The organism is Winogradskyella sp. (assembly GCF_016744625.1).
GTDB lineage: Bacteria > Bacteroidota > Bacteroidia > Flavobacteriales > Flavobacteriaceae > Winogradskyella.
Genome location: NZ_JADGDZ010000024.1, coordinates 1 through 41,733 on the forward strand (window position 1 = coordinate 1; position 41,733 = coordinate 41,733).

The 41,733-nt window shown below is 32.0% G+C and carries 36 protein-coding genes; 19 read left to right on the forward strand and 17 right to left on the reverse strand.

From position 1 onward, the window contains the following. Positions 1-1,119: AMP-binding protein (locus QZZ53_RS07230; protein ID WP_296383061.1), on the forward strand; the 1,119-nt coding region annotated here is incomplete at its 5' end. Positions 1,120-1,123: 4 nt separating this feature from the next. Here the strand turns inward: QZZ53_RS07230 and QZZ53_RS07235 are convergent. Next, a complete protein-coding gene (locus QZZ53_RS07235; protein WP_296383063.1) occupies positions 1,124-1,285 on the reverse strand; it encodes a hypothetical protein in 162 nt (53 codons plus the stop codon). Between the two features lie 123 nt (positions 1,286-1,408). Between QZZ53_RS07235 and QZZ53_RS07240 the strand changes: the two genes are divergently transcribed. Next, positions 1,409-2,062 (forward strand): HAD family phosphatase, encoded by a 654-nt coding sequence (locus tag QZZ53_RS07240; RefSeq protein WP_296383065.1) that lies wholly within the window; start codon positions 1,409-1,411, stop codon positions 2,060-2,062. Between the two features lie 3 nt (positions 2,063-2,065). Here QZZ53_RS07240 and QZZ53_RS07245 read toward each other — a convergent pair whose 3' ends face one another. Then, positions 2,066-3,544: an XRE family transcriptional regulator gene (locus tag QZZ53_RS07245; protein WP_296383067.1), complete on the reverse strand. Its 1,479-nt coding sequence runs from the start codon at positions 3,542-3,544 to the stop codon at positions 2,066-2,068. A gap of 120 nt (positions 3,545-3,664) precedes the next feature. Here QZZ53_RS07245 and aceB point away from each other — a divergent pair, with 120 nt between their 5' ends. Both aceB and QZZ53_RS07255 read left to right on the forward strand, forming a co-directional pair. Then, positions 3,665-5,263: a malate synthase A gene (gene aceB, locus QZZ53_RS07250; protein WP_296383069.1), complete on the forward strand. Its 1,599-nt coding sequence runs from the start codon at positions 3,665-3,667 to the stop codon at positions 5,261-5,263. Positions 5,264-5,347: 84 nt separating this feature from the next. Continuing rightward, positions 5,348-6,976, forward strand: a complete 1,629-nt coding sequence (locus tag QZZ53_RS07255; RefSeq protein ID WP_296383070.1) for an isocitrate lyase — start codon at positions 5,348-5,350, stop codon at positions 6,974-6,976. Between the two features lie 69 nt (positions 6,977-7,045). Here QZZ53_RS07255 and QZZ53_RS07260 read toward each other — a convergent pair whose 3' ends face one another. The 6 genes from QZZ53_RS07260 to prfB form a co-directional block, all read right to left on the reverse strand. Beyond that, complete coding sequence (locus tag QZZ53_RS07260) at positions 7,046-7,708, reverse strand: 3'-5' exonuclease (protein WP_296383072.1); 663 nt, start codon at positions 7,706-7,708, stop codon at positions 7,046-7,048. Position 7,709: 1 nt separating this feature from the next. Continuing rightward, the gene (locus QZZ53_RS07265) at positions 7,710-9,575 is read right to left on the reverse strand and encodes a DUF294 nucleotidyltransferase-like domain-containing protein (protein WP_296383073.1); all 1,866 of its coding nucleotides are present in this window, start codon (positions 9,573-9,575) and stop codon (positions 7,710-7,712) included. A 185-nt stretch (positions 9,576-9,760) separates the two neighbouring features. Continuing rightward, complete coding sequence (locus tag QZZ53_RS07270) at positions 9,761-10,231, reverse strand: hypothetical protein (protein ID WP_296383075.1); 471 nt, start codon at positions 10,229-10,231, stop codon at positions 9,761-9,763. Between the two features lie 12 nt (positions 10,232-10,243). After that, entirely contained in the window at positions 10,244-10,585 is a 342-nt protein-coding gene (gene arsC, locus QZZ53_RS07275) for an arsenate reductase (glutaredoxin) (RefSeq protein WP_296383077.1), read from the reverse strand. 2 nt (positions 10,586-10,587) lie between these two features. After that, positions 10,588-11,205, reverse strand: a complete 618-nt coding sequence (locus tag QZZ53_RS07280; RefSeq protein WP_296383079.1) for an HAD family phosphatase — start codon at positions 11,203-11,205, stop codon at positions 10,588-10,590. After that, positions 11,206-12,316 (reverse strand): peptide chain release factor 2 gene (gene prfB / locus QZZ53_RS07285; protein ID WP_296383081.1). Its coding sequence is split into 2 segments (ribosomal slippage): positions 11,206-12,252 and positions 12,254-12,316, totalling 1,110 coding nucleotides; the frame shifts between segments, so codons are not numbered across the junction. It lies immediately after the preceding gene. A gap of 171 nt (positions 12,317-12,487) precedes the next feature. On the opposite strand from prfB, the gene QZZ53_RS07290 reads away from it, so the two are divergent. From QZZ53_RS07290 to QZZ53_RS07310, 5 genes are all read left to right on the forward strand, one after another. Beyond that, positions 12,488-12,955: a DUF4352 domain-containing protein gene (locus QZZ53_RS07290; protein ID WP_296383084.1), complete on the forward strand. Its 468-nt coding sequence runs from the start codon at positions 12,488-12,490 to the stop codon at positions 12,953-12,955. 68 nt (positions 12,956-13,023) lie between these two features. Then, positions 13,024-15,438, forward strand: coding sequence for a zinc-dependent metalloprotease (locus QZZ53_RS07295; RefSeq protein WP_296383087.1), 2,415 nt, complete (start codon positions 13,024-13,026; stop codon positions 15,436-15,438). 3 nt (positions 15,439-15,441) lie between these two features. Next, positions 15,442-16,461: a GntG family PLP-dependent aldolase gene (locus QZZ53_RS07300; protein ID WP_296383089.1), complete on the forward strand. Its 1,020-nt coding sequence runs from the start codon at positions 15,442-15,444 to the stop codon at positions 16,459-16,461. An 89-nt stretch (positions 16,462-16,550) separates the two neighbouring features. Continuing rightward, on the forward strand, positions 16,551-17,567 hold the full coding sequence (locus tag QZZ53_RS07305; RefSeq protein ID WP_296383092.1) for a glycosyltransferase: 1,017 nt from the start codon (positions 16,551-16,553) through the stop codon (positions 17,565-17,567). 18 nt (positions 17,568-17,585) lie between these two features. Next, positions 17,586-18,593, forward strand: coding sequence for a glycosyltransferase (locus QZZ53_RS07310; RefSeq protein ID WP_296383094.1), 1,008 nt, complete (start codon positions 17,586-17,588; stop codon positions 18,591-18,593). A gap of 335 nt (positions 18,594-18,928) precedes the next feature. Here QZZ53_RS07310 and QZZ53_RS07315 read toward each other — a convergent pair whose 3' ends face one another. Then, entirely contained in the window at positions 18,929-20,164 is a 1,236-nt protein-coding gene (locus tag QZZ53_RS07315; RefSeq protein WP_296383096.1) for a hypothetical protein, read from the reverse strand. Between the two features lie 302 nt (positions 20,165-20,466). Further along, positions 20,467-20,790 carry a YbaB/EbfC family nucleoid-associated protein gene (locus QZZ53_RS07320; protein ID WP_296383099.1) on the reverse strand — a complete coding sequence of 108 codons (324 nt, stop codon included), beginning with the start codon at positions 20,788-20,790 and terminating at the stop codon, positions 20,467-20,469. Between the two features lie 77 nt (positions 20,791-20,867). On the opposite strand from QZZ53_RS07320, the gene QZZ53_RS07325 reads away from it, so the two are divergent. From QZZ53_RS07325 to QZZ53_RS07335, 3 genes are all read left to right on the forward strand, one after another. Continuing rightward, positions 20,868-22,928, forward strand: a complete 2,061-nt coding sequence (locus tag QZZ53_RS07325; protein ID WP_296383101.1) for a S9 family peptidase — start codon at positions 20,868-20,870, stop codon at positions 22,926-22,928. Positions 22,929-23,000: 72 nt separating this feature from the next. Beyond that, on the forward strand, positions 23,001-24,038 hold the full coding sequence (locus tag QZZ53_RS07330) for a cysteine synthase family protein (protein WP_296383104.1): 1,038 nt from the start codon (positions 23,001-23,003) through the stop codon (positions 24,036-24,038). A 210-nt stretch (positions 24,039-24,248) separates the two neighbouring features. Further along, positions 24,249-25,508: an aminotransferase class I/II-fold pyridoxal phosphate-dependent enzyme gene (locus QZZ53_RS07335; RefSeq protein WP_296383106.1), complete on the forward strand. Its 1,260-nt coding sequence runs from the start codon at positions 24,249-24,251 to the stop codon at positions 25,506-25,508. A 47-nt stretch (positions 25,509-25,555) separates the two neighbouring features. On the opposite strand, the gene QZZ53_RS07340 is transcribed toward QZZ53_RS07335, so the two are convergent. Both QZZ53_RS07340 and QZZ53_RS07345 read right to left on the reverse strand, forming a co-directional pair. Next, complete coding sequence (locus tag QZZ53_RS07340; RefSeq protein WP_296383108.1) at positions 25,556-26,677, reverse strand: GTP cyclohydrolase; 1,122 nt, start codon at positions 26,675-26,677, stop codon at positions 25,556-25,558. A gap of 20 nt (positions 26,678-26,697) precedes the next feature. Then, the gene (locus QZZ53_RS07345; protein ID WP_296383110.1) at positions 26,698-27,663 is read right to left on the reverse strand and encodes a transporter; all 966 of its coding nucleotides are present in this window, start codon (positions 27,661-27,663) and stop codon (positions 26,698-26,700) included. Between the two features lie 103 nt (positions 27,664-27,766). On the opposite strand from QZZ53_RS07345, the gene QZZ53_RS07350 reads away from it, so the two are divergent. From QZZ53_RS07350 to QZZ53_RS07365, 4 genes are all read left to right on the forward strand, one after another. Further along, positions 27,767-28,060: a DUF4834 family protein gene (locus QZZ53_RS07350; RefSeq protein WP_296383112.1), complete on the forward strand. Its 294-nt coding sequence runs from the start codon at positions 27,767-27,769 to the stop codon at positions 28,058-28,060. Between the two features lie 98 nt (positions 28,061-28,158). Next, the gene (locus QZZ53_RS07355; protein ID WP_296383114.1) at positions 28,159-30,618 is read left to right on the forward strand and encodes a YfhO family protein; all 2,460 of its coding nucleotides are present in this window, start codon (positions 28,159-28,161) and stop codon (positions 30,616-30,618) included. Between the two features lie 76 nt (positions 30,619-30,694). Beyond that, positions 30,695-31,984: a glycosyltransferase gene (locus tag QZZ53_RS07360; protein ID WP_296383117.1), complete on the forward strand. Its 1,290-nt coding sequence runs from the start codon at positions 30,695-30,697 to the stop codon at positions 31,982-31,984. Positions 31,985-32,037: 53 nt separating this feature from the next. Further along, on the forward strand, positions 32,038-33,498 hold the full coding sequence (locus QZZ53_RS07365; protein WP_296383119.1) for a polysaccharide biosynthesis C-terminal domain-containing protein: 1,461 nt from the start codon (positions 32,038-32,040) through the stop codon (positions 33,496-33,498). 224 nt (positions 33,499-33,722) lie between these two features. Here QZZ53_RS07365 and QZZ53_RS07370 read toward each other — a convergent pair whose 3' ends face one another. Together QZZ53_RS07370 and QZZ53_RS07375 are read right to left on the reverse strand one after the other, a co-directional pair. After that, positions 33,723-34,895 carry a hypothetical protein gene (locus QZZ53_RS07370; protein WP_296383121.1) on the reverse strand — a complete coding sequence of 391 codons (1,173 nt, stop codon included), beginning with the start codon at positions 34,893-34,895 and terminating at the stop codon, positions 33,723-33,725. Positions 34,896-35,072: 177 nt separating this feature from the next. Continuing rightward, positions 35,073-35,756, reverse strand: a complete 684-nt coding sequence (locus tag QZZ53_RS07375) for a hypothetical protein (RefSeq protein WP_296383123.1) — start codon at positions 35,754-35,756, stop codon at positions 35,073-35,075. 232 nt (positions 35,757-35,988) lie between these two features. Between QZZ53_RS07375 and QZZ53_RS07380 the strand changes: the two genes are divergently transcribed. Next, a complete protein-coding gene (locus tag QZZ53_RS07380) occupies positions 35,989-37,056 on the forward strand; it encodes a DUF3667 domain-containing protein (RefSeq protein ID WP_296383125.1) in 1,068 nt (355 codons plus the stop codon). On the opposite strand, the gene QZZ53_RS07385 is transcribed toward QZZ53_RS07380, so the two are convergent. Then, complete coding sequence (locus QZZ53_RS07385; RefSeq protein ID WP_296383126.1) at positions 37,053-37,721, reverse strand: hypothetical protein; 669 nt, start codon at positions 37,719-37,721, stop codon at positions 37,053-37,055. The two genes, QZZ53_RS07380 and QZZ53_RS07385, sit on opposite strands and share 4 nt — an antisense overlap. 1 nt (position 37,722) lies before the next feature. Beyond that, complete coding sequence (gene uvrA / locus QZZ53_RS07390; protein ID WP_296383127.1) at positions 37,723-40,512, reverse strand: excinuclease ABC subunit UvrA; 2,790 nt, start codon at positions 40,510-40,512, stop codon at positions 37,723-37,725. A gap of 233 nt (positions 40,513-40,745) precedes the next feature. Here uvrA and QZZ53_RS07395 point away from each other — a divergent pair, with 233 nt between their 5' ends. Beyond that, a complete protein-coding gene (locus QZZ53_RS07395) occupies positions 40,746-41,330 on the forward strand; it encodes a sigma-70 family RNA polymerase sigma factor (RefSeq protein ID WP_296383130.1) in 585 nt (194 codons plus the stop codon). A 57-nt stretch (positions 41,331-41,387) separates the two neighbouring features. Continuing rightward, a complete protein-coding gene (locus tag QZZ53_RS07400; RefSeq protein ID WP_296383131.1) occupies positions 41,388-41,531 on the forward strand; it encodes a hypothetical protein in 144 nt (47 codons plus the stop codon). Here the strand turns inward: QZZ53_RS07400 and QZZ53_RS07405 are convergent. Further along, positions 41,528-41,733: hypothetical protein (locus QZZ53_RS07405; RefSeq protein WP_296383133.1), on the reverse strand; the 206-nt coding region annotated here is incomplete at its 5' end. The two genes, QZZ53_RS07400 and QZZ53_RS07405, sit on opposite strands and share 4 nt — an antisense overlap.

Sequence of the window (41,733 nt, forward strand, 5' to 3'; positions counted from 1 at the left end):
ACAGGAGGTTATATGGTATATACAGCTTATACGTTTAAAAATGTATTTCAATATAGAGAGCAAGATGTATATTGGTGTACAGCAGATATAGGTTGGATTACAGGACATAGTTATATTGTTTATGGACCATTATGTAATGGAGCTACAACAGTAATGTTTGAAGGTGTACCAAGTTATCCAGATTTTGGACGTTTTTGGGAGATTGTAGAGAAGCATAAAGTTAATCAATTTTATACAGCACCCACTGCGATTAGAGCTTTAGCTAAAGAAGGTGTGGCGCATTTAGAAAAATATGATTTATCATCTCTAAAAGTATTAGGAACTGTTGGTGAACCAATAAATGAAGAAGCTTGGCATTGGTACGATGATAACGTAGGTAAGAAAAAAGCACCAATTGTAGACACTTGGTGGCAAACCGAAACAGGAGGTATCATGATTACTCCAATTGCATTCGCAACACCAACAAAACCAACATATGCGACCTTACCTTTTATTGGCATTCAGCCAGCATTAATGGACGAACATGGTGAAGAAATAAAAGGGAATCAAGTCGATGGAAGACTGTGTGTTAAATTCCCTTGGCCAAGTATGGCTAGAACAATTTGGGGAAATCATCAACGATATAAGGATACTTATTTTTCAGCTTATGATAATAAATATTTCACTGGTGATGGAGCGTTAAGAGACGAAGTTGGTTATTATAGAATAACAGGTAGAGTAGATGATGTTATTATTGTTTCTGGTCATAACTTAGGAACTGCGCCAATAGAAGATGCTATTAATGAGCATCCAGCAGTTGCAGAAAGCGCCATAGTAGGTTTTCCTCATGATATAAAAGGAAATGCTTTATATGGTTACGTGACTCTTAAAGAGACAGGTGAAAGTCGAAATCATGATAATTTACGTAAAGAAATTAACCAAGTCATTACAGAACAAATTGGACCTATAGCAAAGTTGAATAAAATTCAATTTACGGAAGGTTTACCAAAAACTAGAAGTGGGAAAATTATGAGACGAATCTTAAGGAAGATTGCATGTAATGAAACGGATCAATTAGGTGATACAAGTACATTATTAAATCCAGAAGTAGTTAAGGATATTATGGATAATGTGTTATAATTAATTAAGATTTGCTGTCTTTTTTTGCTTTTGAAAGCTCAACTATTGCTTTTAAACGAGCCTTGCGTTCAGCATCTTTAGATTTTATCTTGTTCTTTTTTTGAGCAATTAGTTTACTATGCTTGGCTTTATTTGCGGTGTTTTTCTCACGTCCTTTTTTTGCCATTTTGTATTAAATAAGTATCAAGCTGTAAAACTAAACATAATTTTATAAAAATATAATGGTATTGCTATACCATCTAGTATACAATGCCATTTACTTTTTTATCTTCGTCGCAAATTAAAAAGTATGCTAAAAGCTGTTTTATTTGATATGGATGGTGTAATCGTTGATACTGAGCCGTTACATCGTAAGGCATATCATCAAATGTTTGAAGATGTTAAAATAGATGTCGATGAAGATTTATATGCTTCATTTACAGGGCAATCTACAATCAATATTTGTATGCGTTTAGTTGATCATTTTAATATAAGTGAAACTCCAGAATATTTAATGAGTCTAAAACGCAAGCATTACAAGTATTTCTTTGTTAATGATGAGCTAGATTTAATAGATGGTGTATTAGATAGAATCAAAGATTTTTATGCTAACGATGTAGTCTTAGTTGTTGCGTCTTCTGCATCTATGTTAGGCATTAATCAAATTTTCGATCGTTTTAATCTCAATCAATATTTCATCGCAAAATTTAGTGGAGCAGATTTGAAGCAGTCAAAACCACATCCAGAAATTTTTATTAAAGCAGCTGAATCAACTGGTTTTAAACGATCTGAATGTATTGTAATAGAAGATTCTACCAATGGTATTAAGGCCGCAAATTCCGCAGATATATTTTGTGTAGGTTTTAAAAGTCTGCACTCATCACATCAGGATTACGCTTTAGCAAATAAGGTTGTGACTAGTTTTGAAGCCCTTAGTTATTCTAAAATCGCAAATATCGTTTAAGGTTTACTTCCCGTATTTTTCCTGAAGCTGGTTTACGACATCTGCAATTTTTTCATCTTTAAGTTTAGATGTAATAAACACCGGCTTGGCTTGTCTTACGTAGCATTCTTTTATGGCGCAACGTTCACAAGTTACACCAACTTGAACCGTAGTTATGGATCGACTTTTTGCAAATGCTACTTTACGATTAAATTGATTATTGATTAAAATACCAATACTAACGCTTCTGTATCTGTCTGATACAAATGGGTCAGCTGTAGCAGAAGATAATACTAAATAACTTTTGTCTTCATTTGGGTAATTTGAAATCTGTACATCAAATTCATGTAAGTTATTAGTACGACTTATTCGATCTATAACTTTTAGAGATACCCATCGCCTGCAATAATGTTCATCTGTTTCATTGGCATGTGGCGATTGCTGCTTAGATAAGTGTAGCTCTTTATTTAATTCGAAATTATTGTTGCCTTTTTGATGAGAGAACCTTAAAAAGAATAAGCTATTTAGGTTGAAATCCTTAGGTAAAATATTGGTTAGTCTATGGTAAATAGATTCCGGTGAAGCATTATAATTACTAATTACACGTTCAAAATCTTTTGTTTTAAAGGATTTCTTAGAAAATAATGTTTTTAAATCAGAAACTAATCGTGCTCTAGGAATAATTAAAGCACCAGCGAAATATGACGCGTAGAAGTTATTAAGAACTTGGTCAAAATTTTCAAATTTAATCCAAGAGAAAGTGTAAAGTCGTTCACTGATTTCTAAGTAGTTATAAGCAATCTCTTTAGCATATATAAATGTTTTCTGAGCATCATCAATATGTTTAGCGAGTAAAAGTGTTTTTGTTTTAGGGATAAAAACAGAACGTAAATTATCTAATTCTGTATGTGATGCTAGTTCTGATGTATTAATAGTATATCCATACTCTTCAATTAAAATATCTTCAAGTTCTTTAGATTTTAATGACTGCTTTAAATCTACATGATAGGTTTTTGCAAATGCTAAAACGGATAGTTCTAAATCATCGAAATAATTATTGTTAGCTTCTTGAAAAGATCGTACAGAAGCTAAGTAAAAACTTTCTTTACTAAAGTTGTAATTCTTCGCGATTTCAATAATAGTGCTAATAAATGCAGTGACTTTTGATGGTGCATTAGAAATAATGTCAATCATAGTACTTTCCTGAATCCCAAATAACTCTAAAGGAATTTCTTTTAGCAACTTAGATTGCAAAATTTCGCCAATAGGAGCTAAGTTTTTATCAAGTTTTAATGAGACCATTTCATCATATGGAACATCTAAATGTTCAGATAATGAAGCGATTTTATCTGGCTTTGGGTATTTTTTTCCCTTTTCTATTTCATTAAGATATGATTTTGAGAGACCTGATAATTTTGATAACCCAAACAACGAAAGCTCTCTGTCTGTACGGATTTGCTTCAATTTTAGTCCAAATATTAGTTTAATATAATCTTGTTCCATATTAACAAATATAGTACATTTTGCGAACTTACGTAAAAAACGAAAAAAAAATATTTAGCGAACGTTCGCTTGTTTTTTTTAAAAATAGTTTGTAACATTGTTTCATCAAAATAATTAAGCATGGAAGTAATTGCAAAAACACAAAAGAAAATGAAATTTTCACCAGAGGTGACAAATTTCTACCCAGAACTTTTAACGGAAGAAGCATTAGTCTTTCTTACAGTATTACAAGAAAAATTTAATGCATCTCGTTTATCTTTGTTAGAACGCAGAGAAAAACAACAACTAGTTTTTGATAAAGGTGGATTTCCTTCTTTTCCTAAAGAAACTGAATCAATAAGAGTATCAGAATGGGTAGCAGCACCAATTCCTGAAGATTTATTAGACCGTCGTGTCGAGATTACTGGTCCAGTAGATCGTAAAATGGTGATTAATGCTTTAAACTCTGGTGCCAAAACATTTATGGCAGATTTTGAAGATAGTAACGCACCAAGTTGGAAAAACACTTTAGAAGGTCAACAAAATTTAATTGATGCTAACTTAAAAACCATTGAATTAGTAGATGAAACTAGAGGTAAGCATTATAAACTTAATGAAAATATAGCTGTACTAATAGTTAGACCCAGAGGTTTGCATTTAAACGAACGTCATCTAATTGTTAATGGAGAGGAAATGTCTGGTAGCTTGTTTGATTTTGGGCTTTATGTTTTTCATAATAGTATAGCATTAATTGAAAGAGGTACTGCACCATATTTTTATTTGCCAAAATTAGAGTATTATTTAGAAGCACGCTGGTGGAACGAAGTTTTTGAGTTCGCTCAAAACTATTTAGAAATTCCTAATGGAACATTCAAAGCAACTTTACTTGTAGAAACCATTACGGCGAGTTTTCAGTTAGATGAATATATCTACGAACTCAAAGACCATATTGTTGGTTTAAACTGCGGACGTTGGGATTATATTTTTTCATACATCAAAAAATTTAGAAACCATAAAGGTTTTGTAGTTCCAAATCGTGATCAGGTAACAATGACTACACCTTTTATGGCTGCCTATTCTAACTTAGTGATTCAACGTTGTCACAAACGTGGTATCCATGCAATGGGCGGAATGGCAGCACAAATTCCGATTAAAAATAATCCTGAAGCCAATAATGTTGCACTCGAAAAAGTGAGAGTTGATAAGGAACGCGAGGCCAGAAATGGACACGATGGAACTTGGGTTGCACATCCTGCATTGGTAGAAGTTGCAATGAAGGAATTTGACAAATATATGCCAACACCAAATCAGATTTTCAACAAACGAGAAGATGTTAAAGTTACAGAATACGATCTGGTAGAAATGCCACAAGGCACTATTACTGAAGCCGGAATTAGAAAAAATATCAACGTTGGTATATTATATCTAGAAGCTTGGTTAAGAGGATATGGTGCTGTAGCGCTTTACAATTTAATGGAAGATGCTGCAACTGCTGAAATATCTAGAACTCAAGTCTGGCAATGGTTAAAAAACAAAGCGTTTTTAGAAGATGGAAGCGTTTTTAATAAGGATGTATTTGACACGTTGTTTGATGATGAAGTCGAAAAAATCATAATCGAAGTAGGAGAGGGGAAAATTAAAAACACCAAATTCTCTGAAGCAATAGGCCTTTTTAAGCGTTTAGTAACACAAACTGAATTTGAAGAATTCTTAACGCTGTCAGCATATAAGTATATATAAAAAAAATGTCTCGCAACTACTGGAATAGCTTACGAGACCTAATTATCAAAATTTCGTATAACCTCAATAATCAAAAGCAAAATTATGAAAAATTTATCACAAAGTAACTATCGTTCAGCATTACAAACAGTGAGAGATCTTAAAGCAAAGTATGGACAAACTTGGAATGCCATAAATCCTGAAAGCGCAGCCAGAATGGTCGCTCAAAACCAATTTAGAACAGGATTAGATATCGCAAAATATACAGCGGCTATTATGAGAGAAGATATGGCAGCGTATGATGCAGATTCATCTAATTACACTCAATCTTTAGGTTGCTGGCATGGTTTTGTGGCTCAGCAAAAAATGATTGCTGTAAAAAAACACCACAAAACAACTAGTAAACGCTATTTATATCTTTCTGGTTGGATGGTAGCGGCATTACGCTCAGAATTTGGACCATTACCAGATCAGTCTATGCACGAAAAAACAGCTGTTTCTGGACTTATTGAAGAAATTTATGATTTCTTACGACAAGCTGATGCTATAGAGTTGAATGATTTGTTTAGAAGATTAGAGAATGGTGAAAATGTACAGAATCAAATTGATAATTTCGAAACGCATATCGTTCCGATTATTGCTGATATCGATGCTGGATTTGGGAATGAAGAAGCAACATTTTTATTGGCAAAAAAAATGATTCAGGCTGGAGCATGTGCTATTCAAATTGAAAATCAAGTGTCTGATGCTAAACAGTGCGGACATCAAGATGGAAAAGTAACAGTACCACATGAAGATTTTATTGCGAAATTGAATGCGATTAGATATGCATTCTTAGAGTTGGGTGTTGAAGATGGAATTATTGTAGCAAGAACAGATTCTGAAGGTGCAGGTCTTACTCAAAAACTACCAGTAAGCCAGGAACCAGGTGATTTAGCGTCTCAGTATTTAGCTTTTGTAGATGCTAGAGAAATTGCAATTGAAGATGCTAAAGAAGGTGACGTTTTATTAAAGAGAGAGGGCAAATTAGTGCGTCCAATTAGATTGGCAAATGGTTTATATAAATTCAAAGAAGGTTCAAATATAGATCGTGTTGTTTTAGATTGTATTACCAGCTTACAAAATGGAGCAGATTTGTTATGGATTGAAACACCAACACCAAATGTGAAACAAATAGCTCATATGGTAAACAGAATTAAAGACGTAGTACCTAATGCAAAATTGGTGTACAATAACTCACCATCTTTTAACTGGACATTGAACTTCCGTAATCAAGTATATGACGAAATGCTTGCAGAAGGGGAAAATATGACGGCTTATGATAGAAATAATTTAATGGAAGCACAATATGATAATTCTGAATTATGTCATCGTGCAGATCAAAAAATTAAAACATTTCAAATAGATGGAGCAAGAGATGCTGGTATTTTTCATCACTTGATTACGTTACCAACGTATCATACAACGGCATTGCATATGAATGATTTAACCGAAGGTTATTTTGGAGAAGAAGGCATGTTGGCTTATGTAAAAGGTGTACAGAGACAGGAAATAAGAAAAAGTGTTTCTTGTGTTAAGCATCAAAGAATGGCAGGTTCTGATCTTGGTGATGATCACAAAACATTTTTTGCGGGTGATAAAGCATTAAAAGCTGGTGGTGAAAATAATACCTCAAATCAATTTGAAGTTAAATCAAAAGCGCCTAAAGTTGATAATGAATTAAGTGTTGCTTAAAATTATTATTACCCTTTTATATTTTATTATTTAGATCGAGGCACACTCAATTTTGAGTGTGTCTTTTTTTTACAGCAAACCAATTCTTTTATGTGAACGCAGCAAATCTTTTAGATTTAAGTTATTGTTCTTGTTGAGGAAAGAGAGAATTTTTAAAAATAAAACAGCAGTAATATAAGCATCACCAGAAGCTGTATGCCTATCGTGTAAAGGAATACTAAATCGGTTTGAAAGTTCATCTAATCCAAAATGCTCTTTACTGGTATCTAGCTTTGTCTTTTGAAAAAGGTGCCCAGTATCTAATACTTTGTTTTTAAGTTTTGGTAGCTGCATTCGTTTTAATACATTGTTAACCATTGCTACGTCAAATGCAGCATGATGTGCTACTAAAATTGCATTTTCAATATAGCTTAAGAATTCAATAATAGCTTCTTCTTCATCAATTTTTGATAGTTTACCTTCTTTTAATAAACCATGAATTTTAACCGTTTCAACATTAAAATGTTCTTGACTTAAATAGCTTTCTAATTGATCGGCAACTTTAATTCTAGAATTTTCAACACCAATACAGCCTATAGATAGAATACGATCCTTTTTAGGATTAAGACCTGTAGTTTCTGTATCAAAGATGATAAAGCGAATACCTTCTATATCTACTTGCTGTTTCTCTTTAAAATGAGCGACATAGTTTTGCCAGAAATCAGGATAGTTTTTACGTTTAAACCAAGACATACTATAGGAATTGTGAAAGTTTAAAACGTGTTTGAATCAGTTCTTGTATTAATTTCACAGCTTTAAAACTACGTCTTAGTTTTAAACGATTTATTTTGCTTAATGATTGTACATCGATAAATCTGCCAGAGTCAACATTTTTTAATCCTTGTTCTGTTCTAAACCAAAGAAGATCTTTATAAGCTTCTATACAAAATAAGTAAGTGTCTTTATTTTGAGGTTCTAACTCAACTAATTTTTTAAAACGCTCAATAGTATTGTTTATGTGTTTTATTTTATGGGATAAAATAAGCAATCGAGCAGCATCAACTAGAGGCATCATTGAGCGTGCTTTAATATCAAATTGATTTTTGTGTTCACCACTTTCTTCTACCAAAAATTGTCTAAAAAAGCTAAGAGGAGGTGGATTTTGTAATGCATTTCTTCCTAAGTAAGTTAAAAATATATCGTGATTATCAATACTTTCAAAAATACTTTGAGAAAGTGTCTCAATTAAATCTTTACTACCAAATACATGCTCAAAATCGAAGAAAATAGTGCAAAGCATTAAGTTGTCTTGATCTGGCGATGTAATCCATCTATTAAACTGTTGCGACCATTCAGATGATGACAAGCACCATTTTGGATTACTTCCCATCATGTCAGCAGGACATAATTCAAATCCTACAGTAGTCAAATCTTTATTTATCTGCTTTGCTAAGTTTATAAAGTACAATTTGTTGGCCTCATTTATATCCTCAGAGATATCATCAAAGACTAAAGCATTGTCTTGATCCGTCATTAATAATTGCTCTTGTCTACCTTGGCTACCAATGGCCAACCATGCAAAATTTACTGGAGGTTCTTCATTTTGCTGTGAAATAGCCATGTCTATTATTCTTTGAGTAATTACATCATTTATGGTTGATATTAATTTTGCCGCAAATTCTATAGGTAAATCTTGTTCTAAATAGCGCTTAAGTAAATTCTCTGCTCTAGCTCTTATATCTTTTAATTGTAATACTGAGCTACAACGTTTAATTTCTTTGACTAGGGAGGATGCATTATTCTCTCTTAAAACAATGATGTCGTGCTCAGATAATATACCAGTCAACTGAGAATTAATTGTACCGTCTTTGGTAATACACAAATGTGTTATTTGGTGTTTCAGCATCGCAATTTGTGCCTCAGATACTGTAGTGTTCTCTGGATAAGTTACTACAGGAGAAGACATAATTTTTGAGACAGATTCTGAAATTGAAATACTACCAGTTGCAATTTTTGTACGTAAGTCTTTATCAGTAATAATTCCTATTGGTTTTAACTCATTTACAACCACAATTGAACCTACGTGCTTTTCAGTCATAATTTGAGCCGCAGATTGTATTGAGGTGTCTATAGAACAGGTAATTGGATTTTTAGAATAATCTGCAGACTGAAGATTAGTAAATTCTGAAGAGGTTATATTAGATTCTATATTTCTAGAATTAGTAACAAAACTTGTCATTAAAAATTGACTGGCTTCTGAGTTATTTGTAATATAATCTTCTAATAAATGTGAAGAAATTGAATAAACTATACTTTCTTCTATAGCAATAGCATCTAAAATATAGTTGTCTTTTCTCAATAATGCTCTAAGACCAAAGATGTCGCCTTCATCACATTCATCTACAATAGTTCCTTCAGTTGTATATAATCCTATAGCACCATTTTTAACGACATAAAAATGATCTTCAACAGATTCTTCGATTTTAAATATAGATTGCCCTTTTTCAAAATACCCAACCTCTACAGCTTTTGATATAGCTATAAGTTGTTTACTATTCAGCATATCAAAAGGAGGGAAGTTCTTTAAAAAATCAAAAATGCGTTCTGCAATGGTATTCATTCTAGCAAGTTAGCTAAAAAATGAATGGATGGTTATGAGTTATATCATATTGTTGCTAAAATGATATAGTTATTAATTTAGCCCTTTAATATTAAAATTGTCGACAATATTTTCTTCATCACGACTCTTGTACTGAATAAGGGTAAATATTAATCTAAAAAATCTTTAATTAAAGGTAACCGTATTTAGCCTTTATCTTTTTTACGCTTCTTTTTCCTTTTCTTCTTTTTTTTCTTTTCTTTTAAGACCTCTTTTTCTTTGAAATTACCTTTAATTAGTTCTTGTATTTTGGACATATCACTTTCTGAAATCAATTCTTTTAGTTCGATAAAGTGCGTCTCTTCTAATTTTTTTATGGCTGCTTCACGATCTATTCTGTGCTCAAACTTTGTTTTAATAATTTCAAACCTTGCATCATTATAACTATTAAGATATTGTTTAATTATTTGTTTCTGAAAGTCATCAGCTTCAAGTGTTGTTAAGAAAGTAGCAATGTATTCATTTTTTCGCTCTTCCATCTCACGCTTTTGTTTAGCGATATCTCTCTCAGAAGGTTCGCTATTGGCTTGAGGAATATTATTTGTGTTTCTACGTCTTTGTCCAAATACATTTAGAACTAGAAATAATGAGAAAAGAACTAATATTGTTTTTTTCATTTGTCTTAAATTTTAGATGATGTTTAATATAGTTTGTGGTGGTCTTCCAACCACTGCTTTATTTCCGTTGATGACAATTGGTCGTTCTATTAATTTAGGGTTTGCTACCATTGCTTCAATAATTTTTTTATCTGACAGTGTTTTACCTTTATAATCAGATTTCCAAATAGCTTCGTTTTTACGAACCAAATCAATCGGTTTGATATCTAATTTAGAGATGATAGCTTCTAATTCTTTGATAGTTATGTTTCCATCAAGATATTTGATGATTTCAAATTCTTTTCCAGATTCCTCTAGTAAAGCTAAGCCTTGTCTAGATTTTGAACATCTTGGGTTATAATATATAGTAGTCATTTTTAAATTGTAATTGAATATGTTTTTAATTGATTTAGTAACGCATTTGATGATTCAAAATGTATGCCATTAATGCCTAATGCATTTGCGGACTCAATATTTCTAAGATTATCATCTATAAAAATAGATTTTTCTGCAATAATATTGAACCTATCTAAGGTTAATTTATAAATCTCTGGAAATGGCTTTCTTGTTTTTTCATCACCTGATACGATAATACCTTCAAACCAATGTAAAAATTCAAAACGCTCTAATGCGACAGGAAAGGTTTCATGACTCCAATTAGTTAAGGCTACTACTTTGTAATTTGGATTCTCAATTAGACTTTTAAGTATTGCAACAGTACCATCAATGGCTTCTCCGAGCATTTCTTCCCAACGACCATAAAATATGCGAATTAACTCTTCATGCTCAGGAAATAGTGCAACACGCTCTTCTGTAGCTTTTTGTAATGGATAACCTGCATCTTGATTCTCGTTCCAATCATTAGTGCAAATGTTGTCAAAAAACCATTGCATTTTTTCTCGGTCTCCATTAAAAACGTCTAGATAAACATATTCTGGATTCCAGTCTATTAAAACACCTCCAAGGTCGAAAATTATTGTATCTATTTTTTTCATCTATAGTTTATTTGTATCAACTTCTTGTTGTCCCATCATCATTAAATAAGCCTTTAAAAAAGGTTCAATATCTCCATCCATAACCGCATCTACATTTCCTGTTTCGTGAGCAGAACGTACATCTTTAACCAATTTATAAGGATGCATAACGTAGTTTCTAATTTGGCTTCCCCATTCAATCTTCATTTTACCTGCTTCAATATCCTCGCGTTGTGCCATTTGCTTTTGTAATTCAATTTCATATAGTTGAGACTTCAACATTTGCATTGCTCGTGTTCTATTGTCTTGTTGAGAACGTGTCTCTGAACATTGAATTTGAATACCAGATGGTTTATGTCGTAATTGCACTTTAGTTTCAACCTTATTTACATTCTGCCCACCAGCTCCACTAGAACGTGCTGTTGTGATTTCAATATCAGCAGGATTAATGTCAATTTCAATAGAATCATCAACTAAAGGATACACATAAACCGAAGCAAAACTTGTGTGTCGTTTGGCATTACTATCAAAAGGTGAAATACGCACTAAACGATGAACACCATTTTCGCCTTTAAGCCAACCGAAGGCAAAATCTCCTTCAATTTCTATGGTTACGGTTTTAATGCCTGCAACATCGCCTTCTTGGTAGTTAAGCTCTTTAACTTTGTATCCACTTTTTTCGGCAAACATTAAATACATACGCATTAGCATGTTTGCCCAATCACAAGATTCTGTTCCACCAGCACCTGCAGTGATTTGTAGCACAGCACTTAAGCTGTCTCCTTCTTCAGAAAGCATATTTTTGAATTCGAGTTTTTCAATAGCATTCACAGCTTTTTCAAAACGTTTCTCCACATTTTCCATTGGCGCTTCGTCTTCTTTGTAGAATTCATATATAACTTCTAAGTCTTCAAAAAGTGATTTGGCAGAATTGTAATCTTTTACCCAGCTTTTTTTCTCTCGAATGGACTTCATAACCAATTCGGCTGCTTTAGAGTCATTCCAGAAATTAGGATCGAAAGTTTGTTCTTCTTCGTTGGCGATTTCTATGAGCTTAGCATCTAAGTCAAAGATATTGTCTAAGTGTGTCTAGACGGGAATTAAGATCTTTAATTTGATCTGATGTTATCATAAATAATAGTAATTTCTACAAATATAAGGTGCTCTAATTATGTACCATAATTTTGAATTAGTTTTTTATAAGTCTAGTTGGCTAATAAATATTAAAGAATTTATGACGTTAAATTTGTTATTGAAATAAAACACTAACTTTAAACCAACCAACGCTTTAATCAAAGTTTTTATGAAATATATCTTTATAGTTATCTTTTTGTTCCCTTTAACAATAAGCTCTCAAGAAAAGTACGAACGTAAGTTTTACGAATTATCAGAACGTATTGATTTTAAAATAATTAGTTATTCTAAAAGTAAAATGGTTGATGTTGGTACTACAGGTGGTGGAGGAACTGTTTATGAAAAGGCAAAAAAAGGTTATAAATCAATTTTTATTTGGTTTAAGATTAAGAACAAGACCGATGAAAAAATAGTTTTTGATTTAAGACAATTTCAAGTCGTTGACGAAGATTTAAACGTTTATGATGCATATTTATGCGCAGGTAATGGATTAAACATGAATGATTGCGAAAATTATGAATTTAAAATTAAGCCTAACAAAGGTCGACAAGCTAGGATTTATTTTCAACCACAAATCCCAAAAGAAACAAAGCTAAAATACTTACGTGTTAAAGGTAATGATCTTATTGAATTTTAATTTACTATTGAATAATATCTTACTAGTTTTTTAGAAATTCCGTAGTTTTATGATTCAATATTTTGAACATGAAAAAATCAGCTATCCTTTTTTGTCTTGTATGTTTTAGTTTTCAATTTCAGGCACAGATTCTAAATAAGAAAGACCTTAAAACCTATGAAGGTTATTTTGACTTTTATTACGAAGATAGCACTGATAAAATTTACCTTAAGGTTGAAAAGCTTAATGAAGAATTTCTTTATGTTAATTCTTTGGCTTCTGGTATAGGAAGTAATGATATAGGCTTAGATAGAGGGCAACTAGGCAATGAACGCTTAGTGTATTTTAAAAAAACGGGAAATAAATTACTACTCATTCAGCCAAATCTAAAATACAGAGCAAATACAGATAATGCATTAGAAAAGAGAAGTATTGAGCAAGCTTTTGCACAGTCCGTTTTATTTGGATTTAAGATTTTATCTAAAAAAGAAGGAAATTACATCGTGGATTTCACACCATTTTTAATGGAAGATACACATGGTGTTGTAAATCGTTTAAAAGGAAGTAAGGAAGGAAATTATAAAATCGACGCTTCTAAAAGTGCATTGGCATTAGAACGAACAAAAGCATTTCCAGAAAACGTAGAATTTGAGTCATTATTGACTTTTAAAGGTCAACCAACTGGACGAAATTTGAGGAGTGTAACTCCTACAGCATCTTTAGTAACTGTTGTTCAGCATCATTCGTTTATTAAATTACCAGATAATAATTATAAGCCTAGAGTGTTTGATACTAGAAGTGGAGCAATTTCTATGTCTTATTTGGATTATGCGACTCCAATTCAAGAAAATATCAAGAAGCGTTTTATCATTCGCCATCGTTTAGAAAAGGAAAATCCAAATGCTCAAGTTAGTGAAGCTAAAGAACCTATTATTTATTATTTAGATCCTGGTACTCCAGAACCTGTGCGCTCTGCTTTGTTAGAAGGCGCGCGTTGGTGGAATGAAGCTTATGAAGCGATTGGGTTTAAGGATGCATTTCAGGTAAAACTATTGCCTGAAGATGCAGATCCAATGGACTGTAGATATAATGTAATTCAATGGGTTCATAGAAGCACAAGGGGTTGGAGTTATGGAGCTAGTGTCGTTGATCCAAGAACTGGTGAAATTATAAAAGGCCACGTAAGTTTAGGGAGTTTACGTATTCGTCAAGATTTTATGATTGCACAGGCACTTATGAACAAACCTTTTGCAGAGCGCGATGATAATTATCAACCGATGTTAGATATGGCTTTGGCAAGAATAAGACAATTAAGTGCTCACGAAGTTGGACATACGATAGGATTTACTCATAATTTTGCGGCAAGTACTAATAATAGAGCTTCGGTTATGGATTATCCACATCCTCAGATTTCTTTAAGAAATGGAACTATAGATTTTAGTAAAGCTTATGCTACAGGAATTGGAGTATGGGATAAAGTGACAGTTGTATATAGTTATTCTGAATTTGATAAAGACACGAACGAGATACAGGCTTTAAATGCCATATTAAAAAAAGCACAAGATGATGATTTACGTTTTATTACAGATTCTGATGCTAGAGCTTCTGGCGGAGCACATGTTTTAGCACATTTGTGGGACAATGGAAAAACAGCAGCAGAAGAATTGAATGCTGTATTAGAATTACGAGAACAAGCTATTTCTAACTTTTCAAAAGATAACATAAAGACTTATGAGCCATATTCGGTTTTAGAAGATGTCTTTTTGCCTTTATATTTTTATCATCGCTTTCAGGTTGAAGCAGCAACCAAAATTATTGGTGGCTTAGATTACAATTATGCGGTTAAAGGTGATGGACAATTAACGACTAAACCTGTTGATGTTAATTCGCAAAAACAAACTTTAGATGTAATACTAAAAACACTAAAGGCCAAAACCTTGGCTATTCCAAAAGATAAACTTGCTTTGTTTCCTCCAAGAGCATTTGGATATAATCGCACACGCGAATCTTTTAAAGGAAAAACTGGAGTTGCTTTCGATCCGTTTAGTGCTGTGAATACTGCAAGTGATATGACTTTAAAATATTTATTACATCCTCAACGCGTTAATCGTTTGGTGTTGCAGAAGAGTTTAGATAAGAACCAGTTGGGTTTAGAAGAAGTTATGGATGAACTTTTAAAGAATTCATTTGGTATAAAACAAAATGATTCTTATTTGTCAGAAATACAGCAACAAATTAATGTGAATGTATTGAAATATTTAATGAATTTAGCGGTTAATGATGCGAGTTATTTTCAAGTTAAAGCTATAGTTAATCAAAAGATTTCTTCACTTGTTGGAGATTATTTATTTGATAAAAAAGAAGGAGTTCCTTATGCATCACAATATGGAATGATGATAAGAGAGTTTACACAAAGACCAGAAAAATTCAAATTAGAAAATTCACCAAAAATACCAGATGGTTCACCAATAGGAAGTGACATCTGCAATTACAATTCAAATTAGAATATGATAATAGACCTAAGAAGCGATACAGTTACAAAACCAACTAAAGGCATGTTAGATGCCATGTTAACAGCAGAAGTTGGTGATGATGTATATAAAGAAGATCCGTCAGTTAATGCCTTAGAAAAACGTTTGGCAGATATGTTTGGTATGGATGAAGCTTTGTTTTTTCCAACAGGAAGTATGGCGAATCAAGCAGCTTTGAAATTGCATACAAATCCTGGAGAGCAAGTAATTTGTGATCAATATGCGCATATATATAATTATGAAGGAGGAGGAGCATCTTTTAATAGTGGAATTTCATGTAAATTAATAAATGGTCATAGAGGTATGTTTACTGCAGAACAAGCAGAAGCATCTATAAATCCTCCAGATTTTTACCACAGTCCACTAACGAGTTTAATAGAAGTTGAAAATACAACTAACAAAGGTGGAGGTGCATGTTGGGATTTTGAAGAACTTAAAAAAATTAAGGAAGTTGCTGATAAGCATAATTTGGGTTATCATTTAGATGGAGCGCGACTTTGGAATGCACTTATTACTACAGGAGAAAGTCCTAAACAATATGGCAAATTGTTTGATACCATTTCTGTGTGTTTGAGTAAAGGGTTAGGCTGTCCAATGGGTTCTGTACTAATTGGAAAGAGTGACTTAATGAAAGGAGCTTTGAGAGTTCGTAAAATATTAGGTGGAGGAATGCGACAAGTTGGTTTTGCAGCTGGAGCAGGTTTATATGCTTTAAATCATCATTTTGAGCGTCTTTCTGAAGACCATACAAAAGCTAAGGAAATAGGTGAGGTCTTAGCTAAACTAGGATCAATTAAAAAAATAGAACCTATAGAAACAAATATTGTCATTTTTGAATTAAATAATGATGTGGATGAAACTCAATTTCTAAATAGTTTAAAAGAGAAACAGATTTACATTATTGGTATGGGAAGTAATAAGCTTAGAATGGTAACTCATTTGGATTACACCAATGCTATGCATGATAAACTTTTGACAACATTAAAAGCATTATGATTTTAATAGTCAATCTATGTCATATAAACGAATATATTTAAGAGAGAGTTCTATTACCTCTATTTTCGCTCAATCTTTAATAAAATAGTATGAAGCTTAGCATATTGATTCCTATGTATAATGCCAAAAATTATATTGGTAATTGTATAGAAAGTTTAATCAATCAAGATATTTCAGAAGACGATTATGAGATTATTATTATCGATGATGGCTCTATGGATAATTCTGTTGATATAGTGAATGGTTATGCGAAACGACATAAGAATATAAGTCTTCATAAAGAGCCTAATGCTGGAGCTTACACTACAAGAAATAAACTTTTAAAGTTAGCAAATGGCGATTATATCTATAATCTTGATGCAGATGATTATATCGTTAAAAATTGTTTAGGTGCATTGTTAGGTATAGCTGAAAGTAAACAACTTGATATTATAGGTTTTAATACTGTTGAAACTTCAAGTTTAGATAAGTTAGACATATCAAAACCTATTGAGCCGAAAGAAGTTGAACATAGTACAGGTAAAGAATTTATTGAAACTCATGTACATTTTAGACACGAAATCTGGTGGTATTTTATAAAGAGAGATTTTATGCTAGAGCATCATATGTCTTTTAATAAAAATGAATACAATGCTGATGTAATGTTTACTTTAGAAGTCTTACTCAAAGCTAATAAAGTTGGTTATCTTCCCGTTTCCCTTCATCGTTATGTACAGACTACAGATTCTTTAATGCGTAGTAAAAATTTTGATATTATATGTAAGAGAATTGAATATATACAAATGATGATTGGCAATTCAAGCCAATTGATTAATGAGCTAAAAAAGGAATCAAATTTTGATGTCTTATTAAAAAACATGAGTTATAGAAGAGATGTATTTACATTCTTTAATATTTTAAATATGTTTAGAAATCCATTTAGCGTTAAGTATGTTAAGGCTAAGGTGAAGATTTTTAAAGGTATTGGTGCTTACCCAATGAAGAACTTTAACAACTATAAATATACTAGTCTACGTTATCGTATATTGCTATCTATTGTAAACAATGAAAAACTAATATATACTTTGATTTCAATTAAGAATTTGTTTTCAAAATCAATAAAATAAGCGAATCTAAATTGTTCTATGAGGTTAAGTATAATTATTCCTGTTTATAATGCTGCAAAATTTATTTCTATTTGCTTAGACAGTCTTTTAGCTCAGGATATTGATTCTACTGATTATGAAATTTTAGTTATCAATGATGGTTCTACAGATAATAGTTTAGCAATTGCTAATACATATAGTAATAAGCACAAGCATATTAAAGTACATACTAAAGAGAATGGAGGAGTAGGTAGTGCTAGAAACAAAGGCTTATCTCTTTCTAAAGGGACTTATGTTTATTTTATAGACCCTGATGATTATTTAGCTCAAGACGTTCTAAAAACTATATTAGAGCAGGCTGAGAATAGAAACTTAGATATATTGACTTTTATATCTCAATCGACCACAGATTCGAATTTATATCATTCTACGCCAGATATAACAGGGCAAGAATTATCAACCATATTAACCGGTGAAGATTATATTGCAAAGCATAATTATAATAATGAGGTTTGGTGGTATGTCATCAAAAGAGAATTTATAGAAGAAATTAAGATTAAATTCATTGAAGATAGATGGATGGAAGATGCTATTTTAACTGCAAAGCTTTTTTTAAAAGCTAAAAAAATGGCATTTTTTCCTATTAATGCACACAGACATTTAATTGTTGAAGGTTCTGCAATGACAAATAAAGAACCTTCACATTATCTAAGAGTTATTGATGATAATAGAAATGCTGCAATAGTATTTGAATCATTAATAAAAGGTTTAGAGCAAAGTAATGTTAATTCTGAGTGTATAAAACGATTGAGAACAAGACAACAATCTTTTGTCTTTTTTTTAATGGTAAGAATGTTAAAATCTACGATAAGTTTAAATCAAGCAAAAAAGGCTATAGATGATATCTCTAACACTAATGCCTACCCAATGAACACATTTCCGGGAAGCGATTATAAGGGAATAACTTACTCCATATTAACTAAGTTATTTAATTCTAAACAAATATTTTATTTGTTATTTAGGCTATTTAATCCTTTTTTAAAATAAGCTTCAAGATCTTAAGAAGATATCCGTAGCCCTCTTAATCTTAAGTATTTTATTACTTTTTTTATATCAATTTTAGTTAATAATGTATTGTAAAATAAAAAGGAATTGAAGCCTTGTGACTACTTTAGTTATTGGTGTTAAATCATTTCGATTTTTTGTTTTTCAGTCTAGTTAATTAATAGTACAGAATGAACTACTCTATAATCTAATAAAAAACCTAATGTATTTGTGCTGATTAAGAAGCGTTATTATTAGTTAGGATTTGTTTAAATAAAAAAGAGGTAACAAATTAATTGTTACCTCTTTTTATAGTTTATGTTATAACTTATGTGATATTAACGATATCTACAAGAGTTATAGTTTCTACAAGACCAGTGTCTGTAACAATGGTTATCTGGCTGTACGTATTCACATAACTCACCACCTTGTGAACTATGTCCGCTAACAACTTCTAGCACACCTTTAGTATATCCAGGTCCAATGTTTAACCAACAGTTCGTCTTAATTTTAGTATAGTAACAGTTACCTACATATATGTAAACATACTTACCAAAAGTACCATTTGCATTAGAACCAGTTAATGAAAAGTCTTCACCAGCACCAACAACTTGATCAAAGATTTTAGTTGCATAACATGTGTTTTCATAACGTTGGTAAACTCTTACTCTGTAATCATTATGCCAATCCCAGTTTAATATTAAATCTGTTACTTTACCTTCACAGTCGCTGCATTCGTCAGCAACAGGTTCTAACACAAAGTTGAAATCCATTAACCATAATGGGTCACAAGTTACAGGATCGATTAACCAACCCCAAGAACTCATACCAAGTGCTCCGGTATTAGAATCGTAGTTTGCACCACCTGGACCTATGTGAGAACCATAGTTAGGTGTATTAGAATCGTTTGGATCAGGTCTTTGAGTTACACCAAAAGTACCTTCTTGTACACAATCTCCACCAGCAGCAGAAATCACACTCTTTGTATGATCAATTACATAAAAGTTCATGTCTTCAGAGTTAGATGCATTTCCAGCAGTTCCTTCTTTTTTGTGTTCTCCTCCAATTGCAGACCACTCATCCCATGTTTTTTTGTTTTTAAACCATACATTAACAGCTACTGTACAAGTACCAGAAATAGTAGTTCCAGTAAGGTTCGCAGTACCGTTTGCATATTCTGTAAATACTAGGTTTTCACCATCAGCAGCACCAAAATAAGTTGTTGCGTCAAAATAATCATCACCTTCAGCAGTTTCTGACCACCAGAAATTTGCATTTGGCTGTTGGCTTCCAAAAGGATCTCTGTCTGCATCGATAACATTATAAACTTGTGTTACCGCAGCACCACTAGTATAAGTGTTGGCCATTCCAATAGCCATAGAATCATTCATGTCTTCGCTACCTGCTGTAAAAACAAGTTCTGCGTCTTCTTCACCATCAGATACAATAATTTCATCTTCAAGTAAAATCTCTCTTTGTTGTAATGTTTGTGAATCTTCTTCTGAAGTTTCGTTCTCACACGATGCAAAAATCACTAGCATCGCAAATAAGCATAATTTTGTTAATTGTTTCATAATTTAAATTAGGTTAATAGCATTAATATTGGTACAAATATATATTTTAACAATCCTTTTCGAATTTTTTTTAGACAAAATGCCAAACTATTAGTTTTAAGAGAAATACATTGCGTTTCATCGTTTTTATTAGCATTTCTCTGATGTTTTTTCCTACATGTTTTTCTCACGTGTTAAGCAATAATAAAAAAACTTACTCCTTTAATATATATATAAATGCAAAAAAAATGCACTCTAACTAGTTGTTAAAGTGCATTAATATATTTTTCTGTTCAAAAAACAGAGAAGACAAATTGCTTCATCTATTTAAACATATCCATACCAGGAATATTTGGCATTCCTTCTTTTGCGACTGCTGCAATTTCCGCTTCATTAATATTGCTAGCTTTTACTATAGCTTTGTTCAGTGTTAAGATGAGGTAGTCCTCTAGCATATCCTTATCTTTCAATAGTTCATCATCTATAGTAATAGATTTAATAGTTCTATTAGCAGTAATGGTCACTCTAATTTTGCTATCAGTACTGTTTTCATCTATTAAAACGCTGTGTAGACGTTCTTTTGTCTCTTCTACTTTTTTTTGAGCTTCTTTTAATTTGCCCATCATACCCATCATATCTCCAAACATATTCTAGTCTTTTAAATTATTACCATGCAAAATTACTAAATTGCTCCACTTTTTAGATTAAATTTTTCTTAAAACAAATGACAAAACATTCAGAGTTAAAACCACCAGTTGCAAATAAGGTTCCTCATACATTAGAAAAACATGGTGATATTCGCATTGATAATTATTTTTGGATGAAAGATAGAGAGCATCCTGATGTTATTGATTATCTCAAAGCCGAAAATGAGTATTGCGATGTTAAAATGGCACATACAAAAGATTTTCAGAAGGATTTGTTTGAAGAAATGAAAGCTAGAATTAAAGAAGATGATTCTTCTGTGCCTTATAAATATAATGGCTATTGGTATATCAGTAAATTCGAAAAAGGAAAGGACTATCCAATTTACACTCGAAAAAAAGATACACTAGAGAATCCTGAGGAATTACTATTCGATTGTAATAAAATGGCAGAAAGTAAAAGCTATTTTAAACTTGCAGGAATTAGTATTAGTCCAGATAATAAGCTCGTGTCTTATGGAATTGATACTACAGGAAGACGTAATTACACCATTCATGTAAAGAATTTAATAACTCATGAGGTTGCTTCAGATAGAATAGAAAGTACAACAGGCTCTTCAAGTTGGGCAAATGATAATAAAACGTTGTTTTATACTAAAAAAGATGAGGTAACACTTAGAGCTTTTCAAATTTATAAACATTGTCTTGGAGACAACAAGGATTCATTAGTTTTTGAAGAAAGTGATGAGACCTTTGGTGTAGCTGTATATAAGTCTAAATCCCGAAAATATATCATTATTGCATGTTATAGTACATTGACTAATGAGTATCACATCTTAAACGCAGATAAACCTGAGGAAAAATTTGAAGTGTTTCAAGAACGCATTAGAGGTTTAGAATACAGTATATCTCATTATAAAAATCATTTTTATATTCTTACAAATAAAGATAAGTCCATCAATTTTAAATTGATGATGACACGAGAGACCAATACAAAAGTTAAAAATTGGTCAGAGGTGCTTCCACATAGAAAAGATATACTACTAGAAAATATTGATATTTTTAAGGATTATCTAGTGATTAGTGAACGCAGCAATGGTCTCAATGAAATAAGGGTTAAACGATGGGATGGAAGTGCCGATTATTATTTACCTTTTGATAATGAAACTTATACTTGTTATACAGGGACTAATGTAGATTTTGATACCGAAATATTGAGATATGGATACAACGCTTTAACTACACCTTCTTCTGTCATAGACTTTAATATGCGAACAAAGACTAAGACCATTTTAAAAGAGCAAGAGGTTTTAGGTGGGAAATTCAATAAAGATAATTATACTTCTGAACGTATATGGGCAACAGCAGAAGATGGTACAAAAATACCAATGTCTGTTGTTTATAAAAAAGATATCAAAAAGGATGGCACAAATCCTTTACTACAATATGCTTATGGAAGTTATGGGTCTACAGTAGATCCTTACTTTTCAACCATCAGATTAAGTCTATTAGATCGTGGTTTTATTTATGTTATAACGCATGTTCGAGGAGGTGAATATCTTGGGCGTCAATGGTACGAAGATGGTAGACTATTGAATAAGAAGAATACATTTACTGATTTTATAGCTTGTTCTGACCATTTAATTAACGAACAGTATACATCTTCAAAACATTTGTATGCCATGGGAGGAAGCGCAGGTGGTCTATTAATGGGTGTCATAATTAATGAAGTTCCCAATTTATACAATGGTGTTATTGCTGCGGTCCCTTTTGTTGATGTTATTACTACAATGTTAGATGATTCTATACCGCTAACTACAGGTGAGTATGACGAATGGGGAAATCCTAATGATAAATTGTATTATGATTATATGAAGTCGTATTCTCCTTATGATAATGTTGAAATTAAAGATTATCCTAACATGCTTCTGACAGCTGGGCTTAATGACTCTCAAGTTCAATATTGGGAACCTGCAAAATGGATAGCAAAACTGCGTGATATGAAGACAAATGATAAGCAACTATATTTAAAAACTAATATGGATGCTGGGCATGGAGGAGCTTCAGGACGTTTTGAAAGCTTAAAAGAAGATGCAGAAGAGTTTGTATTTTTATTTGATCTTGAAGGTATCTTCAATTAATTCAAAAAAAAATGTTACTTTTGCGAGGTTTTAGGTGTCAAATAATTAAATTGATATCGATAAATAGCATTTATGAACAACAACAAAAATGTATTTGATAACGTACTTCAACTTATAGGAAGTACACCTCTTATCAAGTTGAACAGAATGACAGCCGAATTTGACGGTGATTTTTATGCTAAAGTAGAAGCATTTAATCCTGGTCATTCTTCTAAGGACAGAATCGCATTACATATTATTGAAGAAGCAGAGCGTCAAGGTATTTTGACTCCTGGTGATACTATTATTGAAACTACTTCTGGAAATACTGGTTTTAGTATAGCAATGGTGAGTATCATTAAAGGTTACGAGTGTATTTTAGCCGTAAGTTCTAAGTCTTCTGCAGATAAAATTGACATGCTAAAGTCTATGGGAGCAAAGGTTTACGTTTGTCCTGCACATGTTAATGCAGATGATCCACGTTCGTATTATCAAGTTGCAAAGCGTTTACACGAAGAAGTTAAAGGCTCTATTTATATTAATCAGTATTTTAATCAGTTGAATATTGATGCACATTATAATTCTACTGGTCCAGAAATTTGGGATCAAACCGAAGGGCAAATCACACATTTAGTAGCTTGTAGTGGAACAGGAGGAACAATTTCTGGTATTTCTAAGTATTTGAAAGAGCAAAACTCTAATGTAAAAGTTATTGGAGTTGATGCTTACGGTTCTGTATTAAAGAAGTATCACGAAACTCGTGAGTTTGACGATAAAGAGATTTATCCATATAGAATAGAAGGCTTAGGTAAAAACTTAATTCCTTCGGCTACGGATTTTGATTTAATTGATAAGTTCGTAAAAGTTACAGATGAAGAAAGCGCACATACTGCAAGAGAAATATCTAATACTGAAGGACTTTTTGTTGGTTACACTAGTGGTGCAGCAATGCAAGCTATAAAGCAACTTAATGCTGAAGGTGAATTTAAGCATACAGACAAAATTGTTGTTGTATTTCCAGATCACGGATCTCGTTATATGAGTAAAGTATATAGTGATAAATGGATGAGCGATCAAGGATTTTTTGATAGCAAGACAGCTACACCAGCAACTATTGAGTATATAAAATAAAAATATTTTAAGTATATATACCTATCATAGGCAACTGTGATAGGTTTTTTTATGTTCAAAACTTAGTTAATACTTAGATTAAATAAATTATGCGGTCATAATATTATTAATTAATTTTGCAGATACTAACAAAATTAAATTAACTAAAGTTAATGGTGTTTATATACTGGCTTAAAAGTTTATAGATATCGATTAATAGCAACTTAGCGCATGAAGGATTTATTTGAAAAGATTTATAGAGATAAAGGACCACTTGGTAAATGGGCTGCTCAGGCTGAAGGTTATTTTGTGTTTCCTAAGCTAGAAGGCGAAATTTCTAATAGAATGAAATTTCAAGGTAAAGATGTTATCACTTGGAGTATCAATGATTATCTAGGCTTAGCAAATCACCCAGAGGTTAGAAAAGTAGATGCTCAAGCAGCTGCAGATTACGGTTCTGCATACCCAATGGGAGCACGTATGATGTCTGGTCATACAGAATTACATGAACAATTGCAAAATGAGTTAGCTGAATTTGTTAGTAAAGAAGCTGCATATTTACTAAATTTTGGTTACCAAGGTATGGTGTCTACTGTAGATGCTTTAGTTGGTAAAGATGATATTATTGTTTACGATGTAGATTCTCACGCTTGTATTATTGATGGTGTGCGCTTACATATGGGAAAACGCTTTACCTATAAGCATAACGATATAGAAAGTTTAGAGAAAAATCTTGAACGTGCTACGAAAATGGCAGAACAAACTGGAGGTGGAATCTTAGTGATTTCTGAGGGTGTGTTTGGTATGAGAGGAGAGCAAGGAAGACTTAAAGAAATTGTCGCTCTTAAAGAAAAATTCAATTTCAGGTTATTTGTAGATGATGCACATGGATTTGGTACTTTGGGTGCAACAGGAGCTGGAGCAGGTGAAGAGCAAGGAGTGCAAGATGGTATAGATGTTTATTTCGCAACCTTTGCTAAATCGTTAGCAAGTACAGGAGCTTTTATTGCTGCAGATCAAGAAATTATTGATTACTTAAAATACAACTTGCGTTCTCAAATGTTTGCTAAATCATTGCAAATGCAATTAGTTGTAGGTGCATTAAAACGTTTAGATATGTTGCGTACAATGCCAGAGCTTAAAAAGAATCTTTGGACTATAGTTGATGCGTTACAATCTGGTTTAAAAGATCGTGGTTTTGATATTGGAACAACACAAAGTTGTGTAACACCTGTATATTTAAAAGGTAGTATTCCTGAAGCTATGGCTTTGGTTAGAGACTTGCGAGAAAATTATGGAATCTTCTGTTCTATAGTTGTTTACCCTGTTATACCTAAAGGATTAATTTTATTAAGAATGATTCCTACAGCAACTCATACTTTAGAGGATGTTAGAGAAACCTTAGATGCATTTGATGCCATTAGAGATAGACTCGAAAATGGAACTTATAAAAGAATGTCTGCAGCTTTAATTGCCGCTATGGGAGAGTGATTTTCTAAAAATTTATAAAATATAAAGCCACTGAAAAGTGGCTTTTTTTATGCAATAGATTTTTTAAACGTACAACGTCTCTTATGAGTAACGGGTTTAAAGTTTTTCCAAAGTTTTTGAATGGCTTCATTATCATCTAATTCTGGACCTCTAACGCAAAGCTCAATATCTTTGGCATTGAATGTTTGCCAAAATTCTTCAAAAATTATAGCAGTAACACCTTTGTTTTGGTATTCTGGTAATACACCAATAAGGTAAAAAGTTACAGTTTTGGCCTTCTTTTTAGCTTTTAATAGATGCATAAATCCAAAAGGAAAAAGTTTGCCATTCATTTTTTGTAAAGCTTTAGCATATGATGGAGTTACAATTCCGAAGCCTACTAATTTGTCATCTTTGTCTAATACGAATTTGACATATTCAGGATTTAAAAAACCAATAAATTTTTTCTTGAAGTATTCGCGCTGTTCTTGGTTGATTTCTACAAAAGAGGATAGGACAGAATGTGATTTTGAAAACACATCAAACATCTCATCTGCATAATCCATGATATCTTTATTATTTGTGAAATTAAGCGCTCTAAGCTGGTAGCGCTTTTTAACCATAGTCTGAACACGTGTAAAGAATTCTTGGAGAATATTCTTAAACTCCATTTTATTCTCAGAGTACGTTGTGCCAACAGCATAACCTAATGCTTTAAAATGCTCAGCATAATATGGATGATTATGCCACGTAATCATGCTTCCTATTTCATCAAAGCCTTCTGTTAAAACACCAACTTTATCTAGATTAGAAAACCCTACAGGACCTTCAACATAATCTAAATCTTTTTCTTTTCCTATTTTGTGGACTTTTTCAAGTAGTAACCGAGTCACTTCAACATCATCAATTACATCAAACCAACCAAAACGCATTTTCTTTTCGTTTTGCCCATTCACTTCTAACCAATTGATAATTGTAGCAACACGACCAACTATTTCATTACTTTTATAAGCCAAGAAATAACGTGCCTCAGCATCTTTAAAAACGGGATTAACATCCTTATCTAAAGTTCTTACTTCTTCAGCTATGATAGGTGGTACCCAAGATGATGACCCTTTATAGAGTTTAAAAGGAAACTTAACGAATGCTTTTAAGTCTTTCTTAGATGTGATTTCTCTAATTGTAATCATGTAGTTAGGAGAGCTATAAATTAAGAGTCAAAATCATCAGTTCTCTTTTCTTTTTTCTTCTTTTTCTTCTTCTTTTTAAAATTTCCATCATTACCATTGCCATTATCAATTTTCTTGTCTTTATGAAAATCTAAGCGATATGAAGCACCAAAAGCGATATTAAACACTGAAGGTGTGTCTTTTGTATTGAAGCCAATATTAGCATCTAACTGAAAATCTGGCGTCCATAAATATGCACCACCAAATCTAAAAATATTATCTGCATAAAAATCACTATTGATTCCTTGTGCTTCCCCAAAAATGACCCATTGTGGTGTAAAAGAATGTGTTAAAGTAAATACATATTGAAATTCTGAAAACTCAGAACCAATTCTATCTTTTATTAAATTCATGACAAATACCCAACCACCATTAAAATTGTTTTGTGTAGCTACCATAACTTTAGGACTAAAGCCTTCAACATCTGGTGCTGTATATGGATTGCTTTTAGTGTCGAAATTTGCACCGACATATACTGCCACTGCAGGTATCAATGATTTCCATTGAAACTTCTTATTAGCATGATAACTATATAAGTTTGGTTTTGCTTCTTCTGCATTTTTATAAGGATCATAAACCAAATATTTAGCTCCTAAAGTGAAATTTTTAAAATTAGAACGTTTATCTTCTAAAGGAATCGCAGCATTATTAAAAGTAATTTTATCATTTTGGTATTTACCATCAAGAGACAATTCTAATTGCTCAAATAAAACACCATATCTCAAAGCGAAATCTAATCCAAAACCTGAAACTTCGTAATTTAGTGGGACATGTTCTTCTTTAACTGTAAATGCACCAGCTTCAAATTGAACAATACCTGTTCCAACTGAAAATGCACTTTTAGAAACACCAGGACGATTAGAGTTAATTACCTCTGTGTATTGTGCGTAGGTTGAAGTAAAAGATAATGAAATAAGAAAAACGAAAATTGATTTGAGTACTCGCATTAGATTTTGGTTTAAATTCAAATATAGATATTTTATACTTTTTTTAAGGAATAATAACGGATTATAAATGAGTATAATTGTATTTTTGAGTATTATTTAATTTATGATACAAGAAGCTTCGGCCATGGGATTATTAAGAACCATTTTAATTATATTACTTGTTTACTTTGGTTTCAAGATATTAGCACGCCTTTTTGCTCCTTTTCTTTTACGATTTGTAGCTAAAAAAGCAGAGCAGAAATTTGGTGAGCAATTTGGCGGATTCAAAAATCAAGCAAATCAGAAGCAACAACAAAAGCAAAGAGAAGGTGAGACTGTTATTGATAAAATGCCTAACCAAAATAGAAAGTCTAACGAAAAAGTTGGAGAATATATCGATTACGAAGAAATTGATTAGTTAAATTCCTGTAAGTTCTGATTACTATCAAGATGAATCTCTAATGTTTTTAGAAAAAAATAACTATTTTTCAGAATCGTTCAATTTAAAGCATACTCATGTCATTTTCCTTTAAGCGTATACTACCTCATATCTTAGTTTTAATAGGGTTTGTAGTACTTTCTTTAGCCTATTTCAGTCCAGTTTTACAAGGCAAAAAAATCAACCAAAGTGATATTATGCATTACATTGGTATGGCGCAACAGCAAAAGGAATTTGCTAAAACTACTGGAGAAGAAACGTATTGGACTAATAGTGCTTTTGGAGGTATGCCAACCTATCAACTTGGAGCAAAATATCCTCATAATTATATTAAAAAACTCGATTTAACCTTACGCTTTTTACCAAGACCTGCAGATTATTTATTCCTATATTTTATAGGTTTTTATATTTTATTATTATCTCTTAAAGTAGATTATAAGCTTGCAGCATTGGGTTCGCTTGCGTTTGGATTTTCGACTTATCTGATTATAATTCTTGGTGTTGGTCATAACTCAAAAGCACATGCCATAGCATACATGCCCTTGGTTTTAGCAGGAATCATTTTAACCTTTAGAAAGAAATACATACTAGGTTTTCTACTAACCATCGCAGCTTTAGGGTTGGAGATTGTAGCTAACCATTTCCAAATGACTTATTATCTTTTGTTATTAGTCATTGTTTTAGGAATAGTTTATTTGATTGATGCCTATCGTAAAAAACAATTGCCTCACTTTTTTAAATCCATAGGATTACTTTCTATTGCAGCTATTCTTGCAGTTGGCTTAAATGCTACCAATATTATGACGACTCAAGAGTATGTAAAAGAAAGTACACGTGGCAAGAGTGAGTTAACTATAAATTCTGATGGTTCTGCAAAAGAGGTGACTTCTGGTTTAAGTAAAGAATATATTACTGAATATAGTTATGGAATTTTAGAGACGTTTAACCTCTACATTCCTAAGTTTATGGGAGGAGGAAATAGGGAAGATGTAGGTAAAGATTCAGATACTTATAAAGCTTACATAAATCTTGGAGCTTCACCTATTGAAGCCTTGCAAGCTTCTAGAAATGCACCTATGTATTGGGGAGACCAAACTATTGTTGAAGCTCCTGCTTATGTAGGAGCAGTTATTATCTTCCTTTTTGTTCTAGGACTATTCTTAGTTAAAGGACGATTAAAATGGTGGCTTGTAGGTGGAACAATACTTTCATGGATTTTATCATTAGGAAAAAATTGGTTTTTCATTGAAAACCCTAAACCAGACAGTAATCCAATAACTAATTTCTTTATTGATTTTGTTCCTTTATATGATAAATTCAGGGCTGTAAGTTCAATTCAAGTAATTTTAGAATTGTGCATTCCTGTGCTGGGAATTTTTGCTTTGGTTCGTTTGTTTAATGATTTCCAAAAAAATGAAGAAAAACTTAAGGCTTTAAAATATTCTGTTGCAATTACTGCAGGTTTGGCATTAGTATTTTTATTATTTAAATCAGTATTATTCGATTTTGAAAGCTTTAGAGATGATGGTTATATAGAAGCTTATGGCCAACCATTTATTGATGCAATTATTGAAGATCGAAAATCATTAATGACCACTGATACATTAAGAACATTAATTCTAGTACTACTTTCTGCAGGTGCCGTTTATTTTTTCTTAAAAAAGAAACTATCTGAAAAACTAGTTGTTGTCGTTTTTGCGGTTCTGTTACTTTTTGATTTGGTAAGTGTTGATAGACAATATGTGAACAACGATAATTTTGTATCAGCACTAAAGGTAGATAAACCTTACCAAGCGAATGCTGCGGATAAAGAAATCTTAAAAGACAAAGGACATTTTAGAGTATTAGATATGTCTTCAGAAGGGCAAAGTAAACCAGGCAGAACGGCTTATTTTCATAATTCACTGTTTGGTTATCATGCAGCAAAATTAGGACGTTATAATGAGTTAATGGAATTTCATGTATACAAGAACAACATGAATGTTCTTAATATGTTGAACACAAAATATATCATAGCTGAAGAGCAAGGTTCAATTTTTCCATATACCAATACTGAAACTAATGGTAATGCTTGGTTTGTTTCAGAATTAAAACAGTTAACTAGTGCTAACATAGAAATAAGAGTCCTAGATAGTTTAGATACAAAAACTAAAGCAGTCACTACGATGTCAGACTTTAGTGGCAAGCCAGAAATTATTCGTTATAAGGTTGATTCGATAGCATCTATTCAATTAAAAGCACATAAACCTAATTACCTTAAGTATGAATCTATTAATTCAAATAATGGTCTTGCTGTGTTTTCAGAGGTTTATTATAAAGAGGGATGGAATGCTTATATCGATGGAAATTTAATTACTCATTTTCGTGTAAACTATGTTTTAAGAGCTTTAGAAGTTCCAAAAGGAAATCATACAATAGAATTTAAGTTTGAACCAGAAGTTGTTGAAACAGGAAGTAGAGTGGCTTTGGCGAGCTCTGCTATATTTGGGATATTGCTTTTATTGGCTGTTTTCTATACTTTTAAAAAGAAAGATTGATTGTCATTCCTGAGAAGGCAGGAATCCATTATCTACCGACAAAAAATAGATTCCTGCCTTCTCAGGAATGACAGAAATGAGTAAAAAAAGAGTTCTTATAATTTGCTATTATTGGCCACCAGCTGGAGGTCCTGGTGTACAGCGTTGGTTAAAATTCGTTAAGTACTTGCCTGAGTTTGATATTGAACCAATTGTGTATTGCCCAGAAAATCCAAATTATCCTATTGTGGATGAAAGTTTGGTAAATGAAATATCAAAAAGCATTACAATACTTAAACAACCTATAAATGAGCCTTATGGTTTAGCAAGTTTGTTTTCAAAGAACAGTGCTAAAAAAATTAGTTCAGGAGTGATTCCTAAAGCTAAAAAACAGTCTTTTATTGAAAAAGCAATGCTTTATGTGAGAGGAAATTACTTTATACCAGATGCACGTAAGAATTGGATAAAACCTTCGGTTTCATTTCTTTCAAATTATATTAAAAAGCATCAAATAGAAATTATTATAACTACAGGTCCACCACATAGTTTGCATTTAATTGGATTAAATCTAAAACAACAGCTTGGAGTAAAATGGCTAGCAGATTTTAGAGATCCATGGACAACCATTGGATATCATAAGGACTTAAAATTGACTAAATCTTCTGAAGCTAAACATAAAGATTTAGAGCTTAAAGTTCTTAATGCTACAGATGAAATTATTGTTACTAGCAGTCATACCAAGAATGAGTTTAAAGCAAAAACAGAGCAATCTATTTCTGTTATCACAAATGGTTATGATTCACATAAAGTTAGAGTAGATGAGAAGGACGACTTATTTACATTATCACATATTGGTTCATTATTATCTGAACGAAATCCAAGTATTTTATGGGAGGTGCTTTCAGAATTGATTAAAGAAAATGAAACTTTTTCAAAAATTTTTAAACTGAATTTAGTAGGAGTAGTGAGTGATGATGTTTTAGAATCTATTCACAATAATGGATTAAGACATCATTTAAATATTGTTGGTTATGTGAGTCATGATGAAGCGATTAAATTTCAGATGCAATCGCAGGTTTTGTTACTGATAGAAATTGATACAGACGACACCAAAGCCATCATTCCTGGTAAAATCTTTGAGTATCTTATTTCTGAAACACCAATATTGGCTATTGGACCAAAAGATGCTGATGTTGAGCAAATAATTAAAACAACCAATACAGGAACTTACTTTAGTTATAATGAGAAGGTCGAATTAAAAACGCAAATCTTAAACTATTTTGAAGCCTACCAAAATAATAACTTAAAAGTAAATGCGATTGGCTTGCAACCATATAGTCGCAAAGCATTGACGAAAAAGTTAAGTTCTATCATCAACAATATCTAATTCCTCAAACACGTTTTGTAATTTGATATTTTATAGTTGTATTTTGCATCACTATGGGAATTGTACTAAACCAATCATTTAAAAATACCATAAGTACTTACTTAGGTTTCGGTATTGGTGCGATTAACACACTCTTCCTTTACACCAATTTTTTAACAGATGAATACTTTGGATTAGTTGCTTTTTTACTCTCTGCTGCTAATATTATGATGCCTTTTATGGCTTTTGGAGTCCATAATGCTATTATTAAATTCTATTCATCATTTAAAACTAAAAATAGTATTAATAGCTTTTTAAGCTTCATGTTGTTTTTGCCTTTGGTGTTTATTATTCCTGCATCTATTATAGGTTATTTTGCCTATGATTCTATTGCAGGTTTGCTTTCAAAAGAGAATGCAATCGTTGGAAATTATGTTTGGCATATTTTTATTTTGGCAATTGCGATGGCCTATTTCGAAATCTTTTTTGCTTGGTCTAAAGTGCAATTACAGACTGTATTTGGTAATGTAATGAAAGAGATCTTTCATCGTGTATGCATAATGCTTTTGCTTTTTGCCGTTTATATGAATTGGTTATCGGTTAACGACTTTATTTTAGCAGTAGTCGCTATGCATATATTACGAATGTTAGTAATGATGTTGTATGCGTTCTCAATTAGAATTCTAAAATTGAAATTTCAGAAAATAGAAAAGATTTCTTCAATATTAAAATATGCAGGATTAATGATTGTCGCTGGTTCTGTAGCGATGTTAATTCTTGATATAGATAAGTTTATGATAGGCTTAATGCTCGAAGATATAGAACAAGTGGCATACTATAGTGTTGCTATATTTATTGCTACAGTAATTGCAGTGCCACAGCGTGCTATGCATCAAATAATGATGCCTTTAACTGCTAAGTATTTAAATGAAAATGATAAGCCAGCACTAGAAGATTTATATAAGCGAAGCTCTATGAGTTTATTGGTAATTAGTGGCTTTATTTTTCTATTAATTATCCTAAATATTAATCAGCTTTACCAAATAATTCCTAAGGAATTTACCGGAGGACTTTTTGTTGTAATTATTGTAAGTCTAGCAAAACTATATGATAATAGTTTAGGGAATAATAATGCGATTTTATTTAATAGTGATTATTACCGAATGGTTTTGTTCTTTGGTGTATTGTTAGCGATTATGGCTATAGTCTTAAATATTATTTTTATTCCTGTTTATGGTATTGAAGGCTCAGCGTTAGCAACATTTTTAGCAGTTTTTGTTTATAATACTATCAAAGTATATTTTGTAAAACGCAAGTTTAACATACAGCCATTTACAATGGCATCGCTCAAAATTGTGCTAACGCTAATGGTATTGTCGTTAGTTTTTTATTTTTGGGAGTTTCCTTTTCATCCTATTGTTAATATTATTTTTAAATCTGTCTTAATTGGGTTACTTTATTTTAGTGTGATTTATAAAATGAATGTTTCCGAAGATATTTCTAGTCAGATTAAGAAGTATTTGCGGTTAAAGTAAAGTCGTGTGAAACTATAACTTATAATTATCACTCTGAACTTGTTTCAGAATCTAGACTACAATTAAATTATAAGATATTGAAACAAGTTTAGCATCATAAAAAGAATAAGCGTTATAAAAGAGATTCCTGAGAAAGCAGGAATTTGTAAACGAGAAATCCCGCAAGGTGCTCTGAGGCATACATCATGCGGGATTTCTACTAACCAACCAAAAAAAACTTAATTTTATCCTCTCGATCGTCTTGAACTAGATCTAATAGAACTCTGGTTGCTTTTTCTACTTGTGTTAGATTTTGTCTTTGCAGACGATGATTTTCTTTTATTTTGTACTGTACTTCGTTGTCTTGTACTTTGCGACTTCGCTTTATTATATGTACGAGATTTTGTCGCGTTTGGTTTTCTTATCGAAGCACTTCTCTTATTAGACACAGAAGAACGTGTTTTGGTCACATTTCTATTAGTGTTTCTATTAGGCGTTACACTTCTAGTAGATCTAGTAGAACGTGTTGTTGCTTGCTCAGAACCTCTTGTTACGCCAGTGTTACCTGTTGTTCTAGTGCTAGTGTTGCCAGTTGCTCTAGTACTCCTAGTAGGAGTATTGTTACTTTGTAAACGCATCGCTCTTGTTTTTGCTATTGTAGCATTACGAGTCTCTACAGTTCTTCTAATTGTGCGCTCACTTCTATTTCTAGGTGTTTGAGCATATCTGTTACTGTTTCTTGTTGCATTTCTCCTTCCAACTTGATTGTTTCCACGTCTTCCATTAATGTTGTAATGTCTAACGTTATTAGTATATGGTCTATAGTAAATATGTCTTGCAGGTGCATAATATTGTCTGTACGGATTTGCATTAATAATACAGAAGTTTACTGTAGGTATTGCATAGAACCTGTGCCATGGTCTGTAAACATAAGCTCTGTTATAGATATTAATAAACCCATCGTATCTCCAAAAAGCATTATTTCTGTAATACACATTTAATCCACCTAATCTTGTAATTCTTCCACGACTATTATAGTTAATGAAGATATCTCCAATTTGATTTACACGACCATAGTAATCGTAATATATAGGTGTGTTTTCTACTTGGATAATCGCCCCAAAACTATCGTACTGTACATAAGGGTTGTAGTTATAGCCCGAGTTAAAACTTAATGAAAAACCTGGTGAATCAAAACCGATACTTACATCTGGTCCGTAGTTAGGTATATAAAAATCGAATTGCCCATCTGCGTATACCGAGAATTCGATACCTGCTTCATTAAATATGAAAGAATTACCGTAACCTCTCACGTAATTATTAATTGAAGCTTCAGCTTCTGATGTTGATGTGGTGGTTGCAAATGCGGTAGTGCTTAAAGCAACTAAACCTGCAAATAAAAATAGTATCCGTTTCATAATAAAGGGTTTTTAAATATTAATTACTAACTATAAAACAAACAGCGTGCCAAAATCATAAGTCACTGATAATAAGCCGCTATTTTAAGGTAAAGAAAAACCCTGAACTACTTGGGGAAGTATTCAGGGTATATATATGCCACTAACAATTAGTGGTTAAACAAATCAATTAAATTCTCAACTCTTAATTTTCTTTTTCTTTAAGGTTTTACCACCTTTTCTATAATAGTAGTAATCGTCTTCGTCGTTCCAATCATCATCCCAATCATTGTCATGAGATTGATTATCAAAGTGATCTACTGTACAACCAGATGTGCCACAAAAGCTACAACCTTGGTTGTTACGATTTACAGAACCTCTTGTGCCAATAACATCTCCATATCTGTTGTAAAGAATACGTAAGCCACCAACTTGTTTCAATTGTCCTCTTCTGTAACTCATATATACAGAGCCTACACGCTTTAGTTTACCATCTCTATCGTAGTTGATAAAAACATTTCCGATACGTCTTACACGTCCAAGTCTATCGTGTGTTACTAAAACACCTCTGTCTCTGTTGTGGTACGTTGTGCCAGGAGCTCCATGAGTTCTATTTGTACTTCTTCTGTTTCTTGTTTTAGAACGTCTGTAGTAATAATTGTCGTCGTCTGGCACTGTAGAAAATGAATCTGTATTAAAATCAAAACTGCCATCGGCAAAGACTAAAAATTCTACACCTCGTTCTACAAACAAAATAGGTTGTGTATAACGGTAGCGTGCATTGTTAAAATCTTCCCCAATTAAAACAGCATTTCCTGCTGTTGTCGCTGTGGCTGATGTTAATCCTAACAACATAGCCAAAAAAAGTACTTGCTTTTTCATAATTTATAGGTTTTTAGATTCGCCCAGTCACTAACTCATTTAGGACTTTTAGGCTTACGCTATTTGTTTTTAGAAAAACCAATTAACGTGCCAAGATTTTAAATACCTGAAAAACAGTTGGTTGAATGGACTTTGAAATTGCTATTTGTAACAATTGTGTTGTTAGATCTTCTAATTAATAACTACTGGTATTATAAATTTCAGTATTTTTAAACCAGACTAACCATCAATTATGAGTACCAACCAAGTTAATTGCCAGAATTGTGAAGAGCTTCTTGAGGCTGACTTTGAGTTTTGTCCACATTGTGGACAAAAAACCAATGAAGAATTAACCATTGGAGTGCTTTTTTACAATACCATAAGTAATTATTTTTCTTTTGATGCTCGCTTTCTAAAAAGCTTCATTCCATTAATGTTTAGACCAGGTTATTTGGCTAAAGAATTTATTAAAGGAAAGCGATTGTTGTATTTGCATCCTGCACAGATGTATTTGTTTATCGCTGTTATCTTCTTCTTTTTATCTAATATTTATTCTAGAGAATTGAGAGAAGACTTAGATAAGAATATGCAAAAAGTTTTGGCTAATAGGACAGAAAAAAAACAAGACCAAGATAGTGTTGTACAAGATTCTATAGATGTTGGGGAATTTATAAAACCATTAAAAGACAATGGTGTTACTATAGGCTTAGATGATGATGATTTAAAGGCTTTAGATTCTCTAACTAATATAAAAGTACCTAAAAAGAATATAGGAACTTCCTTTACTTTTAATGAAAGAGAAATGGATTCCCTCATAGCAGCTGGTGCATCAGATGAAGCGATATATAAAACCATGGGAATGGAAGAGGATGCTGGCTTTTTTAAACGCAAGTTTTATACACAAATATTAAAGTTTTATAAAACAATGGGACTTGGGCAGATATTTCAAACCTTTATAGATAGTATTCCATTGGCCATGTTTTTTCTATTACCAATTTTTGCGTTTTTATTAAAGATATTCTTTTATAATAAAGGAAGATATTCACACCATTTAGTCTTTAGTTTCTATTACTTTTCCTTTCTTTTTGTTGCATTTAGTATTGTATTCGGAATGAATAGAATTTGGGATATACCAAATTGGATAGATTCGCTAATTGTTTTATCGACCTTCTTTTATTTGCTTTTTGCAATTATTAAGTTTTACAGACAAAACTGGTTTTTAAGTTTTATTAAGACTGGAGTCGTAAGCTTCTTGTTTTTATTGATTGTTTTGCCTTTTTCCTTTTCAATTTTAGCATTTATATCCTTTTTATTTTATTAGGCTTCATTAGATTTTGAATGCCAAATAGGGACATTCAAAAACTCGCTTATTATATGAGCGTCGTCTATAATTGATTTTAAATTTCCGTGATCAACCACATTTTTTCTGGAGTCATCTTCTAGAACTAGGTTAAGTTCAAAACTTTTATATGATCCATTATCACTTCTCACGTGTTCACCAATAATTTGGATAGCAATTATTGATTTCAATGGTAATTGGTTTTTTGAGTCATTTTTACTGATATGAAGATCAACTTTATAGGTTTTATAATAAAGACCAAGTTGCTTGTCAAAAACTCTTGGCATATAAGAGCGATAACACATATAACCACCAACAGACCCAAAAATAGCACCGAAAACAAATAGCATCCAATTGCCAGGTGGTGGAATTGATAATAAATCAGTAAAACTCAAAATGCTAAGAATAATAACAGCTATACCAATGACTAAGAATAAGAATGAGAAAAGAGCTCCACCTATCGATGGTTTATAGGCTAATTTTGATGATGATTTTTTTACAAGAACATGAGTTTTAAAGTTAGCTCCTCCAGAATTTAATGGAGATGTATCTATATTATTTGTTGTAGAGGACTCGCTAAAATCCACATCATCAATAGATTTTCTAGTATCAATAACTTCTCTATGAAATCCTTCTGACAAATCCATGTTATAATTTGTCTTGTAGGTATTTACCAGTAACAGAATTCTTGTTCTTCGCAATTTCTTCTGGTGTACCAAAAGCAACTAATTGCCCACCGTTTTTACCACCTTCAGGCCCTAAGTCGATAATATAATCAGCACACTTAATTAAATCAATATTATGTTCAATTACTATTATAGAGTGTCCTCTTGCAATTAAAGCTTGAAATGACTTTAGCAATTTTTGAATATCATGAAAATGAAGACCAGTTGTAGGCTCATCAAAAATGAACAGCGCATTATTGTTTTTGCTTCCTTTGCCTAAGAATGTTGCTAATTTAATACGCTGCGCTTCACCACCAGAAAGGGTAGAAGAGGACTGTCCTAAAGTTACATAACCCAAACCAACATCTTGTAAAGGTTGCAGTTTATTCTGAATTTTAGACTGTTTATTGATTGTAAAGAAATCTATAGCATCATCGATGGTCATATTTAAAATATCATCAATCGATTTACCTTCAAAATGAACCTCTAGTACTTCTTTCTTAAAACGCTTTCCACCACATGTATCACAAGTTAAATGCACATCTGCCATAAATTGCATTTCAATAGTCACTTCACCTTCACCTTTACAGGTTTCACAACGTCCACCATCAACATTAAAACTAAAGTGCTTGGCTTGGTAATTTCTAATCTTGCTTAGTTTTTGGCCAGCATATAATGCTCTAATATCATCATAAGCCTTAATATAAGTCACAGGATTAGAACGAGATGAGCGACCAATAGGATTCTGATCTACAAATTCAACATGCTGAACAATACTATGATTGCCCTTCATTTCGCTAAATTGACCAGCTTTATCACTAAATCCAGTTAGTTTTTTCTGAATTGCAGGAAATAGAATTTTCTTTACCAAAGTACTTTTTCCACTACCCGAAACTCCAGTAATAACCGTAAGCATTTCTAAAGGAAACGTAACATCAATATTTTTTAAGTTGTTTTCTCGAGCTCCAACAATATCTATCTGATATTTAGAGGTTCTTCGTTTTTCAGGAACTTTTATTTCTAGCTGACCATTAAGGTATTTAGCTGTTAAAGTATTTGAAGCTAAAATGTCTTTGAAATCTCCAACTGCAACAACTTCGCCTCCAAATGTACCTGCTTCTGGCCCAATATCTATAATAGAATCAGCAGCTTTCATAATATCTTCATCATGTTCTACAACGATGACTGTATTACCTATATTTCGTAACGCTTTTAAGACATCTATTAAACGCTCTGTATCTTTTGGATGCAAACCAATACTTGGCTCGTCCAAGATATACATAGAACCAACAAGGCTACTTCCAAGAGATGTCGCTAAGTTAATTCGCTGACTTTCTCCACCAGATAAGGTGTTAGAACGTCTGTTAAGCGTTAAGTAATCCAAACCAACATTAGACAAGAATTCTAGTCTTGTATTGATTTCTGTAAGTAATCGTTTTGCAATTTTAGCATCGTATTCATTAAGTTTTAAATCTTTAAAAAATACAGACAATTCATCTAAAGGTAGATCTACTAAGTCTGTTATCGTCGCATCATTTATTTTAACATAATTTGCTTCTTCTCGCAAGCGTTTTCCTCTACAAACATTACATTTCGTTTTTCCGCGATAACGAGATAACATTACACGATTCTGAATCTTATAAGCTTTAGATTCTAGTTCAGCAAAGAAACTATCTAAGCCTTCAAAGTATTGATTGCCTTTCCAAATTAGGCTTTTATGTTTTTCACTTAATTCGAAAAATGGTTTATGAATTGGAAAATCAAATTTATGAGAGTTATTTACCAATTGATCTTTGTACCAACTCATACTTTCTCCTCTCCAAGGAAAAATTGCATTTTCAAAAACAGATAATGCTGTATTTGGAATGACTAAATCATCATCAATACCAATAACATCTCCATAACCTTCACATTTAGGACAAGCACCATAAGGATTATTGAAACTAAATAAATGTGCGTTGGGTTCTAGAAACAACATGTCATCTAATTCAAACTTATTATTGAAAGTTGTTAGTTTGTTATCAAAAAGTGATTCTATAATACATGTACCAACACCTTCAAAAAATGCAGTTTCAATAGCATCTGCCAAACGGTTTAAGAAATCTTCATCGTCTTTATAAACGATTCTATCTACAACCAAAAACAGATTTTTAGCAGATTTAATCTTTGTTTTTAAAGCATCATCAATTCTTAAAACGTCGTCTTTTATTTTAATACGTGCGTAACCTTGCTGTTGAAGAGTTTGCAGTTTGTTTTCGATAGTTCTACCTTCTTCTAATATTATTGGTGATAGAAGTAGTAATTTTGTGCTTTCTTCGAATTTTGAAATATACTCAATAACATCTTTAGTAGAATGTTTCTTTACCAATTCACCAGAAATAGGAGAGTAGGTTTTACCAATTCTTGCAAATAATAATTTTAGATAATCGTAAATCTCAGTGGTTGTGCCAACCGTTGAACGCGGATTAGTAGAATTCACCTTTTGCTCAATAGCAATAGCTGGAGCAATCCCTTTTATATAATCTACTTTTGGTTTATTGAGTCTTCCTAAAAACTGACGTGCATAGCTCGAAAGACTTTCTACATAACGTCTTTGACCTTCTGCATACAAGGTATCGAAGGCTAAACTAGACTTTCCAGAACCAGATAAACCTGTGATAACTACTAATTCATTTCTAGGAATAACAACATCAATATTTTTAAGATTATGCAGTTTTGCACCTTTTATGATAATATTTTCCTTTGGGTTAACATCTATAACAGTAGTATTCATAGGACTTTTGGTACGTATAATTTTGCAAAGATACCTAAACTATTTAACCTGATGAAGTGTAAAAATATTAGATTAAATGTTAAAATTTGGCATGAAATTTTGTTTTTGTGGAATGATTGTTGTTATATTGTAACCATAATCATTTAAAAAACAACCGCGTATAGCATAATATTACTTTAGAAAATTTTAACCCCTTGTTAAGAAGTCCGCTTCTTACTACTAAAAGTAATATTATGAAAAAAGAACTTATCCAAGACGCAGAGTTGGTTAGCAACTACATTAACGGAGACGAGAATTCTCTTTCAATTTTAATTAAAAGACATAAGCAAAGAATCTATAGCTTTATTTATTCTAAAGTTTATGATAGAGATGTTACAGAAGACGTATTTCAAGACACTTTTATTAAAGTGATTAAGACTTTAAAGCTTGGAAAGTATAACGAAGAGGGTAAATTTTTGCCTTGGGTTATGCGAATTGCACATAATCTGGTTATTGACCATTTTAGAAAGAATAGTCGTATGCCTAAGTTTGATAATGCAGGCGAGTTTAGTATTTTTTCGGTGCTAAGTGACTCTAGTTTAAATGCAGAAAAAAAACTTATTAAGAATCAAGTAGAGTCAGATGTAAGACGTATTATAGAAGAATTGCCTGAAGATCAAAAGCAAGTTTTATTGATGCGTATGTACCAAGATATGAGTTTTAAAGAAATCTCAGAACGTACAGGTGTTAGTATCAATACTGCCTTAGGTAGAATGCGATATGCACTCATTAATATGCGTAAGGTGATTGAACAAAATAACATCGTTTTAACGAACTGATGCAATAAAGTGTTTTATGTTACGTTTTATCCATGTAATAACTCCTAAATTATTAAAATGGAAAAAATTTACTCTGACGCTTCCCCAAAAAATGATAACCTAAACCCAAAAGATGAAACAATACGTTTCCTTTTGAATTACTCAAAGGCTTTAAGTGTTATAAATTATAATAAATTGAAGTTTGAAGCACTTCTAAATTAATTTGAAGAAAAATCCTGATGTGAAAATATCAGGATTTTTTTTGTAAATAATAACTCTTCATAATTGTGAGTAGCTAAGTATTCTTGCTTTATGTCTTTTAAGTATTCAAGTACTTTTGATTTCATAGGATGATTCTCAATCTGGCAATTTTTTATCTGTTTATCGTATACGGTTATGATGATGTACCAATGATCTTTTCTAC

Coding starts and splice junctions, on each gene's coding strand:
- QZZ53_RS07235 (WP_296383063.1), bottom strand. CDS start 1,285: ATGGCAAAAAAAGGACGTGAGAAAAACACCGCAAATAAAGCCAAGCAT.
- QZZ53_RS07240 (WP_296383065.1), top strand. CDS start 1,409: ATGCTAAAAGCTGTTTTATTTGATATGGATGGTGTAATCGTTGATACT.
- QZZ53_RS07245 (WP_296383067.1), bottom strand. CDS start 3,544: ATGGAACAAGATTATATTAAACTAATATTTGGACTAAAATTGAAGCAA.
- aceB (WP_296383069.1), top strand. CDS start 3,665: ATGGAAGTAATTGCAAAAACACAAAAGAAAATGAAATTTTCACCAGAG.
- QZZ53_RS07255 (WP_296383070.1), top strand. CDS start 5,348: ATGAAAAATTTATCACAAAGTAACTATCGTTCAGCATTACAAACAGTG.
- QZZ53_RS07260 (WP_296383072.1), bottom strand. CDS start 7,708: ATGTCTTGGTTTAAACGTAAAAACTATCCTGATTTCTGGCAAAACTAT.
- QZZ53_RS07265 (WP_296383073.1), bottom strand. CDS start 9,575: ATGAATACCATTGCAGAACGCATTTTTGATTTTTTAAAGAACTTCCCT.
- QZZ53_RS07270 (WP_296383075.1), bottom strand. CDS start 10,231: ATGAAAAAAACAATATTAGTTCTTTTCTCATTATTTCTAGTTCTAAAT.
- arsC (WP_296383077.1), bottom strand. CDS start 10,585: ATGACTACTATATATTATAACCCAAGATGTTCAAAATCTAGACAAGGC.
- QZZ53_RS07280 (WP_296383079.1), bottom strand. CDS start 11,205: ATGAAAAAAATAGATACAATAATTTTCGACCTTGGAGGTGTTTTAATA.
- QZZ53_RS07290 (WP_296383084.1), top strand. CDS start 12,488: ATGAAATATATCTTTATAGTTATCTTTTTGTTCCCTTTAACAATAAGC.
- QZZ53_RS07295 (WP_296383087.1), top strand. CDS start 13,024: ATGAAAAAATCAGCTATCCTTTTTTGTCTTGTATGTTTTAGTTTTCAA.
- QZZ53_RS07300 (WP_296383089.1), top strand. CDS start 15,442: ATGATAATAGACCTAAGAAGCGATACAGTTACAAAACCAACTAAAGGC.
- QZZ53_RS07305 (WP_296383092.1), top strand. CDS start 16,551: ATGAAGCTTAGCATATTGATTCCTATGTATAATGCCAAAAATTATATT.
- QZZ53_RS07310 (WP_296383094.1), top strand. CDS start 17,586: ATGAGGTTAAGTATAATTATTCCTGTTTATAATGCTGCAAAATTTATT.
- QZZ53_RS07315 (WP_296383096.1), bottom strand. CDS start 20,164: ATGAAACAATTAACAAAATTATGCTTATTTGCGATGCTAGTGATTTTT.
- QZZ53_RS07320 (WP_296383099.1), bottom strand. CDS start 20,790: ATGTTTGGAGATATGATGGGTATGATGGGCAAATTAAAAGAAGCTCAA.
- QZZ53_RS07325 (WP_296383101.1), top strand. CDS start 20,868: ATGACAAAACATTCAGAGTTAAAACCACCAGTTGCAAATAAGGTTCCT.
- QZZ53_RS07330 (WP_296383104.1), top strand. CDS start 23,001: ATGAACAACAACAAAAATGTATTTGATAACGTACTTCAACTTATAGGA.
- QZZ53_RS07335 (WP_296383106.1), top strand. CDS start 24,249: ATGAAGGATTTATTTGAAAAGATTTATAGAGATAAAGGACCACTTGGT.
- QZZ53_RS07340 (WP_296383108.1), bottom strand. CDS start 26,677: ATGATTACAATTAGAGAAATCACATCTAAGAAAGACTTAAAAGCATTC.
- QZZ53_RS07345 (WP_296383110.1), bottom strand. CDS start 27,663: ATGCGAGTACTCAAATCAATTTTCGTTTTTCTTATTTCATTATCTTTT.
- QZZ53_RS07350 (WP_296383112.1), top strand. CDS start 27,767: ATGATACAAGAAGCTTCGGCCATGGGATTATTAAGAACCATTTTAATT.
- QZZ53_RS07355 (WP_296383114.1), top strand. CDS start 28,159: ATGTCATTTTCCTTTAAGCGTATACTACCTCATATCTTAGTTTTAATA.
- QZZ53_RS07360 (WP_296383117.1), top strand. CDS start 30,695: ATGAGTAAAAAAAGAGTTCTTATAATTTGCTATTATTGGCCACCAGCT.
- QZZ53_RS07365 (WP_296383119.1), top strand. CDS start 32,038: ATGGGAATTGTACTAAACCAATCATTTAAAAATACCATAAGTACTTAC.
- QZZ53_RS07370 (WP_296383121.1), bottom strand. CDS start 34,895: ATGAAACGGATACTATTTTTATTTGCAGGTTTAGTTGCTTTAAGCACT.
- QZZ53_RS07375 (WP_296383123.1), bottom strand. CDS start 35,756: ATGAAAAAGCAAGTACTTTTTTTGGCTATGTTGTTAGGATTAACATCA.
- QZZ53_RS07380 (WP_296383125.1), top strand. CDS start 35,989: ATGAGTACCAACCAAGTTAATTGCCAGAATTGTGAAGAGCTTCTTGAG.
- QZZ53_RS07385 (WP_296383126.1), bottom strand. CDS start 37,721: ATGGATTTGTCAGAAGGATTTCATAGAGAAGTTATTGATACTAGAAAA.
- uvrA (WP_296383127.1), bottom strand. CDS start 40,512: ATGAATACTACTGTTATAGATGTTAACCCAAAGGAAAATATTATCATA.
- QZZ53_RS07395 (WP_296383130.1), top strand. CDS start 40,746: ATGAAAAAAGAACTTATCCAAGACGCAGAGTTGGTTAGCAACTACATT.
- QZZ53_RS07400 (WP_296383131.1), top strand. CDS start 41,388: ATGGAAAAAATTTACTCTGACGCTTCCCCAAAAAATGATAACCTAAAC.